Genomic DNA, 57,671 nt, shown 5'->3' with positions numbered 1-57,671 from the left:
ACACCGGTCGCCATGCGGTCAGCGTGTTATTTTCGGACATTGAACTGATTCACAATCTGGCACAGCTGTTTCATAATGAGACAGGTGAGGGCGGCTGTGCGCCGATCTGGAATCCCCAATTCGGACAAATTCCCACATATTGATTTGTCTAAAATCTGTTTCAAAATTGCGACACTTTGGGTGCTTTCCAGTCCGTGATGATTTGTTTTTTGAAGTATCGGAAATTTATTTATTTAAAATTTTCACGTAAATCATGTCCTGTATTTTGAAATAAAGTAAAAATAAATATCATTTTTTATGTTGATGCCTGTTTCATCTGTTTTTGATTTTAATTGTGTATTGTTTTCGATTTTTCTGAATTATCCAGGGTGATTTTCAGGAATATATTTAAGAAATAATAGTGTTTGCTGTGTTTTTGCTTTTGCTAAATTCAAAGAATCTAATTCAGCCGTCATTTGACTGATTGAATGTGAGGGGTCGTCATGTTAGTGCCTTCCAGCAAAGAATGTGCGGGCATTTGACCATTCTCGCACACGGACATCCGTCGCCTGTTTTTACCGCAGCACGGATATCTGGCAGACTATTTTGGAGACTGGCATGTTGGGGCTTTTCGAAGCGTTTTCGACAAAATGTTTGCAATTGCAGCAGGCCGTATCTGCCGGACATGACGAGCTGGTCCGGGCTCTCGACCGTGAGTTGGACCCGCTCATCGGCATCATCCTGTCCTATAAAGCGGAAAATGCCTATGAAATGCATATGCAGATGCAGTTTCTGGCGGCGCTGATCCGTGAAGATGCGGATGATCCGTCAAGCGTGCTGCGCCATTCGGCTGCCATGTCGATGCTGATCGACCGTTATTTCGCCGACAGCACCATGCAGGCGGAAGACGCTCGCCCCGCTATTGTCGAGACAAGAGCAAAACAGCAGGTCTATCCTGATATGTTGTTCAGCGAAGTTGTACTGGATCTGCTGCCAGACCGGGTGGTGGTGATCACCACCGATTGCCGTTTTCTCTACGCCAACAAGCGTTATTCGAAATATTTCAACAGAACGCCACTATCTTTGATCGGCTCATCGATTTCAGAGCTGGTCGGCAGCGAATATTTTGAAATGAAGATCAAGCCCCGCCTTGATCGTTGTTTTGAAGGGGAAAGCCTTGATTATACCCATGAGCCGTGGGGGCAGGGCGAACGGATGGCCCGTTACCGCATGACGCCGCTTCGTTGTGCTGATCACCGCATTGCCGGTGCCATCGTCGTCATGCAAGACTTGCATGAGGCCTGAGGCACGGCATTGCGCCGTGCCATTGTCTGATTGATTGATGGTCCCGCGACCGGGACCTTATTTTCAGAAGCCGAAGACTGCCGTCATCCGCGCCCACAGGGCAGGGTCGACCTGACCAATGATCAAGCGTGCCGCCATGGCAAGGCAGGAGATGATCAGCAGGGGACGGATCAGCTTTGCGCCATTTTTCATGGCGAAGTGCGAACCAAGCTGCGCGCCAATGAACTGGCCGATACCCATGACAAAACCGATTTTCCACAACACGGCGCCGCTGATGGTGAACACAATGAAGCTGCCGACATTGGAGCCGAAGTTCAAAAGCTTGGTGTGAGCTGTGGCTTTCAGCATGCCGTAACCGGCCAGCGACACGAAGGCCAGCATGAAGAACGATCCGGTACCGGGGCCGAATATACCGTCGTAAAAACCGATCAGCGGCACGACCGTGCAGCCGAACATAAAGGATGAAATGCGTCTGTGGCGGTCCTGATCGCTCAGCTGCTGTTTGAACGCGAAATAAAGCGCAATGCCAACCAGCAGGAACGGCATGATAAAACGCAGCACTTCGGCCGGTACAAAGGCGGCTGCAATGGCGCCGAATACGCCGCCCACCATCGACAAAAGCGCCATCGGCATCTGGCTTTTCAGGTCCACCAAACCGCGCTTGGTATAGGCGTAAGTGGCAGAGGCCGAACCGAACTGTGATTGCAGCTTGTTAGTGCCCAGCGCCTCAAGCGGTGGAATGCCCATGATCAGCATGGCCGGAATGGTAATCAGCCCGCCGCCGCCAGCAATGGAATCGATAAAGCCGGCAACAATGGCGACAACAAACAAGGTGGAAAGCAGGTGCAACGTGACGTCGGTCAAGGTGAGAATTCCGGGAGGGGCAAAAGATGACAGCGTTATTGTCACTGAAGCCGATGCTTGGCAAACGCTATTTCAGGTCACGTTAGGGATTGCGGATGCGCCGCTTATGATTAATGTGCCCGCACCCGGCGGCACATCAGCCGGCATAAAAAGATTTTGCGGAGCATACTGAAATGCATAAGGTGATATTTGATACGGATCCCGGCGTCGATGACGCAATGGCCCTGCTTTTCCTTCACAGGCACCCGGAGATCGATCTGATAGGCATCACCACGGTTTTCGGGAATGCGCCGATTGAGATCACGACGCGCAACGCGCTTTTCCTCAAGCAGCAATGGGGCATTTCCGCACCGGTCGCCAAGGGTGCCAATGTGACGTTTGATCCGTCCCGTCCCGAGGGACATTGGCCGACCTTCATCCACGGTGAAAACGGTCTGGGCGACATCGATATCCCCGAGACCATCGACCTGCCGGTCGATCCGCGTCCGGCCCACCATTTCCTGATCGAAACGGTGAAGGCCAATCCGGGCGAGGTGACGATCATTGCGGTTGGACGCATGACCAACCTTGCACTGGCATTGCGCGAAGATCCGGATTTTGCCGCACTGGTGAAAGACGTCATCATCATGGGTGGTGCATTCGACATTAACGGCAACGTATCGCCAGCCGCCGAAGCCAATATTCATGGTGACCCGGAAGCGGCCGATCTGGTGTTTACCGCACCCTGGCGCGTCACCATCGTTGGTCTGGATGTCACGACCAAGACCGTGATGACCTCGAAATTCATGGATGACATGGCAAAAGCAGGCGGCAAGCCGGTGCAACTGCTGTCAGACCTGTCGCAGTTCTACATCGAGTTCTACAAGGAACGCACCGGCGACGGCATGGTCGTGCATGACAGCTGCGCCTGCGTTTATCTGGTGGCGCCGGAACTGTTTGAGACACGCAGCGGCCCGGTTCGCGTGGTATGCGGTGGTCTGGCCGATGGTGCGACCATCCAGAAACCGGATGGTCGTGGTTTCCCGCCAGGCTACTGGGATGGTCATCCAAGCCAGCTCGTTTGCACCGATATCAAGCCGGATGCGGTGCTTTCGCTCATCCGTTCTGTCATCGTGGACGGCAAGCACGCCTGATTGTCAGGCCGATTGCAGCAAAATGGCCGGTTTCCGGCCATGGTTGCCTTGCATTCAAACCAAAACTGGCGTTAAGCAAAAACGTGTTTACGCATCACTGCGTCGGATCGGCTGCCGTAAAAAAAGCTTATATCCGACACATCCATGCGCCACTTCATCTCAATGCAGATGACGATGTCCGGCGACATGGGATGGAGTGATCAGGCTGGCGCCAATTGACCGGTTAAATCGTTAGGATTTTCCGATCTTTGCGCTACAATACCAGAATCTGCAGGATGTGTTCGTGTCGGCAGGTTACTGTAATAAAAACGAACTTTCGCAAATGCGCCGGGCAGTGCTGGCGCATTTTCATGAGGAAGAAGATGGAAGAGTTTCACAAGGTCAAGCGTCTGCCGCAATACGTATTCGAACAGGTAAACCGTTTGAAAGCGAGCGCACGAGCGGGTGGCGCGGATATTATTGACCTTGGCATGGGAAACCCGGATCTTCCGACCCCGAAAGCGATTGTCGACAAGCTGTGTGAGGTCGTTCAGGACCCACGTACCCACCGCTATTCCTCGTCCAAGGGCATTCCCGGTCTTCGCAAGGCGCAGGCCGCCTATTACGCCCGTCGTTTTGGCGTAAAGCTCAACCCCGATACCCAGGTTGTTGCGACACTCGGCTCCAAGGAAGGCTTCGCCAACATGGCGCAGGCAATCACTGCACCGGGCGACGTTATTCTCTGCCCGAACCCGACCTATCCGATCCATGCTTTCGGCTTCTTGATGGCTGGCGGTGTTATCCGCTCCATGAATGTCGAGCCGGATGAGACATTCTTTGGCCCGCTGGAGCGCGCTGTGCGCCACTCCATTCCAAAGCCATTGGCGCTGATCATCAACTACCCGTCCAACCCGACGGCGCATGTTGCATCGCTTGATTTCTACAAGGATATCATCGCATTCGCCAAGAAGCATGACATCATCGTGCTGTCGGATTTGGCCTATTCGGAAATCTACTTCGACGAAAATAACCCACCACCATCGGTGCTGCAGGTTCCAGGTGCCATGGATGTGGCCGTTGAGTTCACCTCCATGTCCAAGACCTTCTCAATGCCCGGCTGGCGCATGGGCTTTGCGGTGGGTAACGAGCGTCTGATCTCGGCTTTGACCCGTGTAAAGTCCTATCTGGACTACGGCGCTTTCACGCCGATCCAGGTTGCCGCCACCCACGCGCTGAACGGCGATGGCTCCGATATTGCCGAAGTGCGCAATGTCTACCGTCGCCGCCGCGACGTGATGGTTGATACCTTTGGCAAGGCTGGTTTTGAAGTGCCACCACCGGCCGCCACCATGTTTGCATGGGCCAAAATTCCGGAAAAGTTCCGTCATCTCGGTTCGCTCGAGTTTTCCAAACTGCTCGTCGAAAAGGCCGATATTGCGGTTGCTCCGGGTGTTGGCTTCGGCGAAATGGGCGATGATTATGTTCGTCTGGCTCTCGTTGAAAACGAACACCGCATTCGTCAGGCTGCGCGCAACTTGAAGCGCTTCCTGTCCACAGCTGATGAAACGATGCATAACGTCGTTTCTCTGAACGCTCACCGTTAATAACGGGGGAAACTCCCTGGGTGGCCGGTCCCGGCCACCTGTTATTACCAAAACAAATCAGGATTATACCAATGGCAGATTCATTGAGAATCGGCATAGCGGGGCTCGGCACCGTCGGCTCGTCGCTTGTGCGCATCATCCAGCAGAGAAGCAACGAGCTTGCGATTACCTGCGGACGCGCGATTGAGATTATTGCCGTTAGCGCGCGCGACCGTTCGCGCGACCGTGGCATTGATCTCACCGGTATTACCTGGTTTGACACACCCGAGCAGATGGCAGCCGAAGCTGAGATCGATGTGTTCGTTGAACTGGTTGGCGGTGCATCTGGCCCAGCCAAGGCAGCAGTCAGAACAGCGCTTGCTCGCGGTCTCCACGTGGTGACAGCCAACAAGGCATTGCTTGCCAAGCACGGTGTGGAACTGGCAACTACGGCAGAAGAGAAGGGCGTTCTCCTGAACTTCGAAGCTGCGGTGGCCGGTGGTATTCCCGTTATCAAGGCACTGCGTGAATCCCTGACCGGCAACCACGTGTCCCGAATCTACGGTATCATGAACGGTACCTGCAATTACATCCTGACTAAGATGGAGAAGGAAGGCCTGTCCTTTGAGACGTGCCTGAAGGAAGCGCAGCGTCTTGGTTACGCTGAAGCGGACCCAGCCTTTGACATCGAGGGCAATGACACCGCTCACAAGCTTGCCATTTTGACGACGCTGGCATTCGGCAACAAGATTGCAGCTGACGACATCTATCTCGAAGGTATCACCAATATCTCGATTGAAGATATCCATGCCGCCGCCGATCTCGGTTACCGCATCAAGCTGCTCGGCGTTGCACAGATGACTGAGTCCGGCATTGAACAGCGCGTTCACCCAACCATGGTGCCGCTGGATTCCGTGATTGCGCAGGTGGATGGCGTGACCAACGCTGTCGCCATCGAATCCGACATCCTCGGTGAATTGCTGATGGTTGGCCCCGGCGCCGGTGGTAATGCAACGGCATCTGCCGTTCTCGGCGATATCGCCGACATCGCCAAGAGCCGTCCTGGCATTCAGCAGGTTCCGGTGCTTGGCCGTCCGGCCAAGTCGCTGGAAAAGTACCGCCGCGCCAAGATGAAGAAACACGAAGGCGGTTACTTCATCCGCCTGACTGTCGCTGACCGCGCCGGCGTGTTTGCCAGCATCGCGACAAGCATGGCTGAAAATGGCATTTCGCTGGAATCGATCGTGCAGCGCTCGCGCGCCCAGACGCCGGATGCCCCGCAGACAATCGTGCTGGTGACCCACGCAACGATGGAAGATGCCGTTCGCAAGGCCGTCGCCTCCATCAAGAGCCAGGCTTACCTGACGGATGAACCGCAGGTCATCCGAATCGAGCGCACAAAGGCTGCCTGATTCGCGCCGCATTTCGGTTTTCGCACCGAATTTCGGTTCCATTTTGACATTATCGATGCCCTGCCGCTGGTTATGACCACGGCGGGGCATTCGCTTTTACAAAATGTGACTGCCATAAGCCCCGATAGCCGCCTTTGAGTACTCTATTTTGCTTACTCAGTAAGGAGTAAGGCTGGTCAAGGGCGTTAAGTGACAGTACCATGACATCAACTGAAATCACCAAGCGAGGGAGGCGCGTCGTGAGTTCAATTGTACTGTTCAAGGATATTGGTCCTGTCGAAAAGGCAGAGGTTCATCCTCTGCCAAACTTTTCGAACGACAATTTTGCCCTGTGTGAAAATGAAGAAAGTTTCGCCCGACGTAACTGGGCGGTGCTGACCATTCTGCTGTCCGTCGTGGCCAGCAGCGTCGGAGCCTTGGCTCTGCCGATTGTTCTGGGCTGATTTGACACGATAACAGCCACCATGTCTGAGGAGGGTGGTGGCTGTTGTGACGGTCTGGAAACTGCATGCTTTCCGGACTTATCCTAAAGCGGCGCACATCCATGATGTGCGTTGTTTTGGCTGGCGTAAAACGCCATGCCACGGCTTTGAATGTGACCAGCTTTGCAGCGCAAGCCTTGTCGTAAAGGCCGTTCGTGCATTTTGGTGATGCCATGCTTTAGGGCAGGTCATGTGTCCCAACAAAGTTTTCGGCCGCTCTTGCTCTTGAAACTCCCGCACGACAGAATAAATGCTCGTCTTTAAGACACGAAAGCTGTTTAACCGCTTTCATCATGTGTTGAGTTTGGCAGAGCAGGATAGTGAATGACGGAACCGGTCGATACCGTGCCACGTGCGTTTCTGGGTGTGGAGCGATCGGTCAGCGACCAGCGCTGGGTGTCACGGCTTGATCAGGCCGGGCAGAACCGCGCCCTCGCCATGGCGCAGCTTCACGGTATGCCGGAACTGATCGCCCGTGTGCTGGCCGGGCGTGGCGTTGCCGTTGATGAGGCACTGGAATTTCTCGACCCAACCATCCGTAACCTGATGCCCGATCCGCACACGCTGACGGATTGTGAACTGGCCGCGAATCGTCTGGCCGCCGCCATCGAGAAAAACGAAAAGATAGCCATCTTCGGTGACTATGACGTTGATGGCGCATCGTCGGCTGCCTTGATGTACCGCTTCCTCAATCATTTCGGGCTTGAGCCGGAAATCTATATTCCCGACCGTATTTTTGAAGGTTATGGCCCAAACCCCGCCGCCATGCAGCAACTGGCCGCCAATGGCGCCACGCTGATCGTGACGGTGGATTGTGGCTCCACCAGCCATGAATCGCTGCTGGCCGCCAAGCAGGCCGGCACCGATGTGGTTGTCATAGACCACCATCAGGTCGGTGAAACGCTGCCGCTTTGCGTCGCGCTCGTAAACCCCAACCGCCAGGACGATCTCTCAGGCCAGGGCCATCTCTGTGCCGCCGGTGTGGTGTTTCTGGTGCTGGTGGCAACGCTGCGAGTGATGAAGGACAAAAAGGACCGCCGCGCTTTCACGCTCGACCTTCTGTCCTTCCTCGATATCGTGGCACTGGCGACAGTTTGTGACGTCGTGCCACTGAAGGGGCTGAACCGTGCCTATGTGGTGAAAGGCCTTGTTGCGGCCCGTCACATGAACAATGCCGGTCTGGCGGCGCTGTTTAAGATCGCAGGCCTCGGCGGGCCGGTAACACCTTATCATTTCGGTTTTCTGATTGGTCCGCGCATCAACGCTGGCGGCCGGATTGGCGACGCCGCACTCGGCAGCCGCCTGTTGACCATTGATGACCCATCGGGTGCTGAAGTCATCGCGGCAAAGCTCGATGAGCTGAACCGCGAACGCCAGGCGATGGAAACTGTGATGCTGGCCGAGGCGGAAGCCGAAGCGCTTGCCGAATATGGTGACGGCTCCGGGGCAGGGGTTATTGTCACCGCCCGGCAGAATTGGCACCCCGGTATTGTCGGCCTGCTGGCATCACGCCTCAAAGACCGCTTCCGCCGCCCGGCCTTTGCCATTGCTTTTGATGCAAACGGCAAGGGCACCGGTTCCGGCCGCTCGATCAATGGCTTTGACCTTGGCCGCATGGTACGAGCTGCCGTCGACAATGGCCTTCTGGTCAAGGGTGGCGGCCATGCCATGGCAGCCGGCCTGACAGTGGAGCGCAGCGCGCTTGGCAAGCTTAGAACCTTCTTTGAGGAAAGCGCCTCAAAGGCCATCGCATCGCTGGTCGAAAACAGTGCGCTCAAGATCGATGGTGCAATTGGTGCCTCCGGTGCGACGCTGGATCTGATCGACCGGCTGGAAGCCGCTGGCCCCTATGGTTCGGGCCACTCGCAGCCGATTTTTGCCATTCCAGCCCACCGCCTGAAAGATGCCCGCACCGTGGGCGCCAATCACGTCAAGATAACGCTGGAAGCGCTGGATGGCAGCCGGCTGGACGGTATTGCATTCCGCGCGGCAGATGCGCCGCTCGGCCAGCTGCTGCTGAACGGCAGAGGCCGCTCGGTGCATGTTGCCGGCACATTGGGCGCGGAACAATGGCAGGGTCAACGCCGGGTGCAGATCCGCGTGCTGGACGCAGCAATCGCCAATTGATGTAACAAGCTGCTCGAAGGCTGAAGCAAGCCTCTGATGCCGCAAGCGAACGCCCAGCAGTTCTGAAGTGCTCAGTTTTGGTAGAGTTCAACGGTGCGACCGGTAGCAACCGCTAGCAGGTTGTTTTCAGCAACCAATCCGCCGCCTTTGCATTTGCCATCACCCACACCAAAGGTCGGCGTTGTGATCGTGCCGTCAATATCCATGCCGACAATCTGCCCTTTGTCATCAAGCACGAAAATTTGTCCTTGATGATACAGCGGTTGGCCGACGATCTCGCCTTGTAACGGCTGGCTCCAGACCGCTTCAAGTTGCGGCTTTTTAAACAGCAACCCCTTCTTTTCCAGGGACGCAACACGGATCGTGCTGTTGTCGTCACCAGCAATGATGCGATTGCCGACAACCAGTGGACCTGATGTGATCGCCGTGCCCTCAGGAATGGCCAGAGATGCCTTCAGGGCGCCATTGGCAGGGTCGTAGAGGTGGATGGCATTGCGGGCGCCCCAGACCAGCAGGCCGTCCACAATGGCGGCATTGAAGTGATACTGATCCGCTGTGGTTGACCACAACCTGTTGCCTGACTGCTGGTCGATGCACAGCAGATGCACGGTCGATTCTCCGAACTTGGCGCCGGAAACAATTGCCGTGTGGAAGATCTTGCCGTCATGCGCCAGAAATCGGTAGGCGTGACCTCCGGTGTCATGGGACCAGAGGACGTCGCCAGTCGCTTTATCGAGGCACCAGGTCTTCTGGCTGCCGCCACCGGTTTCGGCAATGAAGATACGATCCCCGCTCAGAACAGGCACATTGACATTGCGGGTGCCAACGGCGCTGGTCCACAACGTGCTGCCATCAGGCGCATAGGCGTGAACCGCGCCGGCGAAGCTGGCAACATAGATATTGCCATTATTATCAATCCGCGGTTCCGTCGCCACATGGTCGATCGTGTGTCGCCACACCTCACGCCCGTCGGTTTTTGAGAGTGCGATGACACTGCTCTCGAAGAAGCTCTTTTTGTCGTAATGAAAAACGCCGACAACCTGGTCCTTGCCAATAACAGGCGTGCGGGCCGAGACATTGCGCTCCTTGGGCAGCGCATAATTCCAAATCATCGTCCAACCGGTGTTCATGGCCAAACCTTCTGGATGAAAATGGTTCGATGGTGTCAAAGGGAAATAGCAACAAAGCGCAATGTTGTGTACCCGCTAAAGCCACGCTGAGAGCAGTGTATGGCTTGAGCATGTCAGCGCATGGCAAAACGACCAAGCGACGTTGTCGCTGTGGCGTTTTTTATCATGATGTAGGGGAGAGAAGCACAGTGGTACGCCCTAGGGGAGTCGAACCCCTCTTTTCAGAATGAAAATCTGACGTCCTAACCGATAGACGAAGGGCGCGTACGCTGTGTTGGCGCCCTTATAGTCAGAGGTTTGATTTCCCGCAAGCACCAAATTGCATTTTTTTTCGTTTCGGCTGTGGAAAAATGCATTTTTTTCCAGTTGGCCTTTTAGGTGAGGGGATTGCTGTAAATATTTGAAAATGTCGGCATAAATCGACATGCAGAAAGATCGTTCCCGAGGCGGGAATGATGCAGTTTTTCAATTTTGGGGAGGATCACAGTGGTACGCCCTAGGGGAGTCGAACCCCTCTTTTCAGAATGAAAATCTGACGTCCTAACCGATAGACGAAGGGCGCATACGCTGTGTTGGCGCCCTTATAATCAGAGGTTTTATTTCCTGCAAGCGCCAATTTTCGTTTTTTGCAAAAAAATGACAATACCGATGATTTTATTGTGCAGGTTTTGTAATTGTCTTTTTAAATCAGTGGCTTGTTGTTTTTCTGTCGCTCTGCGGTGACATTTGTTCGGGTATGTATAACGGCCATCTGCGCATAAAAAATGGGGCCGAAGCCCCATTTTTCCGTTTTCGATTCCTAGTGGAGAATCTGGCTGAGGAACAATTTTGTTCGCTCGTGCTGCGGATTGTCGAAAAACTCCTGCGGGGAGTTTTCTTCGACGATCTGGCCCTGGTCCATGAAGATAACCCGGTTTGCCACCTGGCGTGCAAAACCCATTTCGTGGGTTACGCACAGCATGGTCATGCCTTCTTCGGCAAGGCCCACCATCGTATCGAGAACTTCCTTCACCATTTCCGGGTCGAGCGCCGATGTCGGCTCATCGAACAGCAGGATTTTTGGCTTCATGCACAGCGAGCGGGCAATCGCCACGCGCTGCTGCTGACCGCCCGAAAGCTGGCCCGGATATTTGTGAGCCTGTTCAGGGATCTTCACGCGCTCCAGGAAGTGCATGGCAATCGCTTCGGCTTCCTTCTTTGGGGTCTTGCGAACCCAGATCGGTGCCAGCGTGCAGTTTTCAAGGATTGTCAGGTGAGGGAACAGGTTGAAGTGCTGGAACACCATGCCCACTTCGCGACGAACCTCATCGATCTTCTTCAGATCGTTGGTCAGTTCGATGCCATCCACCACAATGCTGCCCGACTGGTGTTCTTCCAGACGGTTGATGCAGCGGATCATCGTCGACTTGCCCGAGCCGGAAGGCCCGGCAATGACGATACGCTCACCGCGCATGACCTTGAGGTTGATATCGCGAAGCACGTGGAAATCGCCATACCACTTGTTCATTCCAACGATTTCGATAGCGACATCGGTATCAGAAACCGTCATTTTTTGTGTTTGGGGTCCTGCCATGAGTGTTTCCCTTATCTTTTATGTCCGGTGTCGAGGTGTCTTTCCATGAAGGCAGAGTAACGCGACATGCCGAAGCAGAATATCCAGAAGATGAAGCCTGCGAAAATCAGGCCGGTCAATGGTGTTACCGGGGTAATCCACGTCGCATCGCGGAAATTGAGCTGCACAATACCCAGCAGGTCGAACATGCCAATGATCGATACCAGAGAGGTGTCCTTGAACAGGCCAATGAACGTGTTGACGATGCCGGGAATAACCAGCTTGATTGCCTGCGGCAGAATGATCAGCCGCGTGGTCTGCCAGTAGCCGAGACCGAGTGAATCGGCACCTTCAAACTGGCCTTTTGGAATGGCCTGCAAACCACCGCGAATAACTTCCGCCATGTAGGCAGATGCAAACAGCGCAACGCCGACGAGTGCACGCAGGAAGTTGTCGATTGTCCATCCGGTTGGCAAAAACAGCGGCAGCATGACGTTTGCCATGAACAGAACGGTGATCAGCGGCACGCCACGGATGATTTCGATGAAACCGACGCACAATGTCTTGATGGCAGGCATTTTAGATTTTCTGCCAAGTGCCAACAGAATGCCGAGCGGCAGTGACACCGCAATGCCGACGAACGACAAAATGAGCGTGACCATCAGGCCACCCCAAAGAGGTGTGTCTACGCGCTGCAGGCCGAAAGCACCGCCATGCAGAAGGTAGAAGGCAACCACTGGGAAGATGATGAACATCAGGACGGCGTTGATTGTCTTGCCAGGGATTTTTGGAATGAGCAGCGGCACCAGCAATGCAATGAGCATGACTGTTACCAGCAGCGGACGCCATCTCTCATCGAGCGGATAACGGCCAAACATGAACTGCGCAAAGCGGTCCTCGACAAATGCCCAGCAGGCACCGGTCCAGCCTTCTGGCTGGATGCCACCCTGGACGACGGTGGCACACACGGAACGGTCAGAGCCGACCCATGATGCCTTGATGAACAACCAGTCGATGGCCGGTGGTACGATAGCCAGGATGATGGCGACCGCAATCAGCGTCAAAATCACGTCTTTGGGGCCGGAGAACAGATTTTTCCGCAGCCATGCAACGGCGCTTTTTTCGTCCTTTGGGGGAGGTGCCGCAGCAACCATGGCGGTGCGGACATATTCTACGTTTCTTGTGCTCATCAGCTTATCTCTCCACCAATGCCATCTTGGCGTTGAACCAGTTCATGAAGAGCGATGTGATGATGCTGATCGACAGATAGACAATCATCCAGATCGACACGACTTCGACGGCCTGACCGGTCTGGTTCAGGGTCGTTCCGCCTGTGGACACCAGATCGGGATAACCGATGGCGACACCCAGCGAAGAGTTCTTCGTGAGGTTGAGATATTGGCTGGTAAGCGGCGGAATGATGATGCGCATGGCCTGCGGCACAACGATAAGACGGGTGGTCTTGCTGGATTTCATGCCAAGCGCGGTGGATGCTTCCGTCTGTCCCTTCGGAACGCCGCGAATACCGGAACGGATGGTTTCGGCAATGAAGGCGGCGGTATAAAAGGAGAGGGCCAGATAAAGCGCGAAAAACTCCGGCAGAACAGTGCTGCCACCCCTGATGTTGAAGCCACCGGCAACAGGTACGTCGAAAGTCAGCGGCGCACCGGCAACCAGAAACGCCAATAGCGGCAGCCCAATCAGGATACCGAGGCCTGCGCGGAAGATCGGGAAGGTCTGACCGGTTTTCATCTGGCGTTTTGTCGCCCATTTGGACAAGGCCACAACGGCAATGATCGCAACCGGAATGGAGATTGCGAAGATCAGCGAACCTTCGCCCCAAACCGGTCTTGGAATAGAAAGGCCACGGTTGTTGAGGAAGATGCCAAACGGCAGATCGTAGGAATCTCTGACATTGGGAAGCAGGCGCAACACGCCCGTGTACCAGAAGAAGATAACCAGAAGCGGCGGGATGTTGCGGAACACCTCGACGTAAACCGTGCAAATCTTGGCGATCAGCCAGTTGTTGGACAGGCGCCCGACACCGACAATGAAACCAATGATTGTTGCGGTGATAATACCGGTTATCGCAACGACTAGGGTGTTGAGGAAGCCGACGACCAGCGCCCGGCCATAGGTGGAATCGCTGGAATAGGCGATCAGCGTGTCACCGATGTCAAAGCCAGCGCGGCTATTCAGAAAGCCGTAGCCAGACGCCGTGTTGGAACGCGCGAGGTTGGTCGCCACGTTGTTGGCAATAAACCACACGACGGCAACGAAGATGATGATGGTGACGATTTGAAAGAAGATTGAACGGACGAACGGATCATAAAGGAGTGAACCGGAGGATCTGTTGCCGGAAGACGCAATTGTAGCGTTATCTGCCATGTTTGCCCTATCCCCATGTGGCCATGTTGGCCATCTTGTTATTGTAAAAGGCAAGGCGGGTTTAAGCCGCCTTGCCGTTGACGAGGATTAGCGAATTGGTGGTGCGTACTGCAGGCCACCCTTGGTCCAAAGGGCATTCAGACCACGCTGGATTTTCAGCGGAGAAGATTCGCCGAGGTTGGCCTCGAAGATTTCACCGTAGTTACCCAGTGCCTTGACGATGTTGTAGGCCCAATCATTGGTCAGGCCAAGGTCGGTACCAATCTTCGAATCGGTTTCTGTGCCAAGGAAACGCTTGATATCCGGGTTGGTGGTGCTTGCCTTGATTTCATCAACATTGGCTTTGGTGATGCCGAATTCTTCAGCCTGAACCAGCGCGTAATGGCTCCAGGAAACGATATCGAACCACTGGTCGTCACCCTGACGAACGGCTGGTCCAAGTGGTTCCTTGGAAATGATTTCAGGCAGAACAAGGTGGTCATCTGGGTTTGGAAGGCCAAGACGAACGGAATACAGACCGGACTGGTCGGTGGTGTAAACGTCGCAACGGCCAGCGGCGTAAGCAGCGTTCACTTCTTCGAACTTTTCAAACACGACTGGCTTGTATTCAAGGTTGTTGGCCTTGAAGTAGTCAGCAAGGTTAAGTTCTGTGGTCGTACCGGACTGTACGCAAACGGCTGCACCGGAAAGTTCGAGTGCCGATTTTACGTTGAGGCTCTTAGGAACCATGAAGCCCTGGCCGTCGTAATAGTTGACGGTACGAAAGTTGAAGCCAAGTGCGGTGTCGCGGCTGATGGTCCAGGTGGTGTTACGGAACAGAACGTCGCCTTCACCGGACTGCAGAGCCGGGAAACGTGTCTGACCTGTTGTTGGTGTAAACTTCACCTTTGTTGGGTCGTTAAAGACCGCAACTGCCACAGCGCGGCAGAAATCAATGTCGAAACCTGTCCAGTTACCGCTGGCATCCGGGGAAGCAAAACCCGGAAGACCTGTGTTCACGACGCATTGTACAAAGCCCTTTGCCTTTACGTCATCCAGTGTTGCGGCCGAAGCCACCGAACCTGCACCCAGCGCAGCTGTGCCGATAATGGCTGACAGAATTGCCTTTTTCATATTTTCCCAACCTTTGTTTATTATTTAATCGATTTAGAAAGGGCGAATACAATTATTTCTTTATATTTCTCCCCTTCCGCATCACCTCCCGGTGCGCACATGCATCACAATCATTATTGCCTTCATGGTCAAGTCTTGGGAGAAATAAAATTGCCTAAAAAAGAGATTTTTCAGTTTGATGACTGTGAATGAAGCAATTGTATAAATTATAGGCGGCGAGTGGGCAAAAATATCGCGTTGCAACCGCCATCTTTAAAACGTTTCTTCTGAGGGTTGACCTGTTCGCTGCGGCCTAGCATGTTCACTTCACATCTATCAGTGAGTGTTTATCCCGAAATGAAAAATAAAGATCTTCTGCTTTCCGGTGCGGGCGACAATACGCGTCTGGCTCATCTGGGAAATGACCCAACCGATTATTATGGCTTCGTAAATCCGCCTGTCGTACGCGCTTCGACCGTGCTTTTCCCTGACGCGCAGGCCATGGCAGACGGCAAGCAGAAATACACGTACGGTACGCATGGCACACCGACCACGGATGCGCTTTGTGAAGCAATCAACGAGCTGGATGGCGCAGCCGGAACTATCCTTCTGCCATCGGGGCTGGCTGCGATCACCATCCCGTTTCTTGCCTATCTGTCGCCCGGCGACCACGCGCTGATCGTTGATTCGGTCTATTTCCCGACCCGTCGGTTCTGCAACACCATGCTCAAGCGCATGGGTGTCGAAATCGAATATTACGATCCGCTGGTTGGCGCTGGCATCGAAGCCCTGATCAAGCCAAATACCAAGCTGGTGCATTTGGAAGCGCCAGGTTCCAACACCTTTGAAATGCAGGAAGTGTCGGTCATTTCGGCCATTGCGCACAAGCATGGCTGCGTCGTTACCATGGACAATACCTGGGCGACGCCGCTCTATTTCAAGCCGCTCGACCACGGCGTTGATATTGCCATGCAGGCGGCGACCAAATATCCGTCCGGCCATTCCGACCTGCTGATGGGCTTTGTGTCGGCCAACAAGGAACATTGGGATACGCTCAACGAAGCCAACATGTTGCTTGGCCTGTGTGCGGCACCGGATGATTCCTACCAGATGCTACGCGGCCTGCGCACCATGGGCGTGCGCCTTGAGCGCCATCAACAGAGCGCACTTGCCATTGCTGAATGGCTTGAGGGCAGGGACGATGTGGCCAGTGTGCTGCATCCGGCCCTGCCAAGCTTCCCCGGCCATGACATCTGGAAACGCGATTTCAAGGGCGCAAGCGGCGTGTTCTCCTTCGTGCTGAAGGCTGGCGCAGATGAATTCAAGGCCAAGTCACACGCATTCCTCAATGCGCTGAGACTTTTCGGTCTGGGGTATTCCTGGGGTGGTTATGAAAGCCTGGCCGTGCCGGTTGGCCTGTCTGACCGCGTCATTGCCAAGGCACCTGAGGGCGGTCCGGTTATCCGCCTGCAGATCGGCCTTGAAGATGTGGCTGATATCCGCAAGGATCTCGAAGCCGGTTTCAAGGCGGCAAGCGCCGTCTGAATTGACGACCTTCGTAAGTTTTAAAGAGCGCCGCCATCAATGGTGGCGCTTTTTTATTCTGAGGTATGCATGAAAACACCGGAGACAAAGCCGCGTCTCTCCATCACCCCTTGGCGTGGTAGCCATAAAGCCAGTCAAGGTCTGCTGCAAAAGATTGCGCCGGACGGACGGCAAACAGCAGGTCACGTCCAAGTTTGAACGGGCCGCTGGCATGGTAGGCAAACCGGTTCATCTGCGCCCGCTTGCGTGCCTTGTTGATGCGCGGCACGCGCAAGCTTTCAAACGCCGCCAATCCCTGAGGCAGCGTTGCCGCTGACATCACCTGACCGGCAAGCTCAAAGGCGTCCTCGATGGCCATCGCTGCGCCCTGCGCCGCAAATGGCATCATCGCATGGGCGGAATCACCAATCAGCACCGTGTTCTGGCCATTGTGCCAGCAGCCTTCGCTCAACTGGTAAAGCGGCCAGAAATTGCCGTTCTCGGTCTTGGTCAGCAATTCACGAATGGCCGGGTGCCAGTCACGGAACTGCTCAAACAGCAATTCTTTCTGGTGACCGGTTGATTCTGCCTTCCAGGTCTGGCCTGGATCGGCACCGATGGAAATCGCCACGACGTTAAAGGCGGAAACCTCTTTCAGCGGATAGGCGACAATGTGGCCCTTGGGGCCGAGGAATGCCTTGACCGACTGCTTTTGCAAAAAGGACGGCGCCACATCATCATGGATTGTAAACCGCCATGCGACATTGCCTGAAAAACTGGGCGAGGGGCTTTCCGGAACCGAGTAGCGGGCGCTCGACCAGACGCCATCTGCGCCGATGATCAGATCATGATCGGCAAAAGTGATGGCGGAGATATCTGCCGTGCGTACGGTTTCAATGCGTTTGCCCAGATGCAGATGACAAAGCGGATTTTTCAAAACGGCACCCAGAAGCGCCTGCTGCAGGGTTGAGCGGTGCAGAACTCCGTAAGGTGCCCCCCAGCGTGCACGCGCCAACTGCCGCATGGGCAATGACATCAGGGTTTTCAGGGATTGGCCGGAGGTCAGGTCGATGGTTTCAGGTTCGACCCACAGCGGCTCGATATTGGCCAGCACATCCAGCTCGGACAAAATGCGAGAGGCATTTGGGGATATTTGCAGCCCGGCGCCCACCTCCGTCAGGTGATGGGCCTGTTCGATGATATGCGAACTTACGCCGTGCCGGGCAAAAGAAAGAGCGGCGGTCAAACCGGCAATGCCGGCACCGACAATAGCGACAGATTTTACGGGCATAAATGCACCGATCAGAAAGAGAGGAAAGCGGTCAGGCTGCCTTCACATGAAAAACACAGCCCGGTGGATTTGTCTGCTCGGCCTTGAGTGTTGGGTTGTAACGGAAAAGGGTTGAGCAATAGGAACAGACCTTTTCGTTGTCATCGCCCATATCGATGAAAATATGTGGATGATCGAAAGGAACGGAAGCGCCCGTGCACATGAATTCCTTGACGCCGATTTCGATCATCGGGTGACCGCCATCGTTCTGGAAGTGAGGAATAGTGTGATGACCGGCCATGCGGATCTCCAAATGCTTTATGTAGATTGAAACCTTGACTGCTTTGGCATGACATCTAGCGATAAATGAAGTCAACCTCCACAGAAATCGAAACATATCAGGGTTCAACCTTCAGGATTCATGACATAAGGTCGGCCAAAAAGGATGTCTTTGATGAATCTCAATACCCCCGATTTTTCTTTTTATCAGCGCGATGGCCTGAAGCTGGCCTATTTCGATGAGGGCGACCCGGCGGGCGAGCCGGTTCTGCTCATCCACGGCTTTGCATCGACAGCCAGTGTGAACTGGGTGCATCCCGGCTGGTTGAAGACATTGGGAACCGCCGGTTACCGGGTGATTGCCATTGATAATCGTGGCCACGGCCAAAGCGATAAACCGCATGATTCCGAGGCCTATTACCCGCCGATCATGGCGGAAGACGCCATTGGCCTGCTCAACCATCTCGGCATTTCCGAAGCGCATGTCATGGGCTACTCCATGGGCGCGCGTATCTCCGCCTTTCTGGCGCTGGCCCACCCGGAGCGCGTGCGCTCGCTGGTGTTTGGCGGCCTTGGCATCAATCTCTGCAATGGTGTTGGCGATTGGGACCCGATTGCCGAGGCGCTTCTGGCCCCTTCGCTTGACGGCGTTACCCACGAGCGTGGCCGCATGTTCCGCATGTTTGCCGACCAGACCAAAAGCGATCGCCTTGCGCTCGCTGCCTGTATTGCCACCAATCGCATTCTGGTCAGCCGCGAAGATGCTGCCAGGATCGACATGCCCTGTCTGATAGCTGTGGGAACCAAGGATGATATTGCCGGTTCACCACAGGAATTGGCCGACATCATGCCCAACGCCACCGCACTCGACATTCCCGGTCGCGATCATATGCTGGCGGTGGGTGACAGGGTGTTCAAGGCAGCCGTGCTGGAGTTTTATGCTGGTCTTACCAACAATGCCTGAGCGGTCATGAGCCCGATATTGTCCCGGGTTTATGGTCAGATGAAATGACTTTAAGGCGCCCTGATGCCGCTTGCCGGGCACGCCGCGCCTTAAAAGTAGAAATGTTATGCTGGAGACGCGTCGATGGCTTGATATGCCATTGCGCTCACCCATTTCTATCCGAAACATTTTTCGGTATAAGAAATGTTCTGAGGTAAAAGGAGACCATTATGGTCGTGCGCAATGAAGTTCGCCAACTTGAACAGGTGGCCGTTGTCGATCCCATCTGGGGCAGCCTTCTGAACGAAGCGCGCAGTGCCGCTTCGCAGGATCCATTGCTGGCTGCATTTTTCTATTCGACAATTCTCAACCATCCTTCGCTCGAAGCGTCCGTCATTTACCGCATATGTGAGCTCCTTGATCACCCTGACATGCAGGCTGTTCTGCTGCGTCAGACCTTTGATGAAATGTTGAAGGACTGGCCGGAATGGGGCACCATTCTGCGCGTTGATATTCAGGCAGTTTACGACCGCGATCCGGCTTGCACGCGCTTCATGGAGCCGGTGCTGTATTTCAAGGGTTTCCACGCCATCCAGACACACCGACTGGCGCATTGGCTGTTGAAGAAGGGTCGCAAGGATTTTGCGCTTTATCTGCAAAGCCGTGCCTCGGTGGTTTTCCAGACGGACATCAACCCGGCCGCACAAATTGGCCGTGGTATCTTCCTTGACCATGCCACCGGTCTGGTGGTCGGTGAAACCGCCGTCATCGGTGATAATGTCTCCATTCTGCATGGTGTCACGCTGGGTGGTACAGGCAAGGAAGGCGCAGACCGCCACCCGAAAATCCGCAGTGGCGTGATGATCGGCGCTGGCGCAAAAATCCTCGGCAATATCGAAATTGGCAGCTGCTCACGCATTGCCGCTGGTTCTGTTGTGCTGAAGCCGGTGCCGCCAAAAAGCACCGTGGCAGGCGTGCCAGCCAGGGTGATAGGAGAGGCCGGGTGTACCGAGCCATCGCGTATAATGGACCAGGTCATCGGCGCTGATATCTGATCCGCGTGTCTGCAATCACAGGTGCAACTGACGTGCATTTTTGATGCGCAAGAACACTTTTTGCGGACTTTACTTTGACCTTTGTCCCATGCCACAAGCGGCGCAAAGCGAACTGCACAGGAGATAGAGTGTGAAAACCGAAGAGATCAAAAAGCTCGACGCTTATTTCAAGCGCACCTTCAATCCGGAGATGGCGGTCAAGGCCCGTCCTCGTAAGGATGACTCGGCTGAAGTCTATCTCGGCGAAGAGTTTCTGGGCGTTGTCTATGTCGACGATGAAGATGGCGATCTGTCCTATAACTTCTCGATGGCCATTCTCGACGTCGATCTCTGATTGATATTTGCACCATCTGTTGGGTGCCCAATAAAAAACCTCCGGTCATGCCGGAGGTTTTTTCGTTTCGGGGTATGGCTGCTGCGAACTCGGATTATTTCGTGAGTGGTTTTCTCAACCGTCCGGCCAGATCCTGAATATATTGCCAGGCAACACGGCCGGAACGACCGCCACGGGTGGTTGCCCATTCCAGTGCTTCTGCCTTCAATGTGTCCTCGTCGATGCCAAGTTCGAAATGTTCGGCGTAGGAATTGATCATCGTCAGATAGTCTTCCTGACTGCACTTGTGGAAACCAAGCCAAAGGCCAAAACGGTCCGACAGCGACACCTTTTCCTCAACCGCTTCGCCCGGATTGATGGCCGTGGACTGCTCGTTTTCCATCATGTTGCGTGGCAACAGGTGGCGGCGGTTGGATGTGGCGTAGAACAGCACATTGTCCGGACGGCCTTCAATGCCGCCATCCAGCGCTGCCTTCAGCGACTTGTAGGCGGTGTCGTCATGGTCAAAGGACAGGTCGTCACAGAACACGATGATGCGGTGATCCTGATCTTTCATCAGGCTCATCAGCGCGGGCAGGGTAGAAATGTCTTCCCTGTGCACTTCAACCAGCTTCAGGGAAACGCCGGTTGCGTTGCGCACATCTTCGTGAACAGCTTTGACCAGCGAGGACTTGCCCATGCCGCGCGCACCCCACAAAAGTACGTTGTTGGCGGGAAAACCTTCGGCAAAGCGCAGTGTATTTTCATGCAGAATGTCGCGCACATGGTCGACACCGCGGATCAGTTGCAAGGCAATACGGTTGGGGCGCGGTACTGGCTGCAACGACTTGTTTTCTGCAGACCATACGAAACAGTCTGCTGCACTCCAGTCGTTCTTGGCGGGTGCTGGGCCCGCCAACCGCTCGACAGCATCGGTAAGCCGACGAATTTCGTTGAGGAGGAGAGCAGTCGTCTGATCTTGGGTCATTATAGGTCTCACGCTGTTTAATGCAGGCGTTTTAAGGGGATATTAAGGTTCGGTAGCATGGCGTTTCGATGCTCGAAAGGTTATGAGGTGCTGAATCGGTACGCAGCGTGACCCATGTCTGTTGCATTCGTGGCGATCACAACTATATTCCGGCGGCTTGAAGCCGGGTGGGCGGAATTGTTTGCCCGTGAATATGAGGAGTTTTATATGTTAGTTACTGAAGCCTTTGCCCAGGATGGAGCTGCTGCTGCTACGGGGTTCGGTTCCGGCCTCGAAATGCTGTTCCTGTTCGCACCGCTGATGGTCGTCTGGTATTTCTTCCTCATCCGCCCGCAGCGCGCGCAGATGAAAAAGCGTCAGGAAACACTGACTGCTATTCGTCGTGGCGACCAGGTTGTTCTCGGTGGCGGCATCACCGGCAAGGTGACCAAGGTTATCGACGATGCTGAAATTGAAGTCGAAATCGCTGAAGGCGTGAAGATCCGTGCACTGCGCACCTACATCGCTGAAGTTCGGGTCAAGGGCGAGCCGGTTAAAACCGAAACCGCTTCCTGATTTTTGACGCAGAGGGAAGGCGATACCGCCTCCCGACACCAACCTGGTCGAGACCTCTATGCTTTATTTTTCCCGTTGGAAAACCGTTTTTATCTGGCTTTCAGTCGCGATAAGCGCGTTTATTGCTTCCTCTAACCTGTTTTCCGAAGAACAGCTGCAGGGCATGCCCTCATGGTATTCGCACAACAAGGTTACACTTGGTCTCGATTTGCAGGGTGGTTCTCACATCATGCTCAAGATCGAGCGTTCCGACATTGTCAAGGAACGTCTTGAGACGATTGTGGGGGATGTTCGCACGCAGCTGCGTGACAAGAACGTTCGTTATTCCGGCCTTTCCGGCACTGGCCAGATTGTTCAGGTACGCATCACCGATCCGGCGCAGATTGACGCCGCAAAGGAAGCCTTGCGTGACCTGACCTTGCCTGTGTCTGCCGGCACGCTGGTCGGTGGCTCCGTCACCGAAGTCAGCATGAGCGATGATGGCAACGGCCTGCTGCGCCTGAGCCTGACGGATGACGGCATCAACTACCGTCTGTCGTCGGCTGTGTCGCAGTCGATCGAAGTGGTCCGTCGCCGCGTTGACGAACTGGGCACCACAGAGCCTCTGATCCAGCGTCAGGGCGATGACCGCATTATCGTTCAGGTTCCTGGTCTCCAGGATCCGCAGCGTTTGAAGTCGCTGCTCAACCAGACCGCCAAGCTCTCCTTCCACATGGTTGATACAACCATGCCAATCCAGGAAGCGATGAACGGCCGTCCGCCTGCAACATCGCAGGTCATGTATTCGAATGATGATCCGCCAGTTCCATATCTCATTGAACGTCGTGCGCTTGTTTCGGGTGAAAACCTTGTCGATGCGCAGGCCAGCTTTAACCAGCAGAACAATGAGCCTGTCGTAACCTTCCGTTTTGACAGCCGTGGCGCACAGCGTTTCGCGCAGGCAACCCAGCAGAATGTTGGCCGTCCGTTTGCCATCGTGCTTGACGATCAGGTCATTTCCGCACCTGTGATCCGCGAACCGATCATCGGTGGCTCCGGCCAGATTTCGGGTAACTTCTCGGTACAGGGTGCCAACGATCTTGCCGTGCTGCTGCGCGCCGGTGCCTTGCCTGCAACGCTGACTGTTGTGGAAGAGCGCACCGTTGGTCCAAGCCTCGGTGCAGACTCCATCAATGCCGGTCTTTACGCCAGTGCCATCGGTGCCGTCGGCGTTCTGATCTTCATGGTGGTGTTCTACGGCTTCTTTGGTCTGCTCGCCAACATTGCTCTGATCGTCAACGTCGTCATGCTGCTGGCCCTTCTCAGTATTATCGGATCGACGCTCACCCTACCGGGTATAGCGGGTATCGTGTTGACTATCGGTATGGCGGTGGACTCCAACGTTCTGATCTATGAGCGAATAAGAGAAGAAGTCAGAAGCGGAAAACCGCTTATCCAGTCTCTCGACCAAGGCTTTACGCGCGCTTTCGCGACCATTATCGACGCCAACCTGACGACCCTGATTGTTGCTGGCGTTCTGTTCTACATGGGTACCGGCCCGGTCCGCGGCTTTGCCGTCACGCTCGGTATCGGTATCATCACCACCGTCTTCACCGCCTACACCCTGACCGCATGGATGTTTGGCGTGTGGGTCCGTCGTTCGCGTCCAAAACACCTGCCAAAGGGTGTGCGTACGGGCATCTTCGACGGACGTGACTATCCGTTCATGGCCATTCGTCGCTACATTTTCATGTTTACGACCGTTTTGCTCATCGTCTGCGTTGGCGGCTTCGTGACCAAGGGTCTGAACCTCGGCATCGACTTCCAGGGCGGCTCGATCATCGAAATCAAGGCCAAGCAGGGTGAGGCGGATCTCGCTGATATCCGTGACCGCCTGAACGAGCTTAACCTCGGTGAAATCCAGGCGCAGGGCTTTGGCTCGCCACAGGACGCTCTCATTCGTATCCAGGCGCAGGAAGGCGGCGAAAATGCCGAACAGTCTGCCATCACCCTGGTACGTGGCGCGCTTGAGGACAATTACGACTTCCGTCGTGTTGAAGTGGTGGGACCTGCCGTTTCCGGCGACCTGACCTTCACCTCGACGATCGGTATCCTGATCGCCATGTTCGCAACCATGATCTATATCTGGGTGCGGTTCGAATGGCAGTTCGCGCTGGGCGCCATCATATCGATGGCCCACGACGTGATATTGACCATCGGCATGTTCGTGTACTTCGGGCTGGAATTCAACCTCACCAGTATCGCGGCGGTGTTGACCATCATGGGTTACTCACTGAACGATACGGTGGTTATCTATGACCGAATTCGCGAAAACCTCAGGCGTTATAAAAAGATGCCGCTGCCGGTGCTGATCGATGCGTCGCTGAACCAGACATTGTCCAGAACGATCCTGACCGGTCTGACTGTTCTTCTGGCACTGGCTTCGCTCTACCTGTTCGGTGGTGAGGTTATCCGCTCCTTCACCTTCGCCATGTTGTTCGGTGTTCTTATCGGTGTGTTCTCATCGGTTTACATTGCTGCACCGATCCTCATCCTCTTCAACCTTCGCCCAGATTCGAAGGCCGACGAGGAGAGCGATGGCAAGGCAACCGCCGTCACTGGCAAGGCCTAGGGGCTGAACCATGGCAGGTGGCATTGAAATACGCCCGGCCCATTTTCCCGGCCGGGCCCCGATAGATGCTTATGGCAATGGCGGTTTCCGCTTTGCCGAGATGTCACACCGCGGTTCGCTGCTGTGCCTGCCATCCGGCATCCACGGGTGGAATGCCACCGACCCGAAAAACCTGACGGTGGACCTGTTCGAAAAAGTTTTCGAGCAGGCCGCCGAAATCGAGTTCCTGCTTTTGGGAACCGGTGAGGGGATGCTGCTTTTGCCGAAAGAGCTGAGAGCAGCATTTCGTGAAGCCGGCATTTCCGTTGACAGCATGAGCACAGGCGCTGCCGTCAGAACCTATAATATCATGTTGTCCGAAGACCGGGCTGTCGCTGCCGCATTCATCGCGGTGGACTGACAACGAGACTGTCCGGCAATGGGGAGCATTCTGGCGTGAGCACTCAGGATACAGGCGCAATCTGCCTTAACATGTTGCGGGATCTCGACCGTGACAGATATCTGGCATGTCTGTTGTCGCCCGAAGACAAGCGCCTGGCACTGGCCGCCCTTTATGCCTTCAATGCCGAAATTGCCCGTATCCGTGATGCTGTAAGAGAGCCGCTGCCGGGCGAGGTGCGCATGCAGTGGTGGCGCGATCTCCTGGAAGGCAACGCGCATGGCGACAGCCAGGCAAACCCGGTTGCCGCCGGCCTTATGGACTGCGTGGAGAAATACCGCCTGCCGCGTCCAACGCTGATCAACCTGCTCGAAGCGCGTATCTTTGATCTCTACGACGACCCGTTTGAAGACCGCAATGCGCTTGAGGGATATGCCGGTGAAACGGCGTCCGCGATCATTCAGCTGGCAAGCCTCATTCTCGATCCGCAGGCCGCTGCTGGCAGTGCCGATGCTGCAGGCCATGCAGGTGTGGCGCAGGCCATGGCTGGCATGATGCTGCTGGCACCACTGCATCGCCGTCGCGGGCAGGTCTATATCCCCGTTGATATTCTCTCAGCCACCGGTCTTAACCGCGAGGCATTCCTTGCTGGTGAAGACAAGGACCGCATTACTGCGGCCATTGATATCTTCTGTGCAATTGCGCTTGATCATCTTGGCCATGCTCGCAAGACCAAAGTCGATGCGGCCTGTTTCCCCGCCTACCTGCCAGTGGCCATGACCGAGACTGTATTGAAGAAGGCAAAGAAGGCTGGCGCCTCTCTCTTTGAGGATGACATTCAGCCGTCTCTGGTGCGTCGCCAATGGCTGATGACCAAATCTGTTTTCCTGAAGCGTTTTTGACAGACGGTAAAATTCGCACAAGCCTCGCAGTGTAGGAACATCTCGCTGCAGTCGGGCGTTTGTCCTGAAAAGGAGAAATAGAATGAATTTGATCGTCGGGGCCATACTTGGCGCTGTGCTTGTCGTTCTGGGTTACTACATCACCCGGATGCGTCGTGCCACGGATGATGACAACAGTCATGATACGGGCCAAGCGATCATTGATTTTTCGCGGGCATTCCCCACCGAAGCAATCAGAAGTCTGCACATGACGAAAAACGGCAAAGCTGTTTTCGTCCGGCTTCATGACAACAAGGCCGGCTTCATGCGCAACATGGGTTCGCACTATGCCTGCATGCTGATTGCACCGGGTTCATTGCGCATTGAACATTTGCCGACAGGCGATGGCTTTGCGATTCAGTTTGCCGATGCTCCCAAGCATAGCGGCGAGTTCCGTTTCCCGTCGGCCAGTGAAGCGGCTGATGTGTCCTTGTGGCTGCTCGGCAGCTTTGTCGAAGAGGAAAAGAAACATCCGATTGAAGAGGATGCCGCACCGGCCATCAGGCACGACACGGCAGAACCTTCTCCATCCGTATAATTCAGCTGTTTTGAGACGCGGTTACTCTGCCGCGTCCACTTCCGGCGCTGGTGCAAACACCGGCGGTTCGACGCCCAGCCACTCGGCGCAGTCTTGCAGTGCTCTTGCGGCCATCAACTGACGCTTCATGATCGTCTTGTCCTTGCCTCTAAAGCGCTTGACGCCTTCAGGCTTGACGATCGAACCCGGTTCCAGTTCAGGGAACAGGCCGAAATTGACATTCATTGGCTGGAACGAACGTTTGCCCGGCTCATCGTCGGATGCCAGATGGCCGCCGGTGATGTGGTTGAGCAGAGAGCCAAGTGCCGTGGTTGCCGGTGGCAGGCTCGGGGTCTCGCCCTTGCGTTCCGCAGCAGTAAAGCGGCCAACCAGAAGACCAATCGAGGCGCTTTCCACATACCCTTCACAGCCGGTGATCTGACCGGCAAAACGCAGACCCGGACGGGATTTTAGCGTCAGAGACGGGTCAAGCAGGCGCGGGGAATCGATATAGGTGTTGCGGTGCAGACCGCCCAGACGAGCAAACTCGGCATTCTCAAGGCCGGGGATCATGCGGAACACTTCCGCCTGCGCGCCATATTTCAGCTTGGTCTGGAAACCGACCATATTGTAGAGCGTGCCGAGCGCATTGTCCTGACGCAACTGCACAACGGCATAGGCCTTGACTGTCGGGTTATGGGCGTTGGTCAGGCCCATCGGTTTCATCGGGCCGTGACGCAGGGTCTCGCGGCCGCGTTCAGCCATGATTTCAATTGGCAGGCAGCCATCGAAATAAGGCGTGCCTTCCCATTCCTTGAAACCAACCGTATCGCCCGCGATCAGCGCATCGATAAAGGCATGGTACTGCTCTTCATTCATCGGGCAGTTGATATAGTCCTTGCCCGTGCCGCCAGGTCCAACCTTGTCGTAACGCGACTGGTACCAGCAGATATCCATGTTGATGCTGTCGCGGTGCACGATCGGTGCAATGGCGTCAAAAAAGGCAAGGGCGTCTTCGCCGGTTTCAGCCTGAATGGCAGCGGCCAGATCGGGCGATGTCAGCGGACCGGTGGCAATGATCGCCAGATCCCATTCCTTCGGCGGCAGGCCACTAATTTCCTCGCGCACGATGGTGATCAGCGGATGTGCCTCAAGCTCTTTGGTGACAGCTTCGGCAAAGCCATCGCGGTCAACCGCCAATGCGCCACCGGCCGGAACCTGATTCTTGTCAGCGCAGGACATGATGAGAGAGCCGGCGAGACGCATTTCCGCATGGATCACGCCAACCGCATTGGCTGTCGCATCATCGGAGCGGAAGGAGTTGGAGCAAACCAGTTCTGCAAGGCTGTCACCCTTGTGAGCATCCGTGCCGCGCACGCCGCGCATCTCATGCAGGATAACAGGAACTCCGCTCTGGGCGATCTGCCAAGCAGCTTCCGAACCGGCAAGTCCGCCACCGATGACGTGAATGGGAGAATATTTGTTATCTTGCATCACATACTCACAAAACACCGCTCAAACATTGTCGCGGGTAAAGCCTTCATTGGGGGATTATTTGAAAAAGCTCCCAAGAGTTTTTGAGTATCGCATCTCTCGTTTGACAGTGCGCTTATTCAGCAACCTTGTTTGATGAGCATTTGCCCATTGCACTATCATGGGGAGGGCAGGCTTCCAATAGGAAGCACAAAAAGAAAACGGCGCCATATGGCGCCGTATCCTTTAGGTTTTCCGTCAAGGGTCCGCTGGGGAGGTCATCCAGCGAGCGCGCTTTGATTAACGGAAAGAGCGTGCAGCAACGTTGCGAATGTCGTGGCGGGTAAGGCCAATGTCATTCAGTGCCTGGTTGGAGAGGCCACCAAGTTCGTTAAGTGTACGACGGTAGCTGATCCAGTTTTTTGCAATGCGAATCGGGTTCATGGGTGTTTCCTCAAACTTTTGATCTTGTGACCGGGGCAGAGGTTTCTGCTCTCTCGGTGTTGAGGGTTATATATATACAACCTGCTATGTTGTGGAGTGCATTAAATAGGCGACTGCCATGCAAATGTGCAGTGAGTTGGCTAAGAAAGCGGCCGTGCCTGTTATTTAGGCTGCAATGTCTGCCTGTTGAGCATGATGCAGACAAAAGAAAAAGGCCGCAAGCTTTTTCAAGCTTCGGCCTTTTTAGGTGCTATTCGACAGAACCTCTTGGGATGGTTTGCCGACTAGCGAAGTCAGTGGCTAGTATTAGTAGCCAACTGCTGTGCGTGCTACGCGGCGGATGTCGCCACGGCCAATGCCCAGGTCGTTCAGTTCGCGGTCGGTCATGCGAGCGAGTTCTGTAACGGTCTGTCTGTACTTGCGCCAGTTGTTAAGCGAACGAGTGATGTTCATGATCGTGATCCTCTTGATCTCTGTTGTGGTGCTCTGCAGTGTTTTTTGCTGCACCCGTTTTCTGAAGCTGAATATAGCGATTTCAGCGAAAACAAACAGAAACAAGAATAGATGACACCTATGCACCAAATGCACAGCTCGGGCTTATTGCGACCCGTTTTGGTGAAATAAAAAGCTTATTTTTGATGCAGAAGCGATTTGAAGCGGCAAGTTGGGGTGATTTTCACCAGCGGTGCGCCGTGAATGCTTAGCAAAACGTAAATTTAAATCGATCTGGAAGCGCCGATACAGCTGTTTAAGTGCCAGATGGCGGAGGTGGGGCAAATAGATGGCAGACATGTGTCGAGTGCATGCCTTTTGGGATGAGGCAGATATCCGCAATGCATCGTTGCGTATAATCCAGCCTGGTGGCTTGAGTTGTGTCGTTTGCGAGGGTTTGGCGCATTGAAATGCGGGTAGGGGCGGCTGCGGGTGGTCGGACGTCTCTGTCTGTGTCGGCGTATATATAATGAGTCGCCACGCGTCTTGTCATGCGAGGGGCAACCGAGTGCTCCATGTGTCGCAATCTGCTGGAAATGTCCCTTAGCTGGCTTAAAAGATGTGTGACCCTGCCGTGATCATTCTCTATTTATGCCGGGAATGGCGGGATATTGCAGATAGCTGCTGGATGACGACGAATAACTGTCATTTTTCCTTTGAACTCCTGAAAACGGATGATATAGAGACGCGCGCTCCGGAAGGCCTCATGTGCCAGATGTTGTTTATGCAGGATTCAAGAGCGCGGGTATGGCGGAATTGGTAGACGCACCAGATTTAGGTTCTGGCGACGAGAGTTGTGGGGGTTCGAGTCCCTCTACCCGCACCATCTGAATCGCTTAAGAAGAATGTGTGAAGCTTCTTGCTTCGCCGCTTCTTTGGCTCAAGCGCAGTTTTTGCTCGGCAAAAAGTTTGTGCATGAAGTATATATAGCCACGTCCGGTTTTAGTTTCCGGCGTCGTGCTCAAAGTAACCAACGGCTGTCTGAGCACTGCCGCCATGATGTGAAGGTACGAAAATGCAGGTTATCGAAACGCTCGCTGAAGGGCTGAAGCGCGAAATCAAAGTAGTTATTCCGGCTGACGACATGAAGTCTCGCCTCAATGAGCGTCTTGCTGACGCCAAGGACAAGGTCCGTCTGAACGGCTTCCGTCCGGGCAAGGTTCCTGCTGCACACCTGAAGAAGGTATACGGCAAGTCGATCATGGCTGAGCTGGTCAACGACCTGATCCGTCAGAAGCCTTCTGAAATCCTGACCGGCCGTGGTGAAAAGTCTGCAACGCAGCCTTCCATCGCGATGACCGAGGACGAAGCAGAAGCCGACAAGATCCTGAACGGCGAAGCTGATCTCGAATTCACACTGACCTACGAAGTCATTCCTGCCATTGAGCTGAAGTCCAACGACGGCATCAAGGTTACCCGCGAAGTTGTTGAAGTCTCTGAAGACGAAGTCAACGAGCAGATCCTCAAGGTTGCTGAGAGCGCCCGCTCTTACGAAACCAAGAAGGGCAAGGCTGCTGACGGCGACCGCGTGACCATGAACTACCTCGGCAAGGTCGACGGCGTTGCTTTTGACGGCGGCGCTGCTGAAGATGCTGAACTGGTTCTCGGTTCTGGCCGTTTCATTCCTGGCTTCGAAGACCAGCTCGTTGGCGTCAAGGCTGGCGACGAAAAGACCATCACCGTTACGTTCCCTGCTGATTACCCAGCTGCAAACCTTGCTGGCAAGGAAGCTGCCTTTGACATCACCGTCAAGGAAGTTGCTGCCGCTGCTGCTGTTGAAATCAACGACGAACTGGCTTCCAAGCTCGGTCTCGAATCGGCTGAAAAGCTGAAGGAAATCGTTCGTGGCCAGATCGAAAGCCAGTACAGCAACGTAACCCGCCAGAAGGTAAAGCGTCAGATCCTTGACCAGCTGGACGAAATGTACAAGTTCGACACACCGGCAGGCCTGGTTGATGCCGAGTTCGACAACATCTGGCGCCAGATCAACACCGATCTTGCACAGTCTGGCAAGACCTTTGCTGACGAAGACACCACGGAAGAAGAAGCACGCGAAGAATACCGCAAGCTTGCTGAGCGCCGCGTTCGTCTTGGTCTCGTTCTCTCCGAAATCGGCGAGAAGGCAAATGTTGAAGTAAGCGAAGAAGAAATGCAGCGCGCGCTGTTCCAGCAGCTGCAGCAGTTCCCTGGCCAGCAGAAGGAAATCCTTGATTTCTTCCGCAACACCCCAGGCGCTTCCGCTTCGCTGCGCGCCCCAATCTTCGAAGAGAAGGTTATCGACAAGCTGCTCGGCGAAATCTCGGTAACGGACAAGACCGTTTCCAAGGAAGAGCTGCTGGCTGACGATGCTGAAGAAGCATCTGAGACCAAGAAGAAGGCTCCGGCAAAGAAGAAGGCTGCTCCTAAGAAGAAGGCAGCTGAAGGCGACGCCGAGTAATCCTTTTCATCCATCGGATGACGAATTTAAAAAGGCCGTAGCACCCGCTACGGCCTTTTTCTTTTGCCATAACAGGAAAATTGCCACTTTCACCTGTAGTTTCGACTATTCGCAATTGCAAAAATATCACGCTGCATAGCAAACAAAAATGTGAACGCCTTTCACTCTTGTTCATCTCCCGTTCATCTGGCACCCTTGGGTCATCGTTATCGAGTCACGTCTGAGAGATGTGGGTGAGGGATGACGTACTGCCGATAGTCGGCGGTTGGCGAAGGTCTGCTCGTCGTAGCATGGCTTTTGCGTGTGGTGCCGGATGCGTTCCGCACTCAGTAGCGTCGATGTGAACCAGATATGGTTCGTTGTGGGTCGATGCCAATATTCAACGGGTTTTGCGTCGTGGCACTGCGTGAAGACGCATGTCTGGCGCCCTGAGGTGATGAGGGCAGACTGATGTTTGCAAAAAGCAGCCAGCGTATGTTTCTGGCAATTGTCATGCTGGTTCTTTCTCCGTCCCTGTCATTGGCAGATGAGCGTGGATTGATCTGGAACCCGGTGAAAAACTCCGACCGGTCCTACACGACACGGATTGGTGCCAGGTTGCCGACCGACACGCCCATTCGTGGCGGGCTGGAAATGGGCGTGAACGCGTCCAAGGGTGGCGCGATCGTTGATTCCCCGGTGCGCCTGTGGGGCAATCTCACGCTGTTGTCAGAGAATCTGCCTGGTGTGTCGATGGCGCGTGATATCGGCGTGTTGATGAATGCGCTGACCGGTTCGGGCAGCGTTACCGTGACATCCTCGCAAAAGCGCATCGTCACGCCGGAGTTGGACGTGGAAACCAACAGGAACTTTACTGTGCGGTATGATGGTTCTGCCCGCCAATGGGGTGGGGTGAATGTGTCGCAATCGCTGCGACTGACGCGTTCGGAAACCGGGACCAGCTTCGTGCTGACCGGCAACAGCAAGGATACGTTTTCTGAGTTCAGTTCGGATGTCGCGCTTGAGCAGCGTCTGGGTGACAATATCACCGTAACCGGAACGCTGAGGCAGGGTTATGAAGATCACTTTCGCCCGGCCATCAGTGCCCGTTACAAAATCAGTTGGTAGTGACGTAAGGCGAGAGCGCCTTACGTTTCTTTTTTCAGTTCGCCCATACGGTTCCATGCGTCGAGGCCAGCAATCTTGTAGGCTTCGGCAAGGGTAGGGTAGTTGAAGGTATTTTCGACGAAATATTCGACTGTGCCTTTGAGGTTGAGAACCGCCTGGCCGATATGCACCAGCTCGGTTGCACCTTCACCGACGATATGAACGCCAAGCAGGCGGCGTGTCTTCAGCGAGAAGATCATTTTCAACAGGCCGGTATCGAGACCCATGATATGGCCGCGCGATGTTTCGCGGAAATGCGCAATGCCGCATTCATAGGGAATGCCACGTTCTGTGACTTCCTCTTCGGTCAGGCCGCAGGTGGAAATTTCTGGAACGGCGTAGATGCCGTAAGGGAAAAACTGCGGTGGTTCGCTGGTCGGTGCACCAACCGCGTGGCGCGCGGCAATACGGCCCTGTTCCATTGAGGTTGATGCGAGGCTTGGGAAACCGATCACGTCACCGGCCGCATAGATGTTAGGAACCGAGGTCTGGAATGTCTCAGGGTCCACCTTCAGGCGGCCGCGACTGTCAGCCTCAAGGCCGCACGCGGCAAGGTTCAACGTGTCGGTTGCGCCAACACGACCCGCAGCAAACAGCACGGTTTCCGCCTGCAGAACACGGCCGCTGCCCAGTGTGACCTTGCACTTGCCGTTTTCCTCGCGTTCGATCTTTTCCGCCTTCTGGCCGAAGATCAGCTTCATGTTGCGGTCGCGCAACTGGTAGGCGAAGTCTTCGACAATTTCCTTGTCGATGAATTCAAGCATGGTGTCACGCGGTTCAACCACGGTCACCTGGGTGTCGAGCGCGCTGAAGATCGTGGCATATTCAATGCCGATAACGCCGGCACCAATCACGATCATCGAGCGGGGCAATTCCTTGATTTCAAGGATTTCGTCGCTGTCGAGAATGGCATCATGGTCAAAGGGCACATGTGGCGGTCGGTAGGGCCGAGTGCCGATGGCCAGCAGAATAGAGGTGCCAGTGACTTTCTGCACTTCGCCATCACTCTTCACGACCTCAAGCGTGTTGGCATCAATGAAGGTTGCCATGCCGCGCAAGTGCTGCACACGGTTTCTGGCAAACTGATGTTCCAGAACCTCAACCTCATGATCCAGCGTGATCAGAAGGCGGCGGCGAAGATCTTCGGCGTTGATTTCCTGTTTGACACGGTATGAGCGGCCGTAAAAACCGCGCTCACGCCAGCCTGTCAGGTTCAAGGCTGTCTCACGAAGCGTCTTGGAGGGAATGGTGCCGGTGTGCACCGAAACGCCGCCAACGCGTGAACCTTTTTCGATAACCAGAACTTTCTTTTCCAGTTTTGCTGCCTGAATGGCGGCGCGACGTCCTGCCGGGCCACTACCGACAACGATGAGATCGTATTGATTCATGCAAAGCCTCGAAACGATGAACTTCTAAAGATAACGGTATTCCCGTTTAATGAATGGCTTCCGGTGGAGATGTCATGATGCCATCCGCGTCAGGCGATAAACCGAATCCGCCTGCCATTGCTGCGCCAACAGTGCACTGCAACAATTGCCTGCGTCAATCTGTAGCGTACGAGTCTGACGGATTCGTAACTGAATGGCTGCTTTGTGAAAATAAATATCGTGGCGTTACAAACCGCTAGGGAGACGGACGGCGTCATCCTGAGACACTTGCGAACTGCCCGCTTACGCTCACTTACGGTTTCTGCAGGTTTGAAAGCTGTTCACGAATGCCCGCCATGTCTTCACGCAATGCTGCCAGTTCCGCCAGCACCTTCATGTCGATTTTCTGGTGCAGGGCAAACACTTCCAGCTCGGCCTTCAGGTTGACCTCATAATCCTTGGCCGCTTCAAACCGGTCACGGGTCGTCTGGCGGTTTTGCGACATCATGATGATCGGTGCCTGAATGGCCGCCAGCATCGACAGGATGAGGTTGAGGAACACGAAGGGGTAGGGGTCAAAGGCATCCGAGGTCAATACGATGACGTTGATCACAGCCCAGGCAATCAGGAAGGCTAGAAATGTGAGGATGAAGCCCCATGATCCGCCCACTCGAGCGATCGAGTCGGCCAGACGTTCCCCGAAGGATGTTTCGGCTGAGAAGGCCGCATTGGTGTCCGTACTGACAAATTCCCGGTTTTTCGTGATTTCGAGAACACGCTTCTCGACATCTCCAATGTCTTTTTTGGAGCTTTTGAAACGCGAAACAATGGCTTCATGAATATGGGACACAATATCTCTCCGTCATGGGAACCTGCTGGAGGCTGACGAAGAGATAAGCGTTTGCCGGGTGTTCGTTCAACTGCTTTCGGCGGTTGTCCGTGTTTCGCCCCAGCTATCTGCATTGTTCAGCCAGTCAAAGCCGGGGAAGAAACGCGATTTGCCGTATTTCTCGCCAAACATCATGTCGTATTGCAACAGACGGTAGTCCCTGATGATGTCGGGTATCGACTGGGAGGAAATCGACCAGTCGGCAATACCGTTATCCTTGGCATCCACCAGCATGTGACGGTCCACAACCGGGTATTGCTTCTGCACACGGCCAAGCATGCCGGTGTAGAAAGGATCATCCATGCCAGCAGTTTTCAGCACGTGGTACGGCAACATGGCAGGGCTGATAGAGCCGATGTTTTTGCGTGTACCTGACTTGGACGACCACACTACCAAAGGTGTCTCATGTTCGCGCTTCATCACCTCAAGAGGTGCACGGCGTGTCGCCACCATGCCCGGCATATAGCCGCTTTCGACATAGACCTGACCCATCGGTGGCAGGTGATCGCCAAAGGTCACGATGATGGTTTCGCGGTTGCGTTTCTTGGCCCAGTCGATCAGGCGCGCAATGCTTTTGTCGGACTCGTTCACGCCCTGCGCATACGTCGCCAGCGCGTCTTCTGCACTGGGCGAAAGATTGCCCTTGCCATCAACGCGAATGGAATTGTTGGCGTAACGGTTAGCCTCATAGGGGCCATGGCCCTGCAGCGTCACCGCAAACAGGAACAGCGGGTTCTGCGCGTTATCGGCCGTGCTCATGATCTGCTCGAACAGCGCCTCGTCAGAGGCGAAGATGCCGCGCTTTTCCATGGCCGGCATGTTTTCTTCCGAGCGGAACTCTTCAAAGCCAAACGACTTATAGACCTCCTTGCGGTTCCAGAACCATTCCTGGAACGGGTGCATGGCAATGGCCGAATAACCCTCAGCGCGGAAGAAGGTCGCCAGCGATGGCACAGGGCCGCGTATATATTGCTGATAGGGAATGCTGCCATAGGGCAGGAAGGCGTTGGAAAAGCCAGTCAGCGCCTCAAATTCCACATTGGCCGTCATGCCGCCAAATTCCGGCGAAAACACATTGCCGGACTGGGTGGCGCGAATGGTCGGCATCGGGTCTGGCGTCAGCGAGACGTTGGAGAGCTTGCGCGGGTCCCACAGCGACTCGTTCATGATGACGATAACGTCAGGTCTTTTGCTGTTGTTGATGGCGAAGGCCGAACCGTCGGCATAGATATCGGCAATATTGTCAGCATTATAGGTGTCTGGTGCCGAGACATTGGCCATCGGAATGTTGAAGGTAAAGGCCATGACAAAACCGTTATGGCGATAGTTTTCCTTCTGGTCCCACATCATCGGAATAATGTTCAGGCGATCGCGGATCCAGGAATATTGCGAATATTCCATCAGGGAACCAAGACCGGCCAAAACCGGAACGGCAAGCGCCAAGCGCCACAGACGGCCGGTGAGTGGCAGCGCAGGCGACGCCTTGTAGATGAAGCGGGCTGCAAAAACGATGGCAACAATGGCAATGGCAAGACCGGCAAACACACCGACTGCCGCCAGCGGCCGTGCCTGCAACATGGCAGGCAGCAGCTGGAAAATCTGCCGGCCAAACAGCATGTCGGACGGGTAGAGCGGGTCAGAAAGGTAGAACTGCTTCTGGCTGGAAATGAGGGCCGGGATGAGCAGTGCCGGTACCGCAATGATAAACGACTGGTAGTGGCGGCCAAACAGCGCGTCGAGTGCGATCATCGCCAAAAAGACCGCAGCAACCGTGGTCATGCCGGGCCGGGCAGTCGAGGTTAAAAATGTGCCCACATCGGTCAGCGTGCCGCGGGCAATCCATTCCAGGAGAACGACCAGAAGCAGTGCGCCAAGCAGTGTATTCACCACGAAAACCGCTTCGCCCAGCAGCATCGTTATGCGCTTGATACTTCTTGTTGAAAGGGCAAAAGCAGCCCTCTCGGTTTCCTCGATCTCGGGAACCGATTTACTCAATGTCGTCACTCCGGCGGTATGGTCACAGAATCATGAAAAGATCTGTCGTCAATTTGTCATGTAACTGTCACATAAGTTTCATGAACGCGACATGAACTGTTGAAAATGCACAGTGTTTCGGGATGAAATTTACGTGACCGCGCCTGTGCTTCTCATCACTGATTGCGGAGTAAGACGCCACACGTTAAATGGTTATGTATGAGCGACTTACACACCACACCGAATACTCTTCGAATTGCTATCGGGCAGTTCAATCCAACGGTTGGCGACGTGGCGGGCAACCTCGCCAAGGCGCGTGAGGCAAGGGCAGATGCGGCCAGCCAAGGTGCTGACCTTCTGCTTCTGACCGAGCTGTTTATTTCAGGTTATCCGCCGGAAGATCTGGTTTTGAAGCCGGCGTTTCTCAATGCCTGCCTGAAGGCGGTTGAAGATCTGGCGGCAGACACCGCCGATGGCGGTCCCGGCGTCATTGTCGGTTTCCCAAGACAGGGTGAACTTGGCCGCCACAACTCGGTCGCCGTGCTGGACGGCGGCAAGATATTGATGCTGCGCGACAAGATCGACCTACCGAACTACGGCGAGTTTGACGAAAAGCGTGTATTCGTGGCCGGCGAAATGCCCGGTCCCGTCAATTTCCGTGGTGTCAGGCTAGGTATCCCAATTTGCGAAGAAATCTGGAACGATATGGGCGTGTGCGAAACGCTGGCGGAAACCGGTGCTGAATTGCTGCTGGTGCCCAACGGTTCGCCCTACTATCGCGGCAAGGTGGAAGTGCGCCATCAGGTGGCGCTACGTCAGGTTATCGAAACCAATCTGCCGCTGATTTTTGCAAACCAGCTTGGCGGGCAGGACGAACTGGTATTCGACGGCGCAAGTTTTGCGCTGAATGCCGACAAGAGCCTGGCATTCCAGATGAGCCAGTTTGAGGCGACACTTGCGGTCACGGACTGGAAGCGCACTGAGAACGGCTGGCACTGCCACAGCGGCCCGATGTCGAAAATCCCCGAGGGCGAGGAAGCGGATTACCGCGCCTGCCTGTTGGGCTTCCGCGACTACGTCAACAAGAACGGCTTCAAGAGCGTCGTGCTTGGCCTGTCCGGTGGTATCGATTCCGCCATTTGCGCAGCGATTGCGGTCGATGCGCTGGGTGAAGAGCGTGTTCGCTGCATCATGCTGCCATACCGCTATACGTCGGATGAATCGCTGAAAGACGCTGCCGATTGCGCCAAGGCGCTGGGCTGCCGTTACGACATCGTGCCGATTGTCGAGCCGGTGGAAGGTTTCCTGTCTTCGCTTGCCGAACTGTTTGAGGGCACCGAAGAGGGCATTACCGAAGAAAACCTGCAAAGCCGTACCCGTGGCACCATCCTGATGGCGGTGTCCAACAAGTTTGGCTCCATGGTGGTGACGACCGGCAACAAGTCCGAGATGTCGGTGGGTTACGCCACGCTTTATGGCGACATGAATGGCGGCTTCAACCCGATCAAGGACCTCTACAAGATGCAGGTCTACGCCATTTCGAAATGGCGTAACGAACATGTGCCGCCAACCGCGCTTGGTCCGTCCGGTGAGGTGATACCGGCGAACATCCTGTCCAAGGCGCCATCGGCCGAACTGCGTCCAAACCAGACCGACCAGGATTCACTGCCGCCATATCCGGTGCTGGATGATATCCTGGAATGCCTGGTGGAGCAGGAAATGTCGGTGGATGACATTGTGGCGCGCGGCCATGACGTCACGACCGTACATCGCATCGAGCATTTGCTTTATCTTGCGGAGTACAAGCGCCGCCAGTCTGCGCCGGGTGTGAAAATTACCAAGAAGAACTTCGGGCGTGATCGCCGTTACCCGATCACCAACCGGTTCAGAGACCGGTAGAGATAAGAACGGCGCGGCTCAAACCGCGCCGTTTTGTATGGTGGGTTGCCGTGTATGGCTGCAACACGACTCTCGTCGTCTCTATGCTTGTCACAGAGATCCAGCGGAGCGCGTCGGCGCGACACCATTCCCGTACCTAGATTACCTGACCGACATCGATGCGGTTGCCATCCGGGTCTTCAAAAACAAAGGCGCGCAGGCCGTAATCCTTGTCCTGCAGACCCTTGATGATGCGCAGGCCATGTTGTTTGCACAGCCTATGCAGGGCATCGACGTCACTCACCATCATGTGAGCAACGTTGAAGGGGGCTGCCTTGTGTGACGGCTGCAGGGTCAGATGCAGCTCGGCATTGCCCTGCTTCAGGATCATGAAACCGACGGGATTGCCGTTTTCAAAGACCTTGGTGAAGCCGAGAACACCGACATAGAAGTCATGGGCCTTTTGAATGTCCTTGACGGGAAGCATGGCGGCAATCCGGCCAATACGGATGCCTTGATCGGCGATGGAATTCATCGCAGAACCTCGAACCTGGGAGAAACGGGGCAGGGTAAACGTACGGTGCCGAAACGCTGCTGTTCTCCTTATTTGAATTTGCAGGACGGTGCCTGCGGCAATAGGATCATTATGTGAAGGTGTCGGGCGAGGCAAATAAAATGTCCGCTCAATCCTGTTGATGAGTAATCCCGGGAGGATGCGTGCGCAGTTCCATCGAAATCTACAACATCCGCACCCGTCAGATGCGTGTGGTCTGGCAGACCGAGGCGCTGTTTGAAGCGCCCAACTGGTCGCCGGATGGCCAATACCTTCTGCTTAATGCCGATGGGCTGATCTATCGCCTGTCGCTTTCGGGTGATCCGACACCGGTCAAGGTGGACACAGGTTTTGCGACCCTGTGCAACAACGACCATGGCATTTCGCCCGACGGTTCGCTTTATGCCATTTCCGACAAGGTGGAGTTTGGCAAGAGCGCAATCTACCTGCTGCCGTCTTCCGGCGGCACGCCAAAGCTGATGACGCACAATTTGCCATCCTATTGGCATGGCTGGTCACCGGATGGAAAATCACTTGCCTACTGCGGCATTCGCGATCAGGTTTTTGATATATATTCCATGGACATAGAGAACGAAGTTGAATCACGTCTTACGCATGGTGAGGGCCGTAATGACGGGCCGGATTACTCCGCCGATGGCCAGTGGATCTATTTCAATTCCAGCCGCACCGGGCTGATGCAGATATGGCGTGTGAAGACTGATGGCTCATCCGTCGAGCGCGTAACCGACAGTAATTTTGGAGACTGGTTTCCACATCCGTCGCCATCAGGCGACAAGGTGGTGTTCGTGTCCTACGACGCCGATGTCTTTGACCATCCCCGTGACCTCGATGTGCGGGTGCGGTTGATGGATACCGATGGCGGCAATGTCGAGACGCTGTTTGAGCTGTTTGGCGGGCAGGGCACCATGAACTCGCCCAACTGGTCGCCTGATGGCGATGAGTTCGCCTATGTCAGGTATTTCCCGGCGACCTGACGCCACATGCACGCGGCTTGCATTTGCGCGATCTAGCGGACATAAGCACTGCCGTCAGGTGCCTGCACGACGTGCGGGAGAATCGGGAATCCGGTGCAAGACCGGAGCGTGCCCAACGCTGTAAGGCGGACATCTGCTGCACCAATCGCCACTGGATGTTCCGGGAAGGCGGCAGCGGAAGGACGATGCCAAGCCAGAAGACCGGCCCGACATCATAGACCAGCCCGTATGGACGGCGGGAATGGTTGTTTGCCGGATGGGTTCTGCGGGATCTGCCGGCGATAGGCATTGTTGGGGATTAACGATGCAGGATGATCCGTTTTCTGAAGCCCGCCACGCGGCCGGCGCTTTTTCCTGTGATGACAAGGCAGCCGTTTACCGGGCCATTGAGACGCGCCGTGATGTGCGCAATGAGTTTGAAAGCCATCCATTGCCGGATGATCTGGTGCAGCGGCTGCTGGCCGCCGCTCACGCCGCACCTTCGGTCGGTTTCATGCAGCCGTGGAACTTCACACTGATCAGGGATCAGACGGTGCGTGATGCCGCCTGGCAGGCTTTCGCCCGTGCCAATGAGGAGGCGGCGCTGCTGTTCGAAGATGACAGGCAGAGCCTTTATCGTAGCCTCAAGCTCGAGGGCATTCGCACCGCCCCCCTCAGCATCTGCGTGACCTGCGATCCGACCCGTGGTGGTACCGTCGTTCTGGGACGCACCCACAACCCGCGCATGGATGTCTATTCCACGGTCTGCGCCATCCAGAACCTGTGGCTTGCTGCCCGTGCCGAAGGGGTGGGTGTCGGTTGGGTCAGTATCTTCCATGATGCAGACATACGCCGCATTCTCGGCATTCCCGACCATATCGAAATCGTTGCTTGGTTATGTCTGGGTTACGTGACCGAACTCTACCGCGAGCCGGAACTGGCGGTTAAGGGCTGGGCCAAAAGGCTGCCGCTGGAAGATCTGGTGTTCCAGGATCAGTGGGGCCGTCGCTAAATCTATTGGCGCGTGTGAGGAAAGGCGTCGTGCATCACTGCTGCTGCGGTTGTGCACCTTGCAGAGCCGGATTGTGCAGATCGATCCGGCTGGTTTCCTCGGGCAGAAATTGTGGTCCGACGACCCGGACTTTGCTATCTTTGGGGTCATAGTCGCGCTCGGCTGGTGCTTCGGCAACCGGTTGTTCTGCCTGCTTCTTTTCGCCATTCGGCGTCTTGATATCGGTAACGCCGGAATAGGGTTCTGCGGGTTTGGACTGGTTGGCCTCTTCCTGCTTTTTCATCTGGTCGAAGTAGGACGCCATGTTGCAGCCGCAGGACGGCGAGCGGGTGTCTGCTGACGTGTTGCGATAGGCAAAGGCGGTCGGCAGGTCCTTGTATGGTTTGCCGGTCTCGGCAGAAACCATGTCCGCACTCTCCTGACCTTGCAGGGAGTGGTAATAAAGCTCGGTCTCAGAACCGGGGCACATTTGCTCACAGGTCGCGGCCTGACGGCGAAAATCAAGCGGTGAGGCATTGGACGAAATCGGGAAGAACGCGCCGTCGCAGGTGCGTACGCACAGGGTTCTAAGGCCGCCCTGCATTGGCGGTGTGAACACCGGCTGGCGGTTCGGGTCCACCTCGATCATGCCGGGTGGGGCAAATTCCTGGGTCTGATCATTCGGGCTAGCGGCCGCAGACTGCGGGCGCTCGTCAAAGCAGCCATTGGCATCAAGTGCTGCCATGACACGGTCGCGGTCAACGCCGCGATTACGTTGCTGCGCTATCATCTGGTCGCGGCTGACAAGCAGGTCGTCACGCTCCGCCTCGGCGTCATAAAGCGCATCTTCAATCTGGTCGCACAGCTGGGCATTTTCACCACCGTAAACGACAATGCTGCCGCTCGAGCAGCCATAGGCCCTCAGATCATTGCGGATTTTGCGGATGATGATGTTCTGGCGGGTCAAGGCGCTGGCAAAATGGCGCACTTCGGCAGTGTTGCCAATAATCTGTGCCGGTGCGCGCAATTCCTGACGCAGGTCATCACACACCGAGGCGGCAAAGGACACGGCAGGAAAGCTACCGATCAATACCGGCAAAAACAGCATTGTAAAATTGCGCAGTTTCAAAGCTGTCACCTGTATGTTCCGCTTCCGATGTGGTTGCGTTTTCGGCTTCGCGTCTGCGGACATCCAAACAAAAAGGATGGAAAAAGATATGCCGCAAGCGCCTCATTCATCAGATTGTTATCATATAAATGAGGCAGTTGCGGCAATCGGCAATTCAAAACTGCGTTAACGCAGCTTTAGGGCACCATTACGGATGCGAGGCTTCCACGACAGCCAGGGCTGCCATGTTGACCACGCCGCGCGATGTCACGGTTGGCGACAGAATATGTGCGGGCAGGGCGGTGCCGAGCAGGATCGGGCCAACATGCAGCGCATCCGTCATCGTGCGGACCAGACCGAGCGAAATATTCGCCGCGTCAAGGTTCGGGAACACCAGCAGGTTTGCTTCGCCAGACAGCGTGCTGTCAGGCATGGCGCGCTTGCGCAGGCTTTCCGTCAGGGCAGAACCTCCCTGCATTTCGCCGTCGACTTCGAGATCTGGTGCAGTGTCACGCACGATCTGCAAGGCGTCACGCATCTTGCGGGCGCTTTCCGAATCACGCGAACCGAAGTTCGAGTGGCTGATCAGCGCGGCCTTTGGCGTAATGCCGAAGCGGCGGATTTCCTGAGCGGCCAGAATGGTGCTTTCCGCAACTTCTTCTGCGGTTGGATTGTAGGTCACAAACGTATCGGTGAAGAAGGTTGCGCCACGCTGCGAGATGATCAGGCTGAGGCCCGAGAATGCACGTACGTCTTTTTTCTTGCCAATGATCTGGTTGACGTCACGCAGGTGACGGTCAAAACGGCCTTCTAGACCGCAGATCAGCGCGTCTGCTTCACCACGCTTGACCGACAGCGCACCGATGACGGTGGTGTTGGTACGAACGATGGTGCGGGCAGCTTCCGGGTTGATACCCATGCGGCCAACCAGCGCGAAGTAATCATCGACATATTCGCGGTAACGTGGATCGTCTTCCGGATTGACCACGGCAAAGTCCGCATGTGGACGAATGCGCAGACCGAAACGCTTGAGGCGGGATTCGATGATCTGTGGACGACCAATCAGGATCGGTACGCCGGTGCCTTCTTCCAGCAGAACCTGGGCTGCACGCAGCACACGCTCGTCTTCACCTTCCGAGAAGATGATGCGCTTCTTCTCAGCCGATTTCGCAGCGGCAAAGATTGGCTTCATCACAAAGCCGGAGCGCCAGACGAAACGGTTCAACTGGTCGAGATAGGCGTCGAAATCGGTGATCGGACGCGATGCAACGCCGCTGGCTGCCGCCGCACGGGCAACGGCCGGTGCAATGCGCAGGATAAGGCGCGGGTCGAATGGCGATGGAATGAGGTAGGTCGGTCCAAACAGCGGCGTGTCACCGGAATAGGCTTTCGCAGCCACTTCTGAGATTTCTTCACGCGCCAGTTCGGCAATTGCCTTGACGGCCGCCATCTTCATTTCTTCGTTGATGGTGGTCGCACCACAATCCAGCGCGCCGCGGAAGATGTATGGGAAGCAGAGAACGTTGTTCACCTGGTTCGGGAAGTCGGAACGGCCGGTGCAGATCATCGCATCAGGACGGGCTGCACGCGCAACTTCCGGCATGATTTCCGGGTTCGGGTTGGCAAGTGCCAGAATAAGCGGCTTTTCAGCCATCTGTACCAGAAGCTCAGGCTTCAGGACGCCAGCCGCCGACAGGCCGAGGAAGACATCTGCGCCATCGATGGATTCGGCCAGAACGCGCTTGTCGCTCTTCTGGGCGTAGATTTCTTTCCACTCGTCCATCAGGGTATTGCGGCCGTCATAAACGAGGCCTTCAATGTCGTGAACCCAGATGTTTTCCTTCTTGGCGCCCAGCGATACCAGCAGGTTAAGGCAGGCAAGGGCTGCCGCACCGGCGCCTGACGTGACGATCTTGACATTGCCAAGCGACTTGCCGGCCAGTTCCAGGCCGTTCATCACGGCGGCAGCCACGATGATGGCGGTGCCATGCTGGTCGTCGTGGAATACTGGAATGTTCATCTTCTCGCGCAGCTGGCGCTCGACTTCGAAACATTCAGGCGCCTTGATGTCTTCAAGGTTGATGCCGCCAAAGGTCGGCTCCAGCGCCGAGATGGTCGAGACCATGTCGTTGATGCCGGGCGCGTCGATTTCGATGTCGAAAACGTCGATGCCAGCGAATTTCTTGAACAGGACGGCCTTGCCTTCCATCACTGGCTTGGAGGCCAGCGGACCGATATTGCCAAGGCCAAGTACAGCCGTTCCGTTGGAAATAACCGCTACCAGATTGGCGCGCGCCGTATATTCGGCGGCTGTTTCTGGGTTTTCGTGAATGGCAAGGCAAGGTGCTGCAACACCCGGCGAATAGGCCAGTGCCAGGTCGCGCTGGTTGCCGAGCGGCTTGGTCGGTTGAATTTCGAGTTTGCCGGGGCGCGGATAGCGGTGGAAAAAGAGCGCCTGTTCGTCCAGGTCAGCACTTGCTGGTTTGGGTTGAGTTTTGTTTTTATCCTGCGAATTCATTCCTGCACCGCTTTTTTCAAATGTTTTCGTTGGGCTTCTGAATACATCAATCAGCCCCATGGTACAGCCGTTATTTGATTGATTCGTGTCAAAATGAGTGTGGGTGAAGAGGGTTTTGCGGCAGAAAATAGTCCTTTGTCATGATGCTGAAACACGACTCTGGTTCTGGAGTATGTAGTTTGATTGCCAAGACAGGGGGATGAATTCCGTGGCCCGGCAAATGGAAACCAGACATTTCAGAACCTTATTTATCTCGGACGTGCACCTTGGCTCCAAGGCCGCCAAAACCGACTACCTCCTAGATTTCTTGCGTCATCATGATGCTGACACGATTATTCTGGTGGGAGACATCATTGACGGCTGGCGTTTGCGCCGCAACTGGTACTGGCCGCAAGGCTGCAATGATGTTGTACAGAAACTGCTGCGCAAGGCGCGCAAGGGTGCCCGGATCATCTATATTCCCGGCAACCATGATGAGTTCCTCAGAGAGTTTCCCGGTTCGCACTTCGGCGGTATCGAAGTCGCCGAACGCATGGTGCATGAAGCGGCAGACGGCAAGAAATACCTGATCATCCACGGCGATGAGTTTGACGTGGTCGTGCGTAATGCCCGGCTGCTCGCTTACCTCGGTGACTGGGCCTATGATGCGGCGATTGCCATCAATGTGATACTGGCAGCCGTTCGTCGCCGTATCGGCCTGCCATACTGGTCGTTCTCGGCCTGGGCAAAGCTGCAGGTCAAACATGCCGTCAACTTCATTGGCGAGTTCCAGCGCGTTGTGGTGGACGAAGCCAAGCGTAACGATGTGGATGGCGTTATCTGTGGTCATATCCACCACGCCGTGATCAGCGAGATGGACGGTATCCGTTACATCAACACCGGAGACTGGGTGGAAAGCTGTACGGCAATTGCCGAAAATGAAGATGGCAGCTTTGAACTGATCACCTGGATGCAGGCAGAAGAAAACCCTGAAAACATCGAGCAGGAAGAGCAGATCGCTCTGCCGCCGTTCCCGATGCGCGCTGCCTGACGTGACAGAGTGACAAGCGCCTCTCTGCGGCGTGCATTTCATCTCAGGCTGTCATCCGAAAAATAGCGGTTGCCTCCAGTGTTTGGCGGCAACCCAGCTACTTTTTCGGCGTTACTTTGCGTCCACGTGCCACTTTTTCCGGGACGCTTTTTCCATATTCATTCCACCAGGCCGTCAACGCTTCCATTGTCGGACCGAGGCCTCTGGCTTTCGCAGTTATCTCGTACTCCACGCGAGGCGGGACCTCGGCATAGACCGTGCGGGAAACCAAACCGTCCAACTCAAGCTCCCGCAATTGGGCGGTCAACATATGCTGGGTGATGCCAGGAATGGCTTTGCGCAGCTCGTTGAACCGATAAATGCGCTGGTTGAGAAGCCACATGATTTCGAGTTTCCATTTCCCCGAAAGCAACGCGAATGCACGCCGCATTTCTTCGTGCATATTTGCGCCGTCCGGCCCATTAGTCTGGTTTTCCATACTTACCACGCGAAATTCATCCTACTTGCGAAGATTCATCTAATACCACATTTTCAATGCGAACACCGGATAATCAGCAGTCGCTAATCCGGAACACTGAAAATCTTGAATGGAGCAATCTGCCGAAGTCATTCGGCGGCAAGGGATATCTCATGTCTGAATTCTATATTTACTGGGCCGCAACGACCCTGCTGGTCGCGCTCTATCTGGCCTCTGCCATAACCTATGTCGCAAAGACAGAATGGGTCCGGCAGACAATTGCCGGGTTCGGTTACCCAACCTATCTCGTCCATATTTTAACGGTCGTGAAGCTCGCCGCTGTCGTGGCTATCCTGTCCCGCTTCAATGTTGGCGTGAGCGATCTGGCCTATGCCGGGATGCTGTTTCACCTTCTACTGTCCGGGCTGGCCCATATCGGGGTTCGAAAGCCCGCAGGTGCTCTGCCTGCCATCATAGGGCTGGCGCTGCTTGCCGCATCCTTCACCACACAGAACGCCGGGCGCGATGTTCCATCACCCTATGCTCTGGCGCAGGCGCACTAATCCCCCACCTGGAAAGGAAATCAAAATGGGAAAACTGACTGGAAAAATTGCCATCGTCGCAGGCGCTGGCAGAGGAATAGGTCGAGCGACGGCAGAACTATTTGCCGCTGAGGGCGCAAAAGTAGCTGTGCTGTCGCTTACGCCTGCAAATGTAAATGCGGTGGTCGACAGTATTCAAGCCAAGGGTGGCACGGCGCTCGGCCTGACGTGCGACTTGAGTGACGGCGACCAGATTACTGAAGCCGTTGCCAAAGTCGTGCAGGCATTTGGCGGCATCGACATTCTCGTGAATGTGGCCTTCGACCCATCTGCGGTGCACTCGCCGATCCTCGATTTGCCAGTCGACCAGTTGCAACGCAATTTCGATATGGGACCGATAGCGTATGTGCGGACCATGCAGGCCTGTTACCCACATCTGAAACGATCGGGCGAGGGACGTGTGATAAATTTCGCATCGCTGGCTGGTGTTTTGGGCATGTCGCCTTACGGGCCGTATAACATGGCCAAGGAGGCCGTTCGTGCACTCACCAGGTCTGCGGCGCGCGAATGGGGACCGGACAATATTACGGTCAACAACCTTCTTCCTGTCGCCGACACCTGGGGTGCTGCACAGAATGCTCCAGCGCCAACCAATGCACTTGGTCGTCACGGCTCGCCGGAAAATGATATCGCGCCCGTTGCGTTGTTCCTTGCCAGCAGCGATTCGAAATTCATTACCGGTTCAAGTCTGACGCCGGACGGCGGTCAAATCATCGATAGCGCAAGATAAGACACGTTGGCGTGCTGTATCGACAGCACGCCAATTTCTATCAGCCCCACAGCGACCGTTCTGGTGGATGCACCAGCGAACCGTCATAGGTGAGAGCAGGCTCGCGATCTCTGGCCAGCAACAACGGGCCGTCGAGATCGGCATATTCGGTACCCTGTGCCAACAGCACGGCAGGTGCCATGGCCAGTGACGTTCCGACCATGCAGCCGACCATGATGGTGTAACCCAACCGGATGGCTTCCTGCTTCATCACAAGCGCTTCAGTCAGGCCGCCAGTCTTATCCAGCTTGATGTTGATGGCGTCATAGCGGTTGCGCAGGGTTTCGAGATCGGCGGTCGAGTGAACGCTTTCATCGGCGCAGATCTGCACCTGGCGGTGGATGCGCGCCAGGATTTCGTCCTTGCCAGCGGGCAGGGGTTGTTCGATCAGTGACACATTGAGCGCGGCTGCAACGGCAAGATGATGCTCAATATTGTCGTCGGTCCAGCCTTCATTGGCATCGACAATGATCCGACTGTCTGGGGCGGCCTTTCGCACGGCTCGCATGCGGCTTTCGTCGTCATCGGTGCCAAGCTTGATCTTGAGCAGTGGGCGGTGTGCATTGGCGGCCGAATTGCGCGCCATGGTCTCGGCATCACCCAGTGAAATTGTATAGGCGGTGACCAGCGGCACGGCCGGTTCATGCAGGATCTGTGAGGCAACACTCAGACCGGAGCGTTTTGCCTCATAGTCCCAGAGCGCGCAATCGACGGCGTTACGGGCGGCACCCGGCTTCATCACATGTTGCAGCTCCAGCCGATCCAGCCCTTGAGAGACGGCGTCTGCCATCTTCTCGATATCGGCAATCACGCCCTCGATGTTTTCGCCGTAGCGCTTATAGGGTACACATTCGCCAACACCGGAAAAGGCGCCGTCGCCAATGGTGCATGTCACGACGTCCGCCTCGGTTTTGCTACCGCGTGAAATCGTGAAGCTGCCGGCTATGGGAAAGGATTCTGCTATCACCTGAAGTTGCGCGGACATGAGTTACACTTCGATATTGTGCGGAAATCGTGCGTAAAATCAAAAAACTCGCGAAATCCGGCCTGTTGCGATGGCTTGTCATCTTGTGAAAAGATATGAATCGATAGATTCGATGGCAAAGCTGCACGCGTATAGGAAAAGATGCAAGCTCGCGATAACAACACGGACGCCCATCAGGCGAGCATTGCTTCGGATGAAAGCTCCGCAGGCGGGCCTGTGCGTTTTTCGCTGAGCGGTGATTGGCGCAACGACACGATCACTGGCGTTCTCAAGGAAATTTCCCAGCCCGGCCAAAACAAACAGTCCGGCAGTGTCGAGATCGACCTGTCCGGTATTGGCCGTGTCGATACGGCTGGCGCCTGGATCATCCAGAAGTTTCGCAATGAACTGAACGCCAACGGCGCCGAGGTCAGCTTCACCGGTGGCAACACCCGCGTTGAGGAACTGGTCGAAGCGCTGCCGAGCGAGGCGGGTCCGCCACCCGATGCCGCGCCGCGCAAAAGTCTTGTTCAACGCGTTTTTGAGCCTGTTGGCCGCAATGTTGTACAGGCGGGCGGCGATTTTCTGGCTGGCATGTATATTCTCGGCTCGGCCGTGCGTGGCGCGCAGATGAAGCTCGGACGGGGGACTGGTGTGTCTCCAGCCGCCATCATCAACCAGATTGACCATATGGGCGTGCGCGCCGTGCCAATCATTGTGCTGATGTCGTTTCTGATTGGTGCGATCATTGCGCAGCAGGGCGCTTTCCAGCTTCGTTATTTTGGCGCGGAAGTGTTCGTGGTCGATCTGGTCGGCATTCTGCAGCTGCGCGAAATCGGCGTGCTGTTGACCGCCATCATGATTGCCGGTCGCTCCGGTAGTGCGATCACCGCCGAAATCGGCTCGATGAAGATGCGTGAAGAAATCGACGCGCTGAAGGTCATCGGTCTCAACCCGGTTGGCGTGCTGGTTTTCCCGCGCCTTGTTGCGCTGACGATTGCCCTGCCGCTTTTGACCATTCTTGCCAACTTCGCCGCGCTGTTTGGTGCAGCCGTCGTGGCATTGATCTATTCCGGCATCACGTTTGAAGTGTTCCTGTCGCGTCTGCACGCGGCTGTTGAGATGTCGACCATCGCGTCGGGCATGATCAAGGCGCCGTTCATGGCGCTGATCATCGGTATTGTCGCCGCAGTCGAAGGCATGAAGGTGGGGGGCAGCGCAGAATCGCTTGGCCAGCACGTCACGTCTTCGGTTGTTAAATCCATCTTCGTCGTCATCCTCGTAGACGGGCTTTTTGCCATCTTCTACGCGGCGATTGATTTTTAAGGGGATGGTCGTGGCAGACAACACCGACGTCAAGAAAATCGACATCCAGAATAACGACAGCAAAAAACAGGACCGCGAAGTCGTTCTCTCCGTGGAGGGACTGACAGTTGGTTTTGGCGATAAGTTGATCCTCGATAATCTCGACCTTGATGTCTACAGAGGCGAAATTCTCGGTTTCGTCGGCGCATCCGGTGCCGGCAAGTCGGTGCTGATGCGCACCGTGCTGCGACTTTTGCCACGCCGTTCCGGCAGCATCAAGATTTTGGGCACCGATTACGACACGGCCAATGAAGAAGAGCGCATGGCGCTCGACACACGACTTGGAGTGCTGTTCCAGCAGGGCGCGCTGTTTTCCGGCCTGACGGTCAAGGAAAACATCCAGCTGCCGATGCGCGAATATCTCGATCTGCCCAAATCGCTGATGGATGAGCTGGCGCGCCTGAAGATCGATATGGTCGGTCTGAAGCCGGATGCCGCTGATAAATATCCGTCTGAATTGTCGGGCGGCATGATCAAACGTGCGGCTCTTGCTAGGGCACTGGCGCTTGATCCTGATCTGGTGTTTCTGGATGAACCGACTTCGGGTCTTGATCCGATCGGTGCTGCAGAATTCGATAACCTTATTGCAAAACTGCGTGATACGTTGGGTTTGACCGTTTACATGGTGACCCACGACCTCGACAGTCTGTTTTCCGTCTGTGACCGTATTGCCGTTCTCGGCAACAAGAAGGTCTTGGTTGAAGGTACACTTGAGGATATGTTCGCCTGCGACGATCCTTGGGTTCAATCATACTTCAAGGGCAAGAGAGCCAGAGCGGTTGTGTCTCCGAATAACGTGCATGAAAATTCGATGGAGTAACAAAAGCTATGGAAACCAAGGCAAATTACACCATCGTCGGTATTTTCACGCTGATCGTTGTCGCGGCAGCCTTCGGCTTTGTCTACTGGATGGCCGAGTTTGGACGCGGCGGCCCGATGGCCCAGCTGATCGTGCGCATTCCCGGTTCCGCCAACGGTCTGTCCGTCGGCTCTCCTGTGCGCTTTAACGGTATTCCCGTCGGTACGGTGCGTGGCCTGTCGATCGATTCCGACGACCCGCAATATTCCATCGCTTTCACTGAAATTCAGGCACAGGCACCTGTGTTCACCAGCACACGCGCCGTTCTGGAAATTCAGGGCCTGACGGGTGCCGCCTATATCGAGCTGTCCGGCGGCCGCAAAACCGACGAACGTATCTTGCAAAAGGCGTTTGAAACCGGACTTCCGGCCGAACTGACGGCCGATCTGTCAAGTGTGACCAACCTTCTGGCAACCGCCGACAAGATATTGACACGCGCCGACAATGCGATCGGTGAATTGCAGGGTTTCGTGCAGGACGCGCGGGGTCCGTTGACCCAGACGGTGCGCAATGCCGAGAAATTCTCCACTGCGCTGGCTGATAACTCCGATGGTATCGACAAATTCCTGGAAAGCATGAGCTCGCTGTCCGTCACCGTAAAGTCGGTGTCGGGACGTCTGGAAAGCACGCTTGCCGCCGTGGAAGATCTGGTGCGTGCCGTTGATGCCAAGAAGGTCGATACGATTCTCGCCAATGCTGAAAAGGTTAGCGGCGATGTCGCCAGAGCTTCAGGCAACGTCGATGATCTCATGGCGAGTGTGAAACGTACCGCCGAAAGCTTTGAGAAAACCGGTGATGACGCGCAGGTCGTGTTGAAACGGGCAGACACGCTGCTGGCTGCGGTAGATCCGGCCAAGGTTGGCACCGCGGTTGATGATATTTCGGTAGCGACCAAGGATGCACGCAGCGCGATTGCCTCCTTCAAGGGCGTGGCTGACGATGTTGACAAGCGCCGTGACCAGATTGATCGGACCATTGCTGACTTCCAGGAAATGGCCGGCAAGCTGAACGCCGCCTCCAACCGCGTTGACGGAATTCTTATAAAAGTCGACAACTTGCTTGGAACCGATGACGCCAATTCGCTGTTTGTGAAGGCGCGTGAAACTCTGGCATCGTTCAAAGCCGTGGCGGATAACCTGAATGCGCGTGTTGGTCCTATCGCCGATAATCTGGCACGGTTTTCCGGTGCAGGTCTGCGAGACGTTCAAGCGCTCATTGGAGACACCCGTCGGACGGTCGATCAGTTGAATAATACGATTATGAACTTCGACCGTAATCCGCAAAGGTTGCTTTTTGGCGGTGAAACCGTCAAGCAGTATGATGGAAGAACACGGCGTTGATAATGATTCCGTACAAGGTGGCAAAGGGGTAATGTGAATATGGCTGTTGCAATACGCCCTGCGACTATCTGTGCGGTACTGGCATTTCCCTTTGTTCTTATGTCGTTGAGCGCTTGCGGCACTGCTGCCAAGAACGATACATTCGACCTTTCCGCGTCATCTTTGGCATCGACCGAAGGCCGTTCGCTAAAGAACCGCCAGATTCTGGTGCCGGAGCCAACCGCGCTGAAAACGCTCGACAGCGAAAATATCGTTGTTCGCCTGTCCTCATCTGAGGTTCAGTATCTGGCAAGCTCGCAGTGGAGCGATCGCCTGCCAAAGCTGGTGCAGTCCAAGCTGGTTGAAGCCTTTGAAAACACCGGCAAGCTGGGTGGCGTTGGCCGTCCGGGGCAGGGCCTGGCCATCGACTATCAGGTCGTGACCGATATCCGTTCGTTTGAAATCGATACCAAGGGCGGCAATGTCGCGGTGGTGGAAATTTCGGTCAAGATCCTCAATGACCGTAACGGCACCATTAAGGCGCAGGAGTCGTTCAGGGCTGAAACCCGGTCTTCCGGCACGACAAATGCTGCCTTCGTGAAATCACTGGACGGCGCATTTGCCGCCGTATCGCGCCAGATCGTTGACTGGACGCTGAAGTCTCTCTGACAAAACGATCAGGCTCTGTCTCTCGGTTAAGAGCGGCAGAGCTTGAGAATGAAGTTTTCCGCTTCAATGACCGAGCTTGTCACCTGCGCAAACAGATTGCTGTCAGCAGGGTTGCTTTCCAGATTTCTCGCTGCTGTCGATACACGAAATGCACCGACCGCATCCGCCGAGCCTTTCAGGCGGTGGGCCAATGCGACGATCTTGGCATGATCGGCGTCAGCCAGTTCATGCAGGATAACACGCGTGTTGCGGGCAAAAAGCTGGAGGATTTCGATTTCGAGATCTTTGTCACCCATGGTCTGTTTTGCCAGGTGGGCGAGGTCGACGGGTTTGGAATTGGCTGCAAAACTGGATGAAAAATTATCCGGCATACTAAATGCCATACTTGCCGCTGCCATGATGGATTTCCCATTTTGTTATATTCTGTGCCGGATTTACGCACATGACAGTGTGGTATCTTCCTAAAATGCGGCACAAAGCGGGCTGATTTTTTTAGATATGGTTAATTTATGTTAAATCGATATGAAACAAGAGCTTGCTGATTAAGATGTGATTTAAAAACTGTTAACAAGGGCGGTCATTCCCTGATGGCGGCAAATGCGTTAATTGTTTCAAGGGCGTAAATGTGCCACTACGATACTGCTATGGTGCGTGCGCTCAGGCCGGAACTTTATGAAATGACACAATGATGTTATTTTCGTTCCGTGAATGAGGGGTGCGCCATAGGGGGTGCATAGTAATGAGCGGGACATATTCTACCGTGTAAGGGTAGGGTTTCCTGTAGGCATGATGCCTCGGACGGTCTTAGGCGGCTGACTGATCGAGGTTATATCTGGCCGGGCGTATTAGTAACGAGGCGTAACCGCATGGCGAATAACAAGTTCAGTGACTCGATCGACGAGACTGCTTTTCAGGCGCTGGAGGATGCCCTCCAGAGTGGCAAATCTGAAGCAGATGCACAGCCTCGGAGACGATCGACGCCAAAGTCCTCGGAGGCTAAAGTGCCCGACACGTCCAGAAAGCCGGTAGCAGACCCTGCGCCGCGTACTGCCGCTGAACAGAACAGAGCATCGGGGCTTGAAGCCGCCAATGACGGTTCCAAGCGCAATCCGGTTGCTCTTTTGAAGTCGCTGGAAAGCACATCCATCACATCTGCCATCCGCAACGCCACAATCCTCTCGATTGTCTGGGCGCTGTGCGGCCTGGCACTGGGTCAGGCCATCTACGGCAACCTGATCTGGGAAGCCGGCTCATTGGCCGAACTGTTTGCCATTCCGGGCATCATGGCCGTGTTTGTCGGCATTGTTGTTCCTGTCATTCTTTTCTATGCCTTTGCCATCATGATGGCGCGTGCCCGCGACCTGCGTAACGCGGCCCGTTCGATGGCAGAAGTTGCCCTTCGTCTGGCAGAGCCGGAAACCGTTGCCGCTGACCGCATCATGTCGGTAGGGCAGGCGGTTCGCCGCGAAGTCTCCGCCATGAATGAGGGCATCGAGCGCACCATTGCCCGTGCGACAGAGCTGGAAACGCTCGTTCATTCCGAAGTGAATGCACTTGAGCGCAGCTATGCCGACAATGAACTGCGTGTTCGCAGCCTGGTCAGCGAATTGTCGTCGGAGCGTGACGCCATCGTCAACCACGCCGAGCGCATCCGTGCATCGATCATCGGTGCGCAGGACGAGATCAAGGAAGAACTGTCGCTGGCTGGCGAAGAGCTGTCCATCCGTCTGGCAACAACCGGTGAAGCCTTTGCTTCGATGATCGACACCCGTTCGGCTGCTCTGCTTGAGAAGTCGCGTGTGACGACCGAAGCCATGGGCAGCCTGATTGCCGCCAAGACCGACAATCTGCTCAAGGCGCTGCACACATCCGGCACCAGCCTTGCCAATGAATTCGACATGCGCCTGCACAACCTCACCTCGACCATGTCGGACCGGGGCGGTGTGTTGCTGGAGCAGTTTGCGACGCAGGCTTCGACACTGGATGCCGGCGCTGAAAAGCTCAATTCCGCAATTGAAGAGCGCACGCGCCTTCTCAACGAAGTGCTGACATCGCGCACCAAGGAATTGTCCGATAATCTCAACCGTGGCGAAGAGGCGATTGCCGGTTCGCTGGATACCGTTCTCAACAAGCTGGGTGAAACCCTTGACGAGCGCGGCCTGTCGTTCCGCAAGAGCCTGCAGTCCACGGCTGACGACGCAATCATGGATCTCGATCTGCGTTCGGGTCTGTTTGAAGAGCGCCTTCAGGCAACGGTTGGTCAGGTCAACTCGGCCTTTGACGAGCGCGTTGCAGAATTTGCCAGCGCGTTTGATCGTCGCGCCGGTTCGCTCGACAGCAAGCTTATGGAAAGCCTTGCCCGGATCAACGAGGCTGTTGCCGGCGGTTCCGATGCCATCGACGGTATCTTGAGCTCCAGCATTGATCGTCTCGGCTCTGCCCTGACAGACCAGTCCTTCGCTCTGGCGACGGCACTCGGCACCGGTCAGGAAATGCTCGAAAACGCTCTTGATGAGCGTAGCCGCGAACTGACCAATGCCGTTGCATCGCGCACCCAGGAAATCACCACGGCGCTTGGCGATACGCATGAACGTATCGACAGCATCATGGCAGAGCGCAGCGGTGCATTGTTCAATGCCCTGTCTGCCAGCCAGAACCGTTTTGACGAAACGCTTGCACACCGCTCCGAATCCATCACCAATTCGCTGTCTGGCGCTCCAGAGCGCATGGCTGAAATTCTCGATGCCAAGGCCGCAGAAATTACCAATGCTGTTGCCGATATCGAACAGCGTCTTGCTGCTGCTCTCGAAGGTCGCTCCACAGCCATTGCCGAGACACTGGAAGAGAAGGCCAACTACATCACCAGCGCAGTTGCCGGTGTTGAAGAGCGTCTGTCCAACACGCTGGATGATGCTTCCATGGCGATTTCGCTGTCGCTGGAAAGCCGCACCTCGTTCCTCGCGGATACCGTGTCTGATGCCCAGCAGCGCATTGCCTCGACACTGGATGGTGCTTCGTCTTCGATGACCAACGCTCTGGAAAGCCGCACGGCCTACCTGACCGAAGCGGTTGCCGACGCCGAACAGCGCCTGTCGAACAAGCTGGACGACGCATCCATGTCGATGCAGCTGTCGCTGGAAAACCGCACATCCTTCCTGGCCGACGCCGTCTCGGATGCCGAGCAGCGCCTTGCCTCGACACTGGATGGCGCCTCGACTTCGATTACCAGCGCGTTGGAAAGCCGCACGGCTCACCTTACGGATGCCGTCACGGATGTTGAACAGCGTCTGGCCAGCACGCTTGAGGGTGCATCGTCTTCGATCACCAACACGCTGGAAAGCCGCGCGGCTTACCTGACCGACGCCGTTTCGGATGTCGAACAGCGTCTGGCCAACAAGCTTGATGACGCCTCCATGTCGATCGCCATGTCGCTGGAAACCCGCACATCGATCTTTGCAGAGACGGTATCTGACGCTGAACAGCGCATTGCCAGCACGCTGGATGGCGCGTCGTCGTCGATTTCCACGGCGCTGGATAACAAGACGACCTACCTCGAAAACGCGGTTGCCGGTGTCGAACACCGCCTGACGTCGTCTCTCGAGCAGACGTCTTCGGCAATCCTCGGTTCTCTGGAAGAGCGCGCCGCTGTCATCTCCGATTCGGTCATCAACGTCGAGCAGCGTCTTGCCGACACGCTTGAGGGATCTTCGGCCAATATTTCCGGCATGCTGTCCGGCAAGGTCAACGAGATCAGCAATGTTGTCACCGGCATCGAACATCGCCTGGTCAACACGCTCGACGACAAGTCGGCTGTTATTGCTGAAACACTCGGCCGTAACGCTGCCCATATCGAAAACACCGTCGGTTCTGCGGCCCACCTCATCGACTGCAAGGTCAGCGATGCTGCCTACCTGATCGAAAACAGCGTGACGGGTGCAGCCAACCGTATCGAAAACGCCATCGACGGCGGCACCGACAAGTTTGCCGGCACGCTGGAAACTGGTGTCTCGCGTCTCGAGCACAGCCTCACCGCGTCGCACGAGCAGATCAAGAACACCTTCGAGAAGCGTCACGCCGATATCGAGCAGACTTTGACCTCTGCCGGCGACAAGCTGAACGAGATGTTGTCCGATCAGGCCGTATCCATCGGCACCAGCGTTGCGTCGAGCACCGGCATGCTGGAAATGTCTCTGGAAGGTCAGCAGGAAGCCCTGCAGCGCGTTATCGCCTCCAGCAGCGCCGATCTTGAAGCAAGACTGCGCAACGGCATTGGTGAAATCGCTGGCAAGATCAGCGATGCGGCAGGGGACATCAGCTCCGCTGCAGACAGCCTGTCTTCGCGCATCGACCAGTCGGTCAGCGGCGTTGCTGGCCAGCTCGGTGAAACCGAAGCCCGTCTTGGCCAGTCGCTTGACGGCTTCCAGCACCGCATCAAGACAGACCTGCACAATGTCAGCGCAACGATTGATGAGGCCAATGCCCGCATCTCCCAGACGCTCGGCACCCGGTCGCAGGAATTCGTCAGCGCTGGCAGCGAAGTTGCCGATCGCATTTCGTCGACCATCGACGAGCGCCTTGGCACCATGGACCGCGCGCTGAACATCGGTCTTGAAAACGTCAACCGCACCATCGGTGAAAAGGCCACAGGCCTTGCCATGACCCTGCGTGAAGCAGTGACCTCGGCCACCCAGAGCATGGACGGTGAAGCACTGCGTTCTGCTGAACTTCTGGCCAGAACCGGCAGCGAGTTTGCCTCGACCCTGCGTGACACGGTTTCCACCACCACCCAGAACATGGATGGCGAAGCGCAGCGCTCGGCAGAACTGCTGGCCAGAACCGGTAGCGAGTTTGCCTCGACCCTGCGTGACACGGTCTCGACCGCCACCCAGGACATCGATGGCGAAGCCCAGCGCTCGGCAGAACTGCTGGCCAGAACTGGTAGCGAGTTTGCCTCGACCCTGCGTGACACGGTCTCGACCGCCACCCAGGACA

General features: G+C 55.5%; 48 protein-coding genes, 3 tRNA genes, 1 pseudogene and 1 riboswitch. Of the genes and pseudogenes, 29 read left to right on the top strand and 23 right to left on the bottom strand.

Translation table 11 applies throughout. The features are described from left to right. Window positions 1-597: 597 nt before the first annotated feature. Window positions 598-1,284, top strand: a complete 687-nt coding sequence (locus tag M2418_RS04325) for a PAS domain-containing protein (RefSeq protein ID WP_259144964.1) — start codon at window positions 598-600, stop codon at window positions 1,282-1,284. A 63-nt stretch (window positions 1,285-1,347) separates the two neighbouring features. Here the strand turns inward: M2418_RS04325 and M2418_RS04320 are convergent, their stop codons facing one another. After that, window positions 1,348-2,148, bottom strand: coding sequence for a TSUP family transporter (locus M2418_RS04320; protein WP_259144963.1), 801 nt, complete (start codon window positions 2,146-2,148; stop codon window positions 1,348-1,350). Window positions 2,149-2,321: 173 nt separating this feature from the next. Here M2418_RS04320 and M2418_RS04315 point away from each other — a divergent pair, with 173 nt between their 5' ends. From M2418_RS04315 to recJ, 5 genes are all read left to right on the top strand, one after another. Next, window positions 2,322-3,281, top strand: a complete 960-nt coding sequence (locus M2418_RS04315; protein WP_250982673.1) for a nucleoside hydrolase — start codon at window positions 2,322-2,324, stop codon at window positions 3,279-3,281. Between the two features lie 362 nt (window positions 3,282-3,643). Beyond that, window positions 3,644-4,864: an LL-diaminopimelate aminotransferase gene (locus tag M2418_RS04310; protein ID WP_192487893.1), complete on the top strand. Its 1,221-nt coding sequence runs from the start codon at window positions 3,644-3,646 to the stop codon at window positions 4,862-4,864. A 71-nt stretch (window positions 4,865-4,935) separates the two neighbouring features. Further along, the gene (locus tag M2418_RS04305; protein WP_250982672.1) at window positions 4,936-6,255 is read left to right on the top strand and encodes a homoserine dehydrogenase; all 1,320 of its coding nucleotides are present in this window, start codon (window positions 4,936-4,938) and stop codon (window positions 6,253-6,255) included. Window positions 6,256-6,494: 239 nt separating this feature from the next. Next, window positions 6,495-6,698, top strand: a complete 204-nt coding sequence (locus M2418_RS04300; RefSeq protein WP_259144960.1) for a hypothetical protein — start codon at window positions 6,495-6,497, stop codon at window positions 6,696-6,698. Window positions 6,699-7,061: 363 nt separating this feature from the next. Next, window positions 7,062-8,864, top strand: a complete 1,803-nt coding sequence (gene recJ / locus M2418_RS04295) for a single-stranded-DNA-specific exonuclease RecJ (RefSeq protein ID WP_259144959.1) — start codon at window positions 7,062-7,064, stop codon at window positions 8,862-8,864. Between the two features lie 71 nt (window positions 8,865-8,935). Here recJ and M2418_RS04290 read toward each other — a convergent pair whose 3' ends face one another. From M2418_RS04290 to M2418_RS04260, 7 genes are all read right to left on the bottom strand, one after another. Next, window positions 8,936-9,994 carry a PQQ-like beta-propeller repeat protein gene (locus M2418_RS04290; RefSeq protein ID WP_259144958.1) on the bottom strand — a complete coding sequence of 353 codons (1,059 nt, stop codon included), beginning with the start codon at window positions 9,992-9,994 and terminating at the stop codon, window positions 8,936-8,938. A gap of 189 nt (window positions 9,995-10,183) precedes the next feature. Further along, window positions 10,184-10,258 (bottom strand) — tRNA-Glu (locus tag M2418_RS04285). 223 nt (window positions 10,259-10,481) lie between these two features. Continuing rightward, a tRNA-Glu gene (locus tag M2418_RS04280) sits at window positions 10,482-10,556 on the bottom strand. A 237-nt stretch (window positions 10,557-10,793) separates the two neighbouring features. Then, complete coding sequence (locus M2418_RS04275; protein ID WP_275641007.1) at window positions 10,794-11,567, bottom strand: amino acid ABC transporter ATP-binding protein; 774 nt, start codon at window positions 11,565-11,567, stop codon at window positions 10,794-10,796. An 11-nt stretch (window positions 11,568-11,578) separates the two neighbouring features. Next, window positions 11,579-12,736, bottom strand: coding sequence for an amino acid ABC transporter permease (locus tag M2418_RS04270; RefSeq protein WP_259144957.1), 1,158 nt, complete (start codon window positions 12,734-12,736; stop codon window positions 11,579-11,581). A gap of 4 nt (window positions 12,737-12,740) precedes the next feature. After that, a complete protein-coding gene (locus M2418_RS04265) occupies window positions 12,741-13,934 on the bottom strand; it encodes an amino acid ABC transporter permease (RefSeq protein WP_250982667.1) in 1,194 nt (397 codons plus the stop codon). A gap of 87 nt (window positions 13,935-14,021) precedes the next feature. After that, complete coding sequence (locus M2418_RS04260; RefSeq protein ID WP_250982666.1) at window positions 14,022-15,047, bottom strand: amino acid ABC transporter substrate-binding protein; 1,026 nt, start codon at window positions 15,045-15,047, stop codon at window positions 14,022-14,024. Window positions 15,048-15,383: 336 nt separating this feature from the next. Between M2418_RS04260 and M2418_RS04255 the strand changes: the two genes are divergently transcribed. Then, window positions 15,384-16,571: a cystathionine beta-lyase gene (locus M2418_RS04255; RefSeq protein ID WP_259144956.1), complete on the top strand. Its 1,188-nt coding sequence runs from the start codon at window positions 15,384-15,386 to the stop codon at window positions 16,569-16,571. Window positions 16,572-16,674: 103 nt separating this feature from the next. Here M2418_RS04255 and M2418_RS04250 read toward each other — a convergent pair whose 3' ends face one another. Then, on the bottom strand, window positions 16,675-17,841 hold the full coding sequence (locus M2418_RS04250) for an FAD-dependent monooxygenase (protein WP_259144955.1): 1,167 nt from the start codon (window positions 17,839-17,841) through the stop codon (window positions 16,675-16,677). Window positions 17,842-17,872: 31 nt separating this feature from the next. Continuing rightward, a complete protein-coding gene (locus M2418_RS04245; RefSeq protein ID WP_192487726.1) occupies window positions 17,873-18,121 on the bottom strand; it encodes a zinc-finger domain-containing protein in 249 nt (82 codons plus the stop codon). A gap of 153 nt (window positions 18,122-18,274) precedes the next feature. Between M2418_RS04245 and M2418_RS04240 the strand changes: the two genes are divergently transcribed. From M2418_RS04240 to M2418_RS04230, 3 genes are all read left to right on the top strand, one after another. Beyond that, window positions 18,275-19,063: an alpha/beta fold hydrolase gene (locus M2418_RS04240; RefSeq protein ID WP_192487727.1), complete on the top strand. Its 789-nt coding sequence runs from the start codon at window positions 18,275-18,277 to the stop codon at window positions 19,061-19,063. A gap of 209 nt (window positions 19,064-19,272) precedes the next feature. Beyond that, the gene (gene cysE / locus M2418_RS04235; RefSeq protein ID WP_192487728.1) at window positions 19,273-20,097 is read left to right on the top strand and encodes a serine O-acetyltransferase; all 825 of its coding nucleotides are present in this window, start codon (window positions 19,273-19,275) and stop codon (window positions 20,095-20,097) included. 130 nt (window positions 20,098-20,227) lie between these two features. Next, window positions 20,228-20,431, top strand: coding sequence for a DUF3126 family protein (locus M2418_RS04230; protein WP_192487729.1), 204 nt, complete (start codon window positions 20,228-20,230; stop codon window positions 20,429-20,431). A 94-nt stretch (window positions 20,432-20,525) separates the two neighbouring features. Here M2418_RS04230 and M2418_RS04225 read toward each other — a convergent pair whose 3' ends face one another. Further along, window positions 20,526-21,398, bottom strand: a complete 873-nt coding sequence (locus M2418_RS04225; RefSeq protein WP_259144954.1) for an ATP-binding protein — start codon at window positions 21,396-21,398, stop codon at window positions 20,526-20,528. Window positions 21,399-21,605: 207 nt separating this feature from the next. Between M2418_RS04225 and yajC the strand changes: the two genes are divergently transcribed. From yajC to M2418_RS04200, 5 genes are all read left to right on the top strand, one after another. Further along, window positions 21,606-21,953, top strand: a complete 348-nt coding sequence (gene yajC, locus M2418_RS04220) for a preprotein translocase subunit YajC (protein WP_192487731.1) — start codon at window positions 21,606-21,608, stop codon at window positions 21,951-21,953. A gap of 58 nt (window positions 21,954-22,011) precedes the next feature. Beyond that, window positions 22,012-24,564, top strand: coding sequence for a protein translocase subunit SecDF (gene secDF, locus M2418_RS04215; protein ID WP_259144952.1), 2,553 nt, complete (start codon window positions 22,012-22,014; stop codon window positions 24,562-24,564). A gap of 10 nt (window positions 24,565-24,574) precedes the next feature. Next, complete coding sequence (locus tag M2418_RS04210; RefSeq protein WP_192487733.1) at window positions 24,575-24,964, top strand: Mth938-like domain-containing protein; 390 nt, start codon at window positions 24,575-24,577, stop codon at window positions 24,962-24,964. Window positions 24,965-25,035: 71 nt separating this feature from the next. Continuing rightward, on the top strand, window positions 25,036-25,845 hold the full coding sequence (locus M2418_RS04205) for a phytoene/squalene synthase family protein (RefSeq protein ID WP_259145883.1): 810 nt from the start codon (window positions 25,036-25,038) through the stop codon (window positions 25,843-25,845). 82 nt (window positions 25,846-25,927) lie between these two features. Beyond that, window positions 25,928-26,422 carry a hypothetical protein gene (locus M2418_RS04200; RefSeq protein ID WP_246787657.1) on the top strand — a complete coding sequence of 165 codons (495 nt, stop codon included), beginning with the start codon at window positions 25,928-25,930 and terminating at the stop codon, window positions 26,420-26,422. A 21-nt stretch (window positions 26,423-26,443) separates the two neighbouring features. Here the strand turns inward: M2418_RS04200 and trmFO are convergent, their stop codons facing one another. The 3 genes from trmFO to M2418_RS04185 form a co-directional block, all read right to left on the bottom strand. Continuing rightward, the gene (trmFO, locus tag M2418_RS04195) at window positions 26,444-27,895 is read right to left on the bottom strand and encodes a methylenetetrahydrofolate--tRNA-(uracil(54)-C(5))-methyltransferase (FADH(2)-oxidizing) TrmFO (protein WP_259144950.1); all 1,452 of its coding nucleotides are present in this window, start codon (window positions 27,893-27,895) and stop codon (window positions 26,444-26,446) included. A 279-nt stretch (window positions 27,896-28,174) separates the two neighbouring features. Beyond that, window positions 28,175-28,318: a DUF1127 domain-containing protein gene (locus M2418_RS04190; RefSeq protein ID WP_192487735.1), complete on the bottom strand. Its 144-nt coding sequence runs from the start codon at window positions 28,316-28,318 to the stop codon at window positions 28,175-28,177. 306 nt (window positions 28,319-28,624) lie between these two features. Then, window positions 28,625-28,771: a DUF1127 domain-containing protein gene (locus M2418_RS04185; RefSeq protein WP_192487896.1), complete on the bottom strand. Its 147-nt coding sequence runs from the start codon at window positions 28,769-28,771 to the stop codon at window positions 28,625-28,627. Window positions 28,772-29,551: 780 nt separating this feature from the next. Between M2418_RS04185 and M2418_RS04180 the strand changes: the two genes are divergently transcribed. From M2418_RS04180 to M2418_RS04170, 3 genes are all read left to right on the top strand, one after another. Continuing rightward, window positions 29,552-29,636, top strand: a tRNA-Leu gene (locus M2418_RS04180). A 189-nt stretch (window positions 29,637-29,825) separates the two neighbouring features. Continuing rightward, window positions 29,826-31,247, top strand: coding sequence for a trigger factor (gene tig / locus M2418_RS04175; protein WP_192487736.1), 1,422 nt, complete (start codon window positions 29,826-29,828; stop codon window positions 31,245-31,247). A gap of 474 nt (window positions 31,248-31,721) precedes the next feature. Continuing rightward, window positions 31,722-32,354, top strand: a complete 633-nt coding sequence (locus tag M2418_RS04170) for a hypothetical protein (RefSeq protein WP_405049387.1) — start codon at window positions 31,722-31,724, stop codon at window positions 32,352-32,354. A 20-nt stretch (window positions 32,355-32,374) separates the two neighbouring features. On the opposite strand, the gene sthA is transcribed toward M2418_RS04170, so the two are convergent. From sthA to M2418_RS04155, 3 genes are all read right to left on the bottom strand, one after another. Further along, entirely contained in the window at window positions 32,375-33,781 is a 1,407-nt protein-coding gene (gene sthA / locus M2418_RS04165) for a Si-specific NAD(P)(+) transhydrogenase (RefSeq protein WP_250982656.1), read from the bottom strand. Between the two features lie 292 nt (window positions 33,782-34,073). Beyond that, window positions 34,074-34,610 (bottom strand): DUF1003 domain-containing protein, encoded by a 537-nt coding sequence (locus M2418_RS04160; protein ID WP_259144948.1) that lies wholly within the window; start codon window positions 34,608-34,610, stop codon window positions 34,074-34,076. Between the two features lie 66 nt (window positions 34,611-34,676). Continuing rightward, entirely contained in the window at window positions 34,677-36,644 is a 1,968-nt protein-coding gene (locus M2418_RS04155; RefSeq protein WP_405049375.1) for an LTA synthase family protein, read from the bottom strand. A 198-nt stretch (window positions 36,645-36,842) separates the two neighbouring features. Here M2418_RS04155 and M2418_RS04150 point away from each other — a divergent pair, with 198 nt between their 5' ends. Then, entirely contained in the window at window positions 36,843-38,522 is a 1,680-nt protein-coding gene (locus tag M2418_RS04150) for an NAD+ synthase (protein WP_259144947.1), read from the top strand. 136 nt (window positions 38,523-38,658) lie between these two features. On the opposite strand, the gene M2418_RS04145 is transcribed toward M2418_RS04150, so the two are convergent. Then, on the bottom strand, window positions 38,659-39,036 hold the full coding sequence (locus tag M2418_RS04145; protein WP_259144946.1) for a glyoxalase superfamily protein: 378 nt from the start codon (window positions 39,034-39,036) through the stop codon (window positions 38,659-38,661). Window positions 39,037-39,218: 182 nt separating this feature from the next. On the opposite strand from M2418_RS04145, the gene M2418_RS04140 reads away from it, so the two are divergent. Together M2418_RS04140 and bluB are read left to right on the top strand one after the other, a co-directional pair. Then, the gene (locus tag M2418_RS04140; RefSeq protein ID WP_259144945.1) at window positions 39,219-40,049 is read left to right on the top strand and encodes a TolB family protein; all 831 of its coding nucleotides are present in this window, start codon (window positions 39,219-39,221) and stop codon (window positions 40,047-40,049) included. A gap of 39 nt (window positions 40,050-40,088) precedes the next feature. Beyond that, window positions 40,089-40,274: riboswitch (cobalamin riboswitch) on the top strand. A 79-nt stretch (window positions 40,275-40,353) separates the two neighbouring features. After that, the gene (bluB, locus tag M2418_RS04135) at window positions 40,354-41,040 is read left to right on the top strand and encodes a 5,6-dimethylbenzimidazole synthase (RefSeq protein ID WP_259144943.1); all 687 of its coding nucleotides are present in this window, start codon (window positions 40,354-40,356) and stop codon (window positions 41,038-41,040) included. Between the two features lie 34 nt (window positions 41,041-41,074). Here bluB and M2418_RS04130 read toward each other — a convergent pair whose 3' ends face one another. Beyond that, the gene (locus M2418_RS04130; protein WP_310503179.1) at window positions 41,075-42,157 is read right to left on the bottom strand and encodes a DUF2865 domain-containing protein; all 1,083 of its coding nucleotides are present in this window, start codon (window positions 42,155-42,157) and stop codon (window positions 41,075-41,077) included. Between the two features lie 178 nt (window positions 42,158-42,335). Beyond that, window positions 42,336-44,645 carry an NADP-dependent malic enzyme gene (locus M2418_RS04125; RefSeq protein WP_192487744.1) on the bottom strand — a complete coding sequence of 770 codons (2,310 nt, stop codon included), beginning with the start codon at window positions 44,643-44,645 and terminating at the stop codon, window positions 42,336-42,338. Between the two features lie 199 nt (window positions 44,646-44,844). Here M2418_RS04125 and M2418_RS04120 point away from each other — a divergent pair, with 199 nt between their 5' ends. Beyond that, a complete protein-coding gene (locus M2418_RS04120) occupies window positions 44,845-45,675 on the top strand; it encodes a UDP-2,3-diacylglucosamine diphosphatase (RefSeq protein ID WP_192487745.1) in 831 nt (276 codons plus the stop codon). Between the two features lie 97 nt (window positions 45,676-45,772). Here the strand turns inward: M2418_RS04120 and M2418_RS04115 are convergent, their stop codons facing one another. Further along, a complete protein-coding gene (locus M2418_RS04115) occupies window positions 45,773-46,153 on the bottom strand; it encodes a helix-turn-helix domain-containing protein (RefSeq protein ID WP_259145880.1) in 381 nt (126 codons plus the stop codon). A gap of 152 nt (window positions 46,154-46,305) precedes the next feature. On the opposite strand from M2418_RS04115, the gene M2418_RS04110 reads away from it, so the two are divergent. Then, window positions 46,306-46,695: a DoxX family protein gene (locus M2418_RS04110; protein WP_259144941.1), complete on the top strand. Its 390-nt coding sequence runs from the start codon at window positions 46,306-46,308 to the stop codon at window positions 46,693-46,695. A 25-nt stretch (window positions 46,696-46,720) separates the two neighbouring features. After that, entirely contained in the window at window positions 46,721-47,464 is a 744-nt protein-coding gene (locus M2418_RS04105) for an SDR family NAD(P)-dependent oxidoreductase (RefSeq protein WP_259144940.1), read from the top strand. 40 nt (window positions 47,465-47,504) lie between these two features. On the opposite strand, the gene dgcA is transcribed toward M2418_RS04105, so the two are convergent. Then, window positions 47,505-48,488: an N-acetyl-D-Glu racemase DgcA gene (gene dgcA / locus M2418_RS04100; RefSeq protein WP_259144933.1), complete on the bottom strand. Its 984-nt coding sequence runs from the start codon at window positions 48,486-48,488 to the stop codon at window positions 47,505-47,507. Window positions 48,489-48,629: 141 nt separating this feature from the next. Here dgcA and M2418_RS04095 point away from each other — a divergent pair, with 141 nt between their 5' ends. The 4 genes from M2418_RS04095 to M2418_RS04080 all read left to right on the top strand — a co-directional run bounded on the left by M2418_RS04095 (window position 48,630) and on the right by M2418_RS04080 (window position 52,679). Then, window positions 48,630-49,793: an ABC transporter permease gene (locus M2418_RS04095; protein WP_259144930.1), complete on the top strand. Its 1,164-nt coding sequence runs from the start codon at window positions 48,630-48,632 to the stop codon at window positions 49,791-49,793. A 10-nt stretch (window positions 49,794-49,803) separates the two neighbouring features. Then, window positions 49,804-50,652 carry an ABC transporter ATP-binding protein gene (locus tag M2418_RS04090; RefSeq protein ID WP_312943983.1) on the top strand — a complete coding sequence of 283 codons (849 nt, stop codon included), beginning with the start codon at window positions 49,804-49,806 and terminating at the stop codon, window positions 50,650-50,652. Window positions 50,653-50,660: 8 nt separating this feature from the next. After that, window positions 50,661-52,031 carry an MlaD family protein gene (locus M2418_RS04085; protein WP_250982646.1) on the top strand — a complete coding sequence of 457 codons (1,371 nt, stop codon included), beginning with the start codon at window positions 50,661-50,663 and terminating at the stop codon, window positions 52,029-52,031. Window positions 52,032-52,130: 99 nt separating this feature from the next. Further along, a complete protein-coding gene (locus tag M2418_RS04080; protein ID WP_250983226.1) occupies window positions 52,131-52,679 on the top strand; it encodes an ABC-type transport auxiliary lipoprotein family protein in 549 nt (182 codons plus the stop codon). Window positions 52,680-52,705: 26 nt separating this feature from the next. On the opposite strand, the gene M2418_RS04075 is transcribed toward M2418_RS04080, so the two are convergent. Beyond that, complete coding sequence (locus tag M2418_RS04075) at window positions 52,706-53,077, bottom strand: Hpt domain-containing protein (RefSeq protein ID WP_259144926.1); 372 nt, start codon at window positions 53,075-53,077, stop codon at window positions 52,706-52,708. Between the two features lie 468 nt (window positions 53,078-53,545). Here M2418_RS04075 and M2418_RS04070 point away from each other — a divergent pair. Beyond that, window positions 53,546-57,671 (top strand): annotated as a pseudogene (locus M2418_RS04070) (hypothetical protein); the annotation flags it as partial.

It is taken from the genome of Rhizobium sp. BIGb0125, assembly GCF_024810055.1.
Taxonomy (GTDB): domain Bacteria; phylum Pseudomonadota; class Alphaproteobacteria; order Rhizobiales; family Rhizobiaceae; genus Agrobacterium.
This window is presented reverse-complemented; position numbering and strand designations above follow the sequence as displayed.

Excerpts from the sequence above, each read along its gene's own strand:
- M2418_RS04110 (WP_259144941.1), top strand. The coding sequence starts at position 46,306 with ATGTCTGAATTCTATATTTACTGGGCCGCAACGACCCTGCTGGTCGCG.
- M2418_RS04260 (WP_250982666.1), bottom strand. The coding sequence starts at position 15,047 with ATGAAAAAGGCAATTCTGTCAGCCATTATCGGCACAGCTGCGCTGGGT.
- M2418_RS04185 (WP_192487896.1), bottom strand. The coding sequence starts at position 28,771 with ATGAACATCACTCGTTCGCTTAACAACTGGCGCAAGTACAGACAGACC.
- recJ (WP_259144959.1), top strand. The coding sequence starts at position 7,062 with ATGACGGAACCGGTCGATACCGTGCCACGTGCGTTTCTGGGTGTGGAG.
- cysE (WP_192487728.1), top strand. The coding sequence starts at position 19,273 with ATGGTCGTGCGCAATGAAGTTCGCCAACTTGAACAGGTGGCCGTTGTC.
- M2418_RS04120 (WP_192487745.1), top strand. The coding sequence starts at position 44,845 with ATGAATTCCGTGGCCCGGCAAATGGAAACCAGACATTTCAGAACCTTA.
- M2418_RS04265 (WP_250982667.1), bottom strand. The coding sequence starts at position 13,934 with ATGGCAGATAACGCTACAATTGCGTCTTCCGGCAACAGATCCTCCGGT.
- secDF (WP_259144952.1), top strand. The coding sequence starts at position 22,012 with ATGCTTTATTTTTCCCGTTGGAAAACCGTTTTTATCTGGCTTTCAGTC.
- M2418_RS04145 (WP_259144946.1), bottom strand. The coding sequence starts at position 39,036 with ATGAATTCCATCGCCGATCAAGGCATCCGTATTGGCCGGATTGCCGCC.
- M2418_RS04290 (WP_259144958.1), bottom strand. The coding sequence starts at position 9,994 with ATGAACACCGGTTGGACGATGATTTGGAATTATGCGCTGCCCAAGGAG.
- M2418_RS04075 (WP_259144926.1), bottom strand. The coding sequence starts at position 53,077 with ATGGCAGCGGCAAGTATGGCATTTAGTATGCCGGATAATTTTTCATCC.
- M2418_RS04255 (WP_259144956.1), top strand. The coding sequence starts at position 15,384 with ATGAAAAATAAAGATCTTCTGCTTTCCGGTGCGGGCGACAATACGCGT.
- M2418_RS04125 (WP_192487744.1), bottom strand. The coding sequence starts at position 44,645 with ATGAATTCGCAGGATAAAAACAAAACTCAACCCAAACCAGCAAGTGCT.
- M2418_RS04245 (WP_192487726.1), bottom strand. The coding sequence starts at position 18,121 with ATGGCCGGTCATCACACTATTCCTCACTTCCAGAACGATGGCGGTCAC.
- dgcA (WP_259144933.1), bottom strand. The coding sequence starts at position 48,488 with ATGTCCGCGCAACTTCAGGTGATAGCAGAATCCTTTCCCATAGCCGGC.
- M2418_RS04225 (WP_259144954.1), bottom strand. The coding sequence starts at position 21,398 with ATGACCCAAGATCAGACGACTGCTCTCCTCCTCAACGAAATTCGTCGG.
- M2418_RS04200 (WP_246787657.1), top strand. The coding sequence starts at position 25,928 with ATGAATTTGATCGTCGGGGCCATACTTGGCGCTGTGCTTGTCGTTCTG.
- M2418_RS04325 (WP_259144964.1), top strand. The coding sequence starts at position 598 with ATGTTGGGGCTTTTCGAAGCGTTTTCGACAAAATGTTTGCAATTGCAG.
- M2418_RS04095 (WP_259144930.1), top strand. The coding sequence starts at position 48,630 with ATGCAAGCTCGCGATAACAACACGGACGCCCATCAGGCGAGCATTGCT.
- M2418_RS04170 (WP_405049387.1), top strand. The coding sequence starts at position 31,722 with ATGTTTCTGGCAATTGTCATGCTGGTTCTTTCTCCGTCCCTGTCATTG.
- M2418_RS04315 (WP_250982673.1), top strand. The coding sequence starts at position 2,322 with ATGCATAAGGTGATATTTGATACGGATCCCGGCGTCGATGACGCAATG.
- M2418_RS04270 (WP_259144957.1), bottom strand. The coding sequence starts at position 12,736 with ATGAGCACAAGAAACGTAGAATATGTCCGCACCGCCATGGTTGCTGCG.
- M2418_RS04275 (WP_275641007.1), bottom strand. The coding sequence starts at position 11,567 with ATGGCAGGACCCCAAACACAAAAAATGACGGTTTCTGATACCGATGTC.
- M2418_RS04115 (WP_259145880.1), bottom strand. The coding sequence starts at position 46,153 with ATGGAAAACCAGACTAATGGGCCGGACGGCGCAAATATGCACGAAGAA.
- M2418_RS04080 (WP_250983226.1), top strand. The coding sequence starts at position 52,131 with ATGTCGTTGAGCGCTTGCGGCACTGCTGCCAAGAACGATACATTCGAC.
- M2418_RS04085 (WP_250982646.1), top strand. The coding sequence starts at position 50,661 with ATGGAAACCAAGGCAAATTACACCATCGTCGGTATTTTCACGCTGATC.
- M2418_RS04105 (WP_259144940.1), top strand. The coding sequence starts at position 46,721 with ATGGGAAAACTGACTGGAAAAATTGCCATCGTCGCAGGCGCTGGCAGA.
- M2418_RS04240 (WP_192487727.1), top strand. The coding sequence starts at position 18,275 with ATGAATCTCAATACCCCCGATTTTTCTTTTTATCAGCGCGATGGCCTG.
- trmFO (WP_259144950.1), bottom strand. The coding sequence starts at position 27,895 with ATGCAAGATAACAAATATTCTCCCATTCACGTCATCGGTGGCGGACTT.
- M2418_RS04190 (WP_192487735.1), bottom strand. The coding sequence starts at position 28,318 with ATGAACCCGATTCGCATTGCAAAAAACTGGATCAGCTACCGTCGTACA.
- M2418_RS04205 (WP_259145883.1), top strand. The coding sequence starts at position 25,036 with ATGTTGCGGGATCTCGACCGTGACAGATATCTGGCATGTCTGTTGTCG.
- tig (WP_192487736.1), top strand. The coding sequence starts at position 29,826 with ATGCAGGTTATCGAAACGCTCGCTGAAGGGCTGAAGCGCGAAATCAAA.
- yajC (WP_192487731.1), top strand. The coding sequence starts at position 21,606 with ATGTTAGTTACTGAAGCCTTTGCCCAGGATGGAGCTGCTGCTGCTACG.
- M2418_RS04310 (WP_192487893.1), top strand. The coding sequence starts at position 3,644 with ATGGAAGAGTTTCACAAGGTCAAGCGTCTGCCGCAATACGTATTCGAA.
- M2418_RS04150 (WP_259144947.1), top strand. The coding sequence starts at position 36,843 with ATGAGCGACTTACACACCACACCGAATACTCTTCGAATTGCTATCGGG.
- M2418_RS04250 (WP_259144955.1), bottom strand. The coding sequence starts at position 17,841 with ATGCCCGTAAAATCTGTCGCTATTGTCGGTGCCGGCATTGCCGGTTTG.
- sthA (WP_250982656.1), bottom strand. The coding sequence starts at position 33,781 with ATGAATCAATACGATCTCATCGTTGTCGGTAGTGGCCCGGCAGGACGT.
- bluB (WP_259144943.1), top strand. The coding sequence starts at position 40,354 with ATGCAGGATGATCCGTTTTCTGAAGCCCGCCACGCGGCCGGCGCTTTT.
- M2418_RS04210 (WP_192487733.1), top strand. The coding sequence starts at position 24,575 with ATGGCAGGTGGCATTGAAATACGCCCGGCCCATTTTCCCGGCCGGGCC.
- M2418_RS04305 (WP_250982672.1), top strand. The coding sequence starts at position 4,936 with ATGGCAGATTCATTGAGAATCGGCATAGCGGGGCTCGGCACCGTCGGC.